The 57,671-nt window shown below is 59.1% G+C and carries 40 protein-coding genes and 5 pseudogenes (2 of these 45 running past the window's edge); 31 read left to right on the forward strand and 14 right to left on the reverse strand.

What is annotated here, in order from left to right; translation table 11 throughout:
* From ACOIX3_RS09925 to aepX, 3 genes are all read right to left on the reverse strand, one after another.
* Window positions 1-205: the 5' end (the start) of a CDP-alcohol phosphatidyltransferase family protein gene (locus tag ACOIX3_RS09925; protein ID WP_420969566.1), read on the reverse strand. 404 nt of this gene lie to the left of the window's left edge; only the first 205 of its 609 coding nucleotides appear in the window; the start codon lies at window positions 203-205; its stop codon lies beyond the left edge, outside the window.
* 7 nt (window positions 206-212) lie between these two features.
* Window positions 213-1,004, reverse strand: a complete 792-nt coding sequence (locus ACOIX3_RS09930; protein WP_420971700.1) for a phosphocholine cytidylyltransferase family protein — start codon at window positions 1,002-1,004, stop codon at window positions 213-215.
* A 566-nt stretch (window positions 1,005-1,570) separates the two neighbouring features.
* Window positions 1,571-2,440, reverse strand: a complete 870-nt coding sequence (aepX, locus tag ACOIX3_RS09935; RefSeq protein ID WP_420971701.1) for a phosphoenolpyruvate mutase — start codon at window positions 2,438-2,440, stop codon at window positions 1,571-1,573.
* A gap of 659 nt (window positions 2,441-3,099) precedes the next feature.
* Here aepX and ACOIX3_RS09940 point away from each other — a divergent pair.
* Both ACOIX3_RS09940 and ACOIX3_RS09945 read left to right on the forward strand, forming a co-directional pair.
* Window positions 3,100-3,735 carry a type VI secretion system ImpA family N-terminal domain-containing protein gene (locus ACOIX3_RS09940; RefSeq protein ID WP_420969567.1) on the forward strand — a complete coding sequence of 212 codons (636 nt, stop codon included), beginning with the start codon at window positions 3,100-3,102 and terminating at the stop codon, window positions 3,733-3,735.
* 137 nt (window positions 3,736-3,872) lie between these two features.
* A pseudogene (locus ACOIX3_RS09945) lies at window positions 3,873-4,389 on the forward strand (transposase); the annotation flags it as partial.
* A gap of 125 nt (window positions 4,390-4,514) precedes the next feature.
* Here the strand turns inward: ACOIX3_RS09945 and ACOIX3_RS09950 are convergent.
* On the reverse strand, window positions 4,515-5,468 hold the full coding sequence (locus tag ACOIX3_RS09950; RefSeq protein ID WP_420969568.1) for a class I SAM-dependent methyltransferase: 954 nt from the start codon (window positions 5,466-5,468) through the stop codon (window positions 4,515-4,517).
* Window positions 5,469-5,476: 8 nt separating this feature from the next.
* The gene (locus ACOIX3_RS09955; RefSeq protein WP_420969569.1) at window positions 5,477-6,829 is read right to left on the reverse strand and encodes a coproporphyrinogen-III oxidase family protein; all 1,353 of its coding nucleotides are present in this window, start codon (window positions 6,827-6,829) and stop codon (window positions 5,477-5,479) included.
* 1,881 nt (window positions 6,830-8,710) lie between these two features.
* Here ACOIX3_RS09955 and ACOIX3_RS09960 point away from each other — a divergent pair.
* From ACOIX3_RS09960 to ACOIX3_RS09970, 3 genes are all read left to right on the forward strand, one after another.
* On the forward strand, window positions 8,711-8,902 hold the full coding sequence (locus ACOIX3_RS09960; protein ID WP_420969570.1) for a transcriptional regulator domain-containing protein: 192 nt from the start codon (window positions 8,711-8,713) through the stop codon (window positions 8,900-8,902).
* 166 nt (window positions 8,903-9,068) lie between these two features.
* Window positions 9,069-9,494: a DUF2285 domain-containing protein gene (locus ACOIX3_RS09965; protein ID WP_420969571.1), complete on the forward strand. Its 426-nt coding sequence runs from the start codon at window positions 9,069-9,071 to the stop codon at window positions 9,492-9,494.
* Between the two features lie 1,326 nt (window positions 9,495-10,820).
* Window positions 10,821-12,056 (forward strand): glycoside hydrolase family 18 protein, encoded by a 1,236-nt coding sequence (locus ACOIX3_RS09970; RefSeq protein WP_420969572.1) that lies wholly within the window; start codon window positions 10,821-10,823, stop codon window positions 12,054-12,056.
* Window positions 12,057-12,585: 529 nt separating this feature from the next.
* Here the strand turns inward: ACOIX3_RS09970 and ACOIX3_RS09975 are convergent.
* On the reverse strand, window positions 12,586-12,795 hold the full coding sequence (locus tag ACOIX3_RS09975; RefSeq protein WP_420969573.1) for a hypothetical protein: 210 nt from the start codon (window positions 12,793-12,795) through the stop codon (window positions 12,586-12,588).
* An 875-nt stretch (window positions 12,796-13,670) separates the two neighbouring features.
* Between ACOIX3_RS09975 and ACOIX3_RS09980 the strand changes: the two genes are divergently transcribed.
* The 6 genes from ACOIX3_RS09980 (at window position 13,671) to ACOIX3_RS10005 (ending at window position 19,536) form a co-directional block, all read left to right on the forward strand.
* Window positions 13,671-13,958 (forward strand): hypothetical protein, encoded by a 288-nt coding sequence (locus tag ACOIX3_RS09980; protein ID WP_420969574.1) that lies wholly within the window; start codon window positions 13,671-13,673, stop codon window positions 13,956-13,958.
* A gap of 94 nt (window positions 13,959-14,052) precedes the next feature.
* Window positions 14,053-14,562 carry a hypothetical protein gene (locus ACOIX3_RS09985; RefSeq protein WP_420969575.1) on the forward strand — a complete coding sequence of 170 codons (510 nt, stop codon included), beginning with the start codon at window positions 14,053-14,055 and terminating at the stop codon, window positions 14,560-14,562.
* 138 nt (window positions 14,563-14,700) lie between these two features.
* Window positions 14,701-15,132 (forward strand): hypothetical protein, encoded by a 432-nt coding sequence (locus ACOIX3_RS09990; protein ID WP_420969576.1) that lies wholly within the window; start codon window positions 14,701-14,703, stop codon window positions 15,130-15,132.
* A 368-nt stretch (window positions 15,133-15,500) separates the two neighbouring features.
* Window positions 15,501-15,704: a cold-shock protein gene (locus ACOIX3_RS09995; protein ID WP_420969577.1), complete on the forward strand. Its 204-nt coding sequence runs from the start codon at window positions 15,501-15,503 to the stop codon at window positions 15,702-15,704.
* Between the two features lie 664 nt (window positions 15,705-16,368).
* The gene (locus ACOIX3_RS10000; RefSeq protein ID WP_420969579.1) at window positions 16,369-16,785 is read left to right on the forward strand and encodes a hypothetical protein; all 417 of its coding nucleotides are present in this window, start codon (window positions 16,369-16,371) and stop codon (window positions 16,783-16,785) included.
* Window positions 16,786-18,657: 1,872 nt separating this feature from the next.
* On the forward strand, window positions 18,658-19,536 hold the full coding sequence (locus tag ACOIX3_RS10005; protein ID WP_420969580.1) for a LysR substrate-binding domain-containing protein: 879 nt from the start codon (window positions 18,658-18,660) through the stop codon (window positions 19,534-19,536).
* 369 nt (window positions 19,537-19,905) lie between these two features.
* Here the strand turns inward: ACOIX3_RS10005 and ACOIX3_RS10010 are convergent.
* From ACOIX3_RS10010 to ACOIX3_RS10025, 4 genes and pseudogenes are all read right to left on the reverse strand, one after another.
* A pseudogene (locus ACOIX3_RS10010) lies at window positions 19,906-20,300 on the reverse strand (DUF3088 domain-containing protein).
* Window positions 20,269-21,447 (reverse strand): MFS transporter, encoded by a 1,179-nt coding sequence (locus ACOIX3_RS10015; protein WP_420969581.1) that lies wholly within the window; start codon window positions 21,445-21,447, stop codon window positions 20,269-20,271. Before ACOIX3_RS10015 ends, ACOIX3_RS10010 begins: the two are co-directional and overlap by 32 nt.
* Window positions 21,448-22,157: 710 nt before the next feature.
* Window positions 22,158-23,879, reverse strand: coding sequence for an outer membrane beta-barrel protein (locus ACOIX3_RS10020; RefSeq protein WP_420969582.1), 1,722 nt, complete (start codon window positions 23,877-23,879; stop codon window positions 22,158-22,160).
* A 926-nt stretch (window positions 23,880-24,805) separates the two neighbouring features.
* Window positions 24,806-24,922: pseudogene (locus ACOIX3_RS10025) on the reverse strand (IS630 family transposase); the annotation flags it as partial.
* 914 nt (window positions 24,923-25,836) lie between these two features.
* On the opposite strand from ACOIX3_RS10025, the gene ACOIX3_RS10030 reads away from it, so the two are divergent.
* The 4 genes from ACOIX3_RS10030 (at window position 25,837) to ACOIX3_RS10045 (ending at window position 27,860) form a co-directional block, all read left to right on the forward strand.
* Window positions 25,837-26,190 (forward strand): HipA domain-containing protein, encoded by a 354-nt coding sequence (locus tag ACOIX3_RS10030; protein WP_420971702.1) that lies wholly within the window; start codon window positions 25,837-25,839, stop codon window positions 26,188-26,190.
* A gap of 55 nt (window positions 26,191-26,245) precedes the next feature.
* Entirely contained in the window at window positions 26,246-26,584 is a 339-nt protein-coding gene (locus tag ACOIX3_RS10035) for a hypothetical protein (RefSeq protein ID WP_420969584.1), read from the forward strand.
* Window positions 26,556-27,446 carry an ISL3 family transposase gene (locus tag ACOIX3_RS10040; protein ID WP_420969585.1) on the forward strand — a complete coding sequence of 297 codons (891 nt, stop codon included), beginning with the start codon at window positions 26,556-26,558 and terminating at the stop codon, window positions 27,444-27,446. Before ACOIX3_RS10035 ends, ACOIX3_RS10040 begins: the two co-directional genes overlap by 29 nt.
* Before the next feature lie 63 nt (window positions 27,447-27,509).
* Entirely contained in the window at window positions 27,510-27,860 is a 351-nt protein-coding gene (locus tag ACOIX3_RS10045) for a helix-turn-helix domain-containing protein (protein ID WP_420969586.1), read from the forward strand.
* On the opposite strand, the pseudogene ACOIX3_RS10050 reads toward ACOIX3_RS10045, so the two are convergent.
* Window positions 27,857-28,535 (reverse strand): annotated as a pseudogene (locus ACOIX3_RS10050) (IS6 family transposase). The gene ACOIX3_RS10045 and the pseudogene ACOIX3_RS10050 sit on opposite strands and share 4 nt — an antisense overlap.
* 959 nt (window positions 28,536-29,494) lie before the next feature.
* Here ACOIX3_RS10050 and xopAD point away from each other — a divergent pair.
* Window positions 29,495-36,157 (forward strand): XopAD/skwp family type III secretion system effector, encoded by a 6,663-nt coding sequence (gene xopAD / locus ACOIX3_RS10055; protein WP_420969587.1) that lies wholly within the window; start codon window positions 29,495-29,497, stop codon window positions 36,155-36,157.
* Here xopAD and ACOIX3_RS10060 read toward each other — a convergent pair.
* Window positions 36,123-36,330 (reverse strand): annotated as a pseudogene (locus ACOIX3_RS10060) (IS5/IS1182 family transposase); the annotation flags it as partial. The gene xopAD and the pseudogene ACOIX3_RS10060 overlap by 35 nt on opposite strands.
* Window positions 36,331-37,429: 1,099 nt before the next feature.
* The gene (locus tag ACOIX3_RS10065) at window positions 37,430-39,022 is read right to left on the reverse strand and encodes a hypothetical protein (RefSeq protein WP_420969588.1); all 1,593 of its coding nucleotides are present in this window, start codon (window positions 39,020-39,022) and stop codon (window positions 37,430-37,432) included.
* A gap of 2,086 nt (window positions 39,023-41,108) precedes the next feature.
* On the opposite strand from ACOIX3_RS10065, the gene ACOIX3_RS10070 reads away from it, so the two are divergent.
* From ACOIX3_RS10070 to ACOIX3_RS10125, 12 genes are all read left to right on the forward strand, one after another.
* Window positions 41,109-41,540 (forward strand): EscI/YscI/HrpB family type III secretion system inner rod protein, encoded by a 432-nt coding sequence (locus tag ACOIX3_RS10070; RefSeq protein WP_420969589.1) that lies wholly within the window; start codon window positions 41,109-41,111, stop codon window positions 41,538-41,540.
* On the forward strand, window positions 41,537-42,322 hold the full coding sequence (sctJ, locus tag ACOIX3_RS10075; RefSeq protein WP_420969590.1) for a type III secretion system inner membrane ring lipoprotein SctJ: 786 nt from the start codon (window positions 41,537-41,539) through the stop codon (window positions 42,320-42,322). Before ACOIX3_RS10070 ends, sctJ begins: the two co-directional genes overlap by 4 nt.
* Window positions 42,323-42,409: 87 nt before the next feature.
* On the forward strand, window positions 42,410-43,042 hold the full coding sequence (locus ACOIX3_RS10080) for a hypothetical protein (RefSeq protein ID WP_420969591.1): 633 nt from the start codon (window positions 42,410-42,412) through the stop codon (window positions 43,040-43,042).
* Window positions 43,021-43,644, forward strand: a complete 624-nt coding sequence (locus tag ACOIX3_RS10085) for a FliH/SctL family protein (protein ID WP_420969592.1) — start codon at window positions 43,021-43,023, stop codon at window positions 43,642-43,644. The genes ACOIX3_RS10080 and ACOIX3_RS10085 overlap by 22 nt, the downstream gene beginning before the upstream one ends.
* Window positions 43,644-45,017 (forward strand): type III secretion system ATPase SctN, encoded by a 1,374-nt coding sequence (gene sctN, locus ACOIX3_RS10090; protein WP_420969593.1) that lies wholly within the window; start codon window positions 43,644-43,646, stop codon window positions 45,015-45,017. The genes ACOIX3_RS10085 and sctN overlap by 1 nt, the downstream gene beginning before the upstream one ends.
* On the forward strand, window positions 45,005-45,523 hold the full coding sequence (gene sctO, locus ACOIX3_RS10095; protein WP_420969594.1) for a type III secretion system stalk subunit SctO: 519 nt from the start codon (window positions 45,005-45,007) through the stop codon (window positions 45,521-45,523). Before sctN ends, sctO begins: the two co-directional genes overlap by 13 nt.
* 496 nt (window positions 45,524-46,019) lie before the next feature.
* Window positions 46,020-48,113: a type III secretion system export apparatus subunit SctV gene (gene sctV, locus ACOIX3_RS10100; protein ID WP_420969595.1), complete on the forward strand. Its 2,094-nt coding sequence runs from the start codon at window positions 46,020-46,022 to the stop codon at window positions 48,111-48,113.
* A gap of 5 nt (window positions 48,114-48,118) precedes the next feature.
* On the forward strand, window positions 48,119-49,489 hold the full coding sequence (locus ACOIX3_RS10105; protein ID WP_420969596.1) for an FHA domain-containing protein: 1,371 nt from the start codon (window positions 48,119-48,121) through the stop codon (window positions 49,487-49,489).
* A 14-nt stretch (window positions 49,490-49,503) separates the two neighbouring features.
* On the forward strand, window positions 49,504-49,728 hold the full coding sequence (locus ACOIX3_RS10110; protein ID WP_420969597.1) for an EscE/YscE/SsaE family type III secretion system needle protein co-chaperone: 225 nt from the start codon (window positions 49,504-49,506) through the stop codon (window positions 49,726-49,728).
* Window positions 49,729-49,760: 32 nt separating this feature from the next.
* Window positions 49,761-49,979 carry an EscF/YscF/HrpA family type III secretion system needle major subunit gene (locus tag ACOIX3_RS10115; protein WP_420969598.1) on the forward strand — a complete coding sequence of 73 codons (219 nt, stop codon included), beginning with the start codon at window positions 49,761-49,763 and terminating at the stop codon, window positions 49,977-49,979.
* Window positions 49,980-50,089: 110 nt separating this feature from the next.
* Window positions 50,090-51,025: a LysR family transcriptional regulator gene (locus ACOIX3_RS10120; protein WP_420969599.1), complete on the forward strand. Its 936-nt coding sequence runs from the start codon at window positions 50,090-50,092 to the stop codon at window positions 51,023-51,025.
* A gap of 401 nt (window positions 51,026-51,426) precedes the next feature.
* Window positions 51,427-51,741, forward strand: a complete 315-nt coding sequence (locus ACOIX3_RS10125; protein ID WP_420969600.1) for an IS4 family transposase DNA-binding protein — start codon at window positions 51,427-51,429, stop codon at window positions 51,739-51,741.
* Between the two features lie 192 nt (window positions 51,742-51,933).
* On the opposite strand, the gene ACOIX3_RS10130 is transcribed toward ACOIX3_RS10125, so the two are convergent.
* Window positions 51,934-53,120 (reverse strand): IS3 family transposase gene (locus tag ACOIX3_RS10130; RefSeq protein WP_420969330.1). Its coding sequence is split into 2 segments (ribosomal slippage): window positions 51,934-52,868 and window positions 52,868-53,120, totalling 1,188 coding nucleotides; the frame shifts between segments, so codons are not numbered across the junction.
* A 581-nt stretch (window positions 53,121-53,701) separates the two neighbouring features.
* Between ACOIX3_RS10130 and ACOIX3_RS10135 the strand changes: the two genes are divergently transcribed.
* From ACOIX3_RS10135 to ACOIX3_RS10145, 3 genes are all read left to right on the forward strand, one after another.
* Window positions 53,702-54,001 (forward strand): recombinase family protein, encoded by a 300-nt coding sequence (locus ACOIX3_RS10135; RefSeq protein WP_420971703.1) that lies wholly within the window; start codon window positions 53,702-53,704, stop codon window positions 53,999-54,001.
* Between the two features lie 333 nt (window positions 54,002-54,334).
* A complete protein-coding gene (locus ACOIX3_RS10140) occupies window positions 54,335-56,371 on the forward strand; it encodes a secretin N-terminal domain-containing protein (protein ID WP_420969602.1) in 2,037 nt (678 codons plus the stop codon).
* A 736-nt stretch (window positions 56,372-57,107) separates the two neighbouring features.
* Window positions 57,108-57,671: the 5' portion of a hypothetical protein gene (locus ACOIX3_RS10145; protein ID WP_420969603.1), read on the forward strand. It continues 105 nt past the right edge of the window; the window shows 564 of its 669 coding nt (coding positions 1-564); it begins with the start codon at window positions 57,108-57,110; its stop codon lies off the right edge, out of view.

Genomic DNA, 57,671 nt, shown 5'->3' on the forward strand with positions numbered 1-57,671 from the left:
TCTTTCCCATCTTCGCAACATCCGGGTGGCGATCCTTCGTGCGAGCTGCCACGATCCCGTCGAGGTGATCGCATAGGACGGCCCAAAGTGCTGCCGCTATCGACAGCTCAAGATGATCGGAAAGCGCGAGAAATAAGCTGGCGGACGAAAAGAGAAGGCCGCCGGTTGTTATGGCGTTCGCTGGATCCCAGAGATATTTGAGCATTTGATTTCTACCTTTTGCGGGGCATGCCTTGGCCTCGCGGTTCCCTGAAAATGCGCTCGGCGACCTGCAGATCTTCAGGAGTGTCGATTTCGTACCACCTGAGGTCATCGCATCGCGCCGTTGCAAGCTGCAGGCCACGCAGTTCAACAAGATAGGAAAGAAGCTCCTCCGTGTAGGCCTGGGTCACTCCAGACCCAACGATCTCGTCCAGCGCTGGAACGATCGTCGCCTTGAGAGTCGGTGCCGAAAACCGTAACAGGTTCATCGTCTTGAAAAGCGCTGGTCCATTCGCGACCAGGTTCGCCCCGGTCTGCTTCATTCGAAACTCCGAGATGAAGCCGCTATTCGACAACAGAACTGCCGACCCTTCCATCAATTCATCGAAAGGAGCGATTGCAGCCACGTCGGTCGCCTGGCTGAGCATTAGATAGCGCAGCGCATCCTCCTCGAAGAACACGTCGCCCTCGAGGAGAAAGCAGTCTCCGGACAGCAGCGCGTCGCGCGCAAGCCACAGCGAATAGGCGCTGCCGGTACGGTCAAAGGCCGGCGATTCCACATAGTTGATTGCAAGCGTGCCGAAGCGGCGACCGCACGCGTACTCAATAGCGTCCTTGCGGTAACCGACGACGAGCGTTACCTCCTCGACGCCGACCGCTTCCAGGTTTCGTAGGGCATTGTGGAGGATCGGCGTGCCGTTGACCTCGACCAGGGGCTTCGGCCTTAGATCCGTCAGCGGGCGAAGGCGAGAGCCGACGCCGGCGGCGAGGATGATGGCGTTCTCGGGAGCATTGATAGCCATTTGAATCGCTTTGTTGTCGAGGGATTTCTCGGCTTCTTTCCAAAGAGTCGCGAGTTCGATACCCCGTGTCGGGGGACATTCGATCAGCGAAAAAAATGGACGTCGGCTGACACCGCCAGAATCTTGCGTGCAGCGTGTGTTCACGTGTTTATCGTTTGTTGCTGAAGTACCATTTTCTCAATGTACGAACAGTCAAACGGAACTGCGCCAACATCAGCGCTCTCCATCGATCCAGGATGCTGCAGGCAGTTGCGGCTACGGCGCGATGTCCAGGCAGACTGCAGAGAAGAGCCCGCATTCAAGACGGACGAAAGATCGTCGCCGTCGGCCGGTTCAATGCGCTCGTCGATTTCAGCTGGTTATTCCGCAGGGTGCGGGGATCGGGGCAGGGCACCGCAGCGGTGCGTAGGTCAGCCTGGTAAGAACTTCCGTGCCATTTGATGCAATTTCCGGTATCAGGACGTCAACAACCGCTCCGGCCGGAGGTGGAGCGGAATGCTGTAGCGGAGCAGATGTTTGCATGGAGGCAGTCCTTGGGGCGTGTGTGGGCGTATGCGGAAATGGGGCTATTGCCGGATGTCGTCAGACTGCAGATACCGCGCTTCCGCATCGGCGAGTTCGTTGTAGCTGAACAGTTCGAAGAGCTCATCGAGCGTCGCAATATTGGGCTCGATGCTGGCGGTGGTTTCCTCAGCGAAGATGCGACCGCAGGCCTGCCGCATAGCGGCTACTGCGGCCCTCATGGAGTGGTTGGCCCAGATCACCGTGGAAATGCGGGCTTTGCGATAGGCAGAGACCGGCGTTCGATAGTACTTCGTTGGAACAATCACCACCGGCAGCCTGTTCTGCCAGGCGCGCACAAACGCAAGGATCTCGTCAGCAGCGCTGCTTCGCGAGTGAATGAGGATCGCATCGGCTCCAGCGTCGGCGTAAGCGTGAGCGCGCGAAATTGCTTCGTCCATTCCGTGGCCGCCGATCAGCGCTTCTGTCCGGGCCACAAGAACGAAGTCTCCCGCGACTGTGTCCTTCACGGCACGCAAGCGGCCAGAGAATTCATCGATGTCCGCGAGGGGATGCAGATCACCAACGAACGAGTTCATCTTCGGAAAGCAGCTGTCCTCGAGCGCGATCCCGGCAGCGCCACGCTGACGAAGTTTGCGCGCCAGCAGGCGAGCGTTGTTGAAGTTGCCGAAACCACCGTCCCCGTCGACCAGAACCGGCAGCTGGCTCGAACCGACGATCCGCTCGACCACTTCGACCAGTTGAGTCCAGGATCCTTCATTGGCGTCGCGGTAGCCCAGAGAGGAGGCTATCGATAGGCCCGATGCCCAGAGGCCGTTGAAACCTGCGCGCTTGGCGATTGCGGCGGACAGACCGTCATGTGCTTCCATGAGGAACGAGAGTTCGCGGCTGCAGCAGACCTGAGCGCGCAGCATTTCGACAAGCGAGGAATCACCGGATTGAGTGAAGCCGTTGGCGCGGACAGGTCGTGATTGGTCTTGCATGCCGATTCCTTATGCGCTTGGCCAGGCCGACGATCGATATGGAACGTGACATGTGTCGGTCATCTCGATCAATTGCGCGGGTTGGTAGTTGACGAGACCTCAAACTGTGGAGACCCGCTGTAGATCTGCGGGAACTCCGGCTAAGGTCAGACCATCACCGGCCGACCAATCGTTTTTGGCGGAAGTAAGCTCCTGCGGTTCGCACGTCTGCCCGCGCGCGCACCGGCTCAGTTTACCAGCATTCCGCGGTCCTCGATTGTTCAAGCGCTCGGGCACGAACGAGGGAGGGGGACGGCGTGTATCCGAACCGGAGACGCCAGCGGGCTAATGATTGAGCCGACCCGAATGCTCTGATGTCGGCTGTGCAACATGCTGTCGCTTTCACGACACGTTCGATTGGGCAAACCGTGTTCAAAATCACGCTAGGCGATTGGCACAAGCCTTGATGGAGGCTTGCAGGCAGCGCGTGGGCAAGGAGCGGAAGTGGTGGGTTACAAGAGCATTGGATCTGAGTGGATTGTCCGGAACGAGTACGGGGTCGACCGTTCCAATGATGCAATGTCTGGCAACGCTCGGGTGGTGTTGTCCGCATGATCGATTATTGGATCATGGTTCGCGACAACATCGCTGCGCGCTCGCGTTGCGGCGCTGCGCCTTTGCCGGGTCCCGTACCTGCCGGCATCGATATTCGTGAGGCCGTCGAATTCAGATGGATCGAGGCCGAGATCCGGCGGATGGATTCCGATGGACCAACTGCAGTCGACTGGAGGAAGGTCGGCACGCTGTCGCTCAATATTCTGACGAAGCAATCAAAAGACATTCTGGTTGCCTGTTGGGCAACCTATGCTTTGTTTCGGGTCGAGGGATATGAGGGTCTCGCCATTGGCCTGAGCATCTTGCGCGGTATGGTGGCGGCGCATTGGGAGGGGCTATTTCCACCATTGAGGCAGGAAGGTGGACGGGTCGGAGCGCTGGATTGGCTGGTTGGTCGCCTTGGCCCGGGGGTGGCCGCGATTGTGCCGACGGCAGCCGACGCTTCGGCGGTGGTCGCCGCCTATGATGCGCTTGATGATCTCGCTCGCCAACTCAGTGGGAAACTGGTCCACCAGCGGCGCGCTTTGGAGGGGTTGCTCCGGGCGCTGCAACCTTATTGCGAACAAGCCACCTGCGAGCTGGCCACCGCGACCGAGCATGAGTCGACCATGAAGAACCTCCCAAGCGGTTGAGCGGGAGTCGATTTTTGGAGCGGAGCCAGGTTTGAGATTGCAAGCTTTTCGGGCTTGAAGGCCCGAAAGCTTGCAATTTCATTTTTGCGATTCGTCGGATCGCGGGTCGTGATTCCGTGTTCGCATCGGAGGAGACGGTGCGACCCAAGGAACGACGGGACGGCGGACAGGCCGATCTTCTGCGTCCGCGGCTGGACGCGATCATCGACACAAACCACGTCCTTGTGAAGCTTGCGCGGACGATCGACTGGTCGTTCCTCGAGGAGCGGTTCGGCGCGGTCTACGAGAACAGGCCGGACCGGCCGCCGCTGCCGACACAGTTGATGGCAGGACTTGCCATCCTCAAGCACGACCTACGACCTCTCCGACGAGGTGTTGTCTGAGTGCTGGCTGGAGAACCCCTCTTGCCAGTTCTTCTGCGGTGAGGACTTCTCCCAGCAGCGGCTGGTGCTCGATCGCTCTTCGCTGACGCGCTGGCGCCAGCGCGGGGCAAGATAAGCTGCAAGCGCTGCTGCACGGGGGAGCCTCTCGGTCGCCACCAAGACCGGGGCGATCAAGCCGTCCGACCTCAACCGCGTCATCGTCGTCACCACGGTGCAGCCCAAGAACGTGATGTTCCCGACCGATGCGCGGCTTCAGAACCGGGCGCGCGAGATCATTCGCGGCGTCTTACAGCCAATCTTGGTCTCGGATGTCCCTCGCGACCTTGGTGATGCTGGTGACGTGATCCGCAACGAATTTCTGGCTGTCATGGTGGCCGATGAGAAAACGTTCGAGCATTACTCATCTCGAATGCTCAAGCGCACCGGGGGCGTGAAGTATCGATATTTGCCGGTAAGCGTTCCATTGACGAACTGAAAGCCGTGATCACCGTAGATCATATCCTCACGCACGTAGCCGTCCGCTATGGCCTCTCGATTGTTGCCGCCAACTGTTTTTCGGTCAGTCGTCACCAGATGACTGGCTGGCGGCAAGCCGAGTATTTCGATTATGGCATCGCGTGGTGTACCAAGTTTCAATGAATTGAACTGTTTGGAAGGAATTATCCCGGCTTCCTTGATGAGCTCCGCTCTCATTCGCGGAAGATCTTCAGATTCAATTGGCTTACGAGCCACAACTTTCTCGATGCAGTGTGAATGGATTGGGATGCCAGGGTGCGAGTCCCATTTGATGTAATGATCGGAGCGCAAGATCTCCCAGCCCGCTTCTGTATAGATGGCCTCCAGCTCGCCGCGCTGGAACGATTTCTTGTGACCAGATGCCAAAGACTCCTTCGAAATTGGATGGTCTGGTTGATCGAGCGTGTTCGTGAAGCAATGAAATCCCCCAGGCCGCGTTCGATCAATTAAGGTCGTGACAAGCGGCTTCCAGACTTCCCGTTCGGTGAAATGCAATACGCAATGCGCTATAAAGACGTCCAGGTAAGCAGGCGGCTGGAAGTCTTCAACACGAGCGACCCCGCTCGCTATGTTCACGCCAAGATCACCTGCGAGCCGGTTCAGCTTGGAGATAGCGGTTTCGGAGATATCGGTCGCGATCACCTGATGATCAAAATGAGCCAAATAGAGGGCATTGCGGCCTTCCCCGCAACCCAGCTCCACAACCACGCTCTTCGTGCGAAGAGCTGGTGCTATCTCGAAGATTTCTGGACTGGGACCGCCCATACACGATACGTTGGGTTCGGCGTAGCCTGAGTCCCACCAGAATGGTGAATGCTTCGCGACCTCTTGCATACTGGACCTCACGCTGCCTGATATTGCTCTTCGAGAGCCACGATCGCGTCTGAGTAAAACACTCTCGCCACGATGCTGGAATATTTGAATCCCGAGTGGGTCAGTCGATAAGTATCACCGTCGGCCAGGTCGACGAGCTGCAGACATTCGAGCGCTTTGAGCTCTTCGCTGAAATCGGCGGTCAGTTCGCGTCCGAATACTGAAGCGTAGTTCTTTCTGCTCAGGGATGACAACGTGAGGCCAAGCAGGACGTAGCGACGCGCGAGATCGTCCGGCGTCAGTGTGATCCCGTGCGATGCTATCGCCTCAGGATCGAAGGAGCGATTCGAGAAAGCGTTGATGATCGACGAAGCCGCACTCGAATCGACGGCATAGTCCGAGCCATAGTGATATTGCCCGAAATAGCTTCTGGCGCCAGCTCCTAATCCTAGCAGGGGCGTTCCCTCGAAATCCGAGTTCTCCTGCCGGTAGGCTCGGCCGCCGGCGATCTTGGTGAAACGCGTGAAGGATTCCTGGCGGTAACCTTTGGACGCCATCAGAGCAACATTCTGGTCGTAGACCTCATACTTTTCCGCATCAGAGAAGAATAATTCGGGGGCGTGGGCCTTCGAGGTCATGATGTTTGTCATCGGACGAACAACAACGGGGTAAAGGGAGACTGTCTGTGGCTCGTAGTCGAGCGCGCGGCCAAGCGAAAAGTTCCAGGAGTCGCGGGTTTGACCACGCAGGCCGTAGATCAGATCAAGATTGACGTGGGAAAAACATTCCGTCAGTGCTTTGATTCCGGCTTCCGCAGTCTCGATCGAATATGGTCTACCAGTGTGCGCAAGCTCGCCGGCTACCATGCTTTGGATGCCCATGCTCATTCGGTTGACGCCATGCCCCTTCAGGCATTCCAGAAGGCCGTTGTCGAAACTGCCTGGCGCGCTCTCGACCGTAATCTCACATTTCCGGTTCCGGTTTGGAAATGCAGCGTCGAGGGCGGCAAAAAGATCGCCGAATTGATGTTGAGTCAGCAGGGTTGGCGTGCCGCCGCCGAAGTAGATGCTTACAACCTCACGATCTCCGAAGTATTCTCCGTATCGCGCGATGTGCTCTGCCAGCCGAACAACATAAGACTCCCTCGTTGCCGGTGTTTGGCGCGTTGTAAGAAAGAGGGTGCAGTAGGTGCAGCGGTAGCGGCAGAACGGGATATGGATATAGATGTTGATTTGCTTGGAACGGCTGGCCTGCTCAATGACATCAGTTATGCGGAGTGGCTGCGGAAAAGCCCGATAAGCGCGCTTGGAAGGATAACCATAGACGTAGGTCGGCAACTGCTTTTTCGCTATGTTTGCCCGAAGAAAATCCACACAATCCATGACTTAACTCGTTGATTGCCAAAGCCGGCGAATGCCTGAACGTCGTGTTTTGCCGAACGCCACCAGTTCATGCCTTGTGATCAACAGTTTCCATGGAAGCTGCCAATCCGCGCGCGGTCACGTGCGCCATGCGTAAGAAGCCGGACGCTCGCAGACATAGCTAGCTACCGCAGCTGCCGCGCTGGTTTCCGCCAACGGCTCCTATGAACGGCCAAGACCTGCTTTCCGAAGTGCAGGTGCTTCTTAAGCAATTCCTTCACACAGTACCCTGACATATCAGTCTTCATTGTTGTCTCCCTCTCAGTGAGAGGATCAATCATTCACGCGGTCGGCAGCTCCTGCCGCCGATACCCGACGGCACTCAAGAGTCGTGCCAAGTGCTTGGGAGCAGGCCCCGCAACGCCGTCCTGCATTTTATTCAACAACTTAACTGCGAGGGCCGGGCCCTTTCGGTCGAACATCATGTGTCGCGGACGTGACGAACGGGGGACTTGGAGCAACGAAGTCATGTCGGAACCGCTGCAACCGGAAATGGGGGCTGGCCTTGTCACGGGGCGAGCAATGTTGTTTTGCAGATATCGATAGCGCGCCGCACCGTTTCCGGAGTGCGGCGCTCTGCCCCACGCGTTTGATTGACTCTCGAAGGACTTGCTCCTCATGGCCCAGACGCGACTTGCCGGGCTTCTTCGATGCTCAATCCGCGGCATTTCGGGAATGTGCCAATTGCATCGTGGATGAGCATTGTGAGTACACCCGGACACTGAATCGCTGAAAGGGCCGACTCCGCTTTGAAGCATGATTGCCTTGACTGCGACTGCTCGGGGGTGAATTTGCCATCATGTCATCCTCATCGAGTCGATGATGGGGGACGCTGTCGCTCGCAATGCTGGCAGGAACATCGGCGAGCTGGCTTGCGGGCCGATGCCGTTCATTTTTGCTTCAAGCGGTCCACAGCCACGGCGCGCCGCCTGCACGATCGGAGCCGGAGAACGGTCAGGACCTTCGTCCGAGAACGGTACCTCGATAGCGTCGTTCGGTGGTATCATTGGCGAGGCATATCCTGTCCCTGAGGAGTGAAGCTCCCGGATCGATTCAGCATGTAGCTGAACGCCTTGGCCAGGTCATGTCTCCCGGAGACCTGAGAGCTGTTCGCCTCATTCTGGATTAGCTGCTGTTTCCGCGCTGCCGGCCCAAGCGATCCTTGTTCAGGACTCGGCCGTCTTCAATCGTCAAGAACCGTCAACACCTTAAGCATCTTCCATTGGAGCCGGCGATCCCTCCGTACAGGCCTGTCTGGATTTCCTGTTCGACGCCGGCGCTGCTGCCGCGGACTCATACAAGAGCAACGATGGGGTCATCGTCGGCGCCACTGGGGCAGGGCGACGGCATCGCGCAGCTGTCTCTCGGCTTGCCTGGGACGCTGGGTCGTGCGTGCCGCAACGAGACCGAATGCTTGAGCTACCGATAACCAAAGCCCTGTGCAATATTGGTCCAGCTTGGCCGGATCACGTGCGAGCCTCTCGGGCTGGCTGGGCCTCGACGCTTGATCGAGGTTTATGGATCCAGGAAATCCGCGCATCGGATTCCTACGGCGTCTCAATTCATTGTTTCGGCGTGCCAACAATTGATTTTTCGCAGGCCTCATCCAGATGTTTTGACCGCAGAAGGGGGCCCAGCTATCGCAATCTCGCGCCCGACGTAGCTAAAACTGAAGAGCGACGGTATCGGAAGTGGATGTGCGTGCTTCTTAATCGAAAAAGTTGATAGTTCCATCGGGTGAGTGCATCAAATGTCGAATGGCGCACGACTGCAACCATAAATCGTCACAAGCCTGCTGTTTCCTTGCATGTGCACTCAGAACAATGCGGAGAAAATAGTGCGATGTCAGGTGCGGACTGGCGATCAGAGAGCGCATACCACGATGTCAAGAATGCAGAAACCGTCGACCTAGCCTGGGAGTGGCTACGCCGCGATCGCGAATATCAAAAAGACTTCGGGGCCCTGCTCAGCAGCAGACAATCCAGCGTGACGGATCACTTCCGACGGAAGTGGGGACTGACGTTTCGCGGCTGATCCGCAGAAGACGTTCGACAAGCAAACCGTTTTCTGGTCGCCTGAGGCGCTGCCGACCGTGCTAAACGTCCGCACGGCGACTTGCTCGACCGCGTCCAATACATACAGGCTTGATGTCGCCGACCTCGCAGGCAGCGAGCTTCGCGAGGCGCCGGATGGATGGCATGTGGTCGTGCCGCTCGGAGGAGCGAAGCATCGGCTTTGGCTAACAGAACTCCCATCGCGCGCATCATTGGTTACCCTCGATTTGCCGCTCGACCGCAACTTGGGCCTCCGTCTGCAGGCTGCACGTCGATTTTGGTTGGCGCTCGAACAGCGCCCCGTCGGGCCGCCCCCTCTTGCTCAATCGATCGGGAGCCGGCATCGTCACGTCCTCGCTTTGCGTGCAGTCGATGGGTGGCTGGAAGGCAACAGCTATCGCAACATTGCGCAAGGCCTGTTTGGCAAGCCTCGCATTCCCGATCGCGGGTGGAAAACACACGATTTGCGCAGCCGGACCATTCGCCTGGTCCAGATGGGGCTGCGCCTCATGCGAGGCCGCTATCGCGACTTGCTCCGTCACAAGGGCAAAGACAGGGGCGAAACCTCCTGAGCTCTTTGCTGGTTGGTTAGCTTCACGCCGCGGGCGCTCGGGACTAGCAGCCAGCGAGCAATGTCTTCACTATGAAAAAAACCCTCTCGGCACGCTGTCGGTTGCGGCTTCGTCGCGGCGAATGCTGTGGTGTTCGGCTTCCAAGCTCGCGGCATAAAGCCGCGAGCCAGCGCGCGAACTTGATGTGATCGACAAGTCGAGTTTGCGTACTTTCGCGGTCTTCTGTGCTTCGACGTCCCGGTGCAGAAGTCGCTGGATCGTCCCGGCGGGGAGGCGAAGCCGGCCGGCGCTCGCTGGTGGCTGCCAGTGAGAACGTACTGCGGAACGGGCCATCAGGCGGTGGCAAGGAAACCTTACCGTCGCCCTGGAGTACCAAGCGATCGCGCTTTCGGCATCCTGCAGCTTGGCGCAGCCGCAACAGTGCGCTCCTTGCCAGCGGGCAACGCAAGGGTAGGTTCGACGAGCCGACCGCGCGATTGATCAACCAAGCGTTGATCAAGATGAGCTCCGATACCGCGTTTTGTGTCCAGTGTTTTGCATCCACGCGGCGCGACCACGGTTAACAGCAGGCGCATCAGCGATTTGGTGATCAGTCTTCAGCGTCCTTGTGCCATGGTCACCGGGGTGCAAGTGCGTATGGTCGCCCGGTAGACCTTTCGTTTGCATCGTCAATTTGTCTGCGGGAGCGAAGCGTCCGATCGGATTGATCTCCGCAGCGCGGTGCCGATGTCATCGTAAGTCTTGGACCAGCGCTTGCAAGGCGCGTTTATGTGAGGAGCAATTTGGGGCACCGATTGGACAGGTATCGTGGTTGCAGGTGGAGAGCCGCTCGTCTGTTCAGGCGTAGTGAATGTCGTAGGGCGTCAAAGACGTTGATTGACGGTATGTCAACGAAGCATGCAATCCGGAATGAGGCCGGTCGATCGCGCGGAATGTCACTGCGCAGAGGCAGAGTTATCGTACAATCGAGCAGTTCCACGTGCATCCCGCGAGCCAGCTACCGTTGCGCGAGGTTCAAGACACGTTTCGAGACCTCGCGATCAGGGTGCGCGCTCGCGCTCAACATCGCGCTGGCCAGCGGAAGTCGAGATCCCTTGCGGACGCCCAAATCGTGCGTGGGCGGAAGCCCGATCAGTCGAGCCGGGATACAAGCAGACTTGGCGCCGCAATCAGGGTTGAAGCGAGCGCTCGAAATCGACGGTAAATGGGACCATATGGCGCGGGAGCTGCTCGACAGGTGGGCGGCAGTGAGAAGGCTCATGTCGGGGAGGTGATCGAGTGATCGGTTGGTGTAGGTACAATCCGAAAGAGAGAAGGTCGTAAGCCGTGGCAGTTGATCGTCGAACCTTCGCAGTGGGTGGGTTTTCCACGCTCGTGAGCGGATACGCGCTGATGCAGCAGGGGCGGACCGCGTCGGCCTTCAACCCCGTGGTCGCCGGCTATGTCGCCCCGTGGAAGGCCCGGGCGGGCGGTCCAAGCATCAAGACAATCCCGGCTCGGGCGCTGACCCACCTGATATACGCATTCGGCACCGTTTCGGCGGAAGGATTGGCTGAACTTGCGGATCGTTGCCTCGACACAGGAGCCTGCGACGGAACCGCGCCGTCGAGCCCGTTCGGCGGCAATTTCGCCCAACTTGCCGAACTGAAGCGGAACAATCCGAAGCTTCGGATCCTGATTGCGATGGGCGGATGGAGCGGATCGAAATATTTCTCGGCCGCCGCTGCCACGCCGATCTCGCGCGCGCGGTTCGCGCAATCGGTCATCGAGGCGTTCTTTCGGCCGTATCCCAGTCTGTTCGATGGTGTGGACGTCGATTGGGAGTATCCCGTCTCAGGAGGGCGTCCAGGGAATCTCGCGCGACTCGAAGACCGTACGAATTTCACACTCCTGATCGCGGAACTTCGCCGAGAGCTCGATAAGCTTTCCGCATCGGAGCGCAGGGAGCTGGAGCTCACCATTGCCGTGTCGGCCGCGCCCGACAAAATCGTCAATTTACAGGCGGCCGCTCTCGCCCGGCTGGTCGACCGGTTTCATCTGATGGCCTACGATTATCACGCCGGCTCGGCCCTTGCTGCCTTCAATGCCCCGCTGTTTGCCTGCGCCGGCGATCCAAATCCCGATCTCAATGTCGATGCGAGTGTGAAGGCCTTGATCCGGGCCGGCGTGCCGCCGGCCAAGGTGACGCTTGGGGTCGCCTTCTATGGCCGAGCCATTGCGGACGTTCCGGCCGAGAACGGCGGGCTCTTTCAAAAGGGGGCGACAGCAAGCGAGGAGTGGGGAGGGAGTGACGGCGTCGATTATCGCGATCTCGTTGCCCGGCAACCGGAAGAGCAGGGCTTTCGCCGGTATTGGAGCGACGAAGCCCAGGTGCCGTGGTTCTATGACGCCGAACGGCGAGTATGGATCAGCTACGACGATCCGCTTTCCATTGCGCGCAAGGCGATGTACGCGCGCGCCCATTCACTCGCCGGGATCATGATTTGGGACCTGTTTGCTGACGACGGTTCACTGCTCGCAGCACTCCGCACCGGCACCCTTCCTTCGCAAAAGTCCGAATAGGGGTGTCAGCGCGCCGCGTTAAAGCATGTCATCGGCGCGCCTCAAGCCAGCGGCGAACTGGGCGGTGCTGTGAAATCAGAGCCAAGACCGATTGAAAGCGGCTCCTGTCGCCAAAAAAACGGCGACCGGCGGGATCGTTCCAAAGGCTGCCAAGGGCAATGCGTGTTTTCTTCAGTGACGCTGCTCCTAATTTGAGGGACTGCTCGCCTCCAAAGCCCCTTCTGTATTGCGGCTTCTCTAGCGGGGAAGGTGATCTTGGCTACCAGGCACACCAAGCCCCGGCAGTGAAGCCGGACAGTCTGAATTGTTTGGTGCTCGTCTCCCTCAAAACGAAGGCAGTTGACGAACCTTAAGAGGCGGGACGCCGAATCTCGGAGCTTGAAGGGTCTAAACGAACTGGCCACACCGTGTGGTGTGACGGGGATAAAGATCGAATCGCGGGTTGATGCTCATGAGTACGTGCATGAACCCAGAGTTCTTGATTGGACATCTTGAGGCATGTTTCTGTCACCTACCAGTAGGCGCGGGCTCACGTTCGATGAAGCGGGCTTGATAATTTCCGCATGCGCCAATCTTCTGCGTCGTACGTTTCCATCGGCAACTGCAATCTTTTGGCCCGTTCGTCGCGGTCCTTCTTTCGAAACTCCAGCTCGCTGCGCTCGAACTTGGCAAGTTCGTCATTCGCGGCTCGCATGAACTCAGCGTGCGAGGCGCCGGCGCTTTGGATACGGTCGGACATATTCATCTCCTGACAATTTGGTCAGAAACGTAAACCGAAATGCCGCGAATGGCCCCAACCTTACACCATCTTGAGAACGCCGCGAAATAGCAACGAATTGGGTGAAATCACTGCGAACAATGTGAGCGCCACGGCTTATGAACACGACGCATCAACAGCTTGGCGGCTCTTGCCGTGCAACGTAGGTGGTATGATGCTCGAAGGCCATGTGGCCGAACTGAACGACATCGAGGCTCTTTCCCATTTTCGCAGTGTCGGGCCACGATTGCTACCGTTGCGGTGCCACGGATCGAGCGAGGCTGCGCGATCCGGAACGACGAGCTCCTTGAAGCGGTCCATTCTCGCGGTCGAACGCGGGGCTTCGGCTGTTTCTCGTAGCGATCTTTTCGGTTTCAAGCATGGCCGGCCGGCTTCCCACAACGTCCCGATGAACTGGCGGGCGCGATCGTCCATTCGTCGTGCCGGCTCCCGTTTTGCGCGGGGAACAAATCGCCTGGCTACGGCCCACTATTGATGAACGCTTCTAGAGAGGCAATACACAGTTCACCTGATATGTCGCTCACCGATCAAAGGGTCGCGCCTTGCATGAGAAGTGATCGGGGGCGGACCTGGCCGTCGATTCCACTCCACCCTACCAAAAGGCAGAGGTTCAGCCTCAAGCGGCTTCTCGATAAGCTGCGCAGGCGCATCGAGAGCGCGCTTGACCGACCGAAGGAGTTGGCGGATCGCCGCATATGGCGTGCGATGCGTTCGCGGCGCTTGTTCTCGTTTGCTCTCGTTCCGCAATTGAGAGTTTGGGTCTGTTGCTAGACTGCCCCTTGCTCCCATCGACCGCCAAGATTGATACCCGCTGCCGCGACTGACGAGCGACATCGATGGTGAAGCAGATACCCGCGTTGACCGGCATCCGGTTTATCGCAGCAGCGGCGGTTGCAGTGTCTCACGGCGGTAGCTTGTTCTTGGAGGGCACCAGCCTGACACTCGATATCAGTATCGGGACACTGGGCCTGCTCGGGATGTCCGTCTTCTTCCCGCTGAGTGGTTTTGTTATTCAATACAACTATGGCACCTCGATTGCACAGCCCGCGGAAGGCGATCCCGCAATTCCTGGTGGCGCGGATAGCGCGAATCTATCCGCTCTTTGTTGTTTTCTTCCTTGTTGAACTCTTGACCGGTCCGATGGTCTGGCCGTGGCTTCTTGGAACGCCGAGGGCGGCGGAGGGATTTTCCTCGCACATTGTCCCCTTTCAGCTTGGAATGATTCAGACCTGGTTCTTCGCGAACGTAGCTGGTGTCGCGCCCGTTTGGCAGTACGAGCCGATCGGCATCGTCAGTTGGTCAGTGAGTACCGAATGGTTCTTCTATCTCGTCTTTCCGATCGTTTGCCCGTTACTTGCGCGGATCCGAACTGTGCCCGTCGCGATCCTGTGCGCGATTGGAGCAGTCGCAATCGAGTTGGGTCTCGACGCCGCGGTGTTAATGCTTCAAAGCCGGATCAATCTGTTTGCGCTCCATGCCTATGGGACGGAGGCGGCGCTGCCGAACTGGAAAAACAGTCTCATCCTCTGGATCGTGTACTTCGCGCCGTTTTGCAGGGTCTGGGAATTTGTCCTCGGCTGTTGTTTGGCGAAACTCCATGAACTGTGGCTGGCTCAGGATTGTAGACCACCTCGAGCTCTGCTTGATACCGCCGCAGTGATCGGTGTCGTCGCGATGGCCTGGGTTTTCTGGTTACCGCCCATAAACCCCCGTTTGGGGCTTCAATGAGCTTGTTCGATATTGCACGCAACAATATCGCGCTGGCGGCGCCGGTCGCGCTCATTCTTATCGCGGCGGCTCAGCCCGCAAGCAGTGCAGGACGGTTGTTGTCGGCAAGGTGGCTTGTCTTCCTGGGAGAAGCCAGCTTTGCTCTTTATCTTTGTGCACCTCATCATCTATCAGCGCTTTCCGGTGGTGCGTTGGGAAACCGGTAGCGAGCTGTTCGGCCATTTCGCTGCGCTCGCACTGGCTTTCACTCTGGCGACTTGCGTCGCTATCCTGCTGCATTTCGGTTTCGAGGTGCCCGCGCGAAGGCTCATTCGTGGATGCTTTCAAGCGGCCTCGCCAGAACAGCGCGGGCAGCTCGTTCGATTGGGTGGTGTGGGTTTTGTCACCCTGATCGTAGCGGCGTCGACGTATGCGCTGCGAGCTGCAACCCGTGATGCCGTAACGCAGCCAGGTATTTCAGTGGTTGCTGGCACGTATGGCGGCAACTGCCGTTGGGTCTCGGTCCGCGGCAACGCCACGCGTGCGCTCGCCGCAGCCTGTGGTGGTCAGGACGAATGTACTTCAAAGTAAGCATGGAGCAGCTTGGTGATCCTGCTCCGGGCTGCACGAAGGAGTTCATGGCGGCCTGGGTCTGCCAGGGTGATCGGGCGATCCGCTCTAGCTCAGTCCTCGATGAGCGCGGCACTGTCTCTACTCTGCAACTTTCCTGCAACCGGTTAAGCTCGCCGAATGACACCAGATCAAAACATCGTCCAGACCCTTAAAGCCTCAAAGCGAAGTATCCTCCAAGCTAAGGCCTTGCGGCCCGCACCCAGCGGCGCTCGCGTCAGCCTCGCGGCAAAATATGTCGAGGACGTCAGATGTCCGCAGCCAGGCGGTGGGTCTCTTGCCGCCGACCTTGATGGCTGCGAGACTTTTCGTTAGATCACAGTCGTTCGATGATGGAGACGGTGCCGTGGTTCAATTCGAACAAAGGGTATGGCTTCATTAGGCCGGAGGATGGAGGTCCCGACGTCTTCGTGCACATCAGCGCCCTCGAAAAGGCCGGCTACACCACTCTCGAAGAGGGGGCCCGGGTAAGTTACGAGCTGAAGGCTGGTCGCTCGGGCAAGATGTCAGCCGAAGATCTTCGGGTTGGCTAATCCGATCCGGCTCTCGGAAATCGGCCATTTGCATATCCTGGTCCGCGGCTGGACGTGCATTCGGTTTGCCTGTCGCGGACGCGCGGCGCTTTGCGTACCACTCTCCTTTTGAGCGTTACGATGCGTAGCAATCTGTGCTAACGGCTTAATGCAGTCTCTCAGAACCGCCGCTCGACCGGCGCCGCTGGAGACCAAGGCCTTTCCGGCGAGGTGTGTTGTGGGCATGGCGAGATACTCTTTGTCAGTCGATTAAGAACGGTCCGAACCGGACGCTCATCGTATCGTACCCCGTGAGCCAAGGTGCATGCCGCGCAAGGATCGGCGCAGGCAACGATGCCGTCGGCTGGTGCTTCCGATCGAATAGTGATGCTGCAGCTGATGAAGGGGCGCGCACTCGGGTACCGCCAGATAGGGACCATACTGGCCCGGCGGCGCTGCGGCGGAGGGCAATATCCTCAACGCTGATGCCCGAGGCCTTTCACGTCTCGAGGCAAACGCGCTCGCGCGTCGACCTTAATACCGCGCGGCGAGGTAAATCTGGGCCGTTAGCGCTCGCGGTTAGCCAATATAGTTGAGGTTAACCGCGCGATGTTATTGACGTTGCGCCCCTATGCTTGATCCATTGCACCGCAAACTGCACACTCGGCCCACCGGAGAGGTGGAAGTGTCCTTCCAGCTGACCGTCCTCAAAGTGCTGGCCGGCCAACCTGCCGGGCGGGCCTCCGTTGCCGACATAAGGCACGCCGTTGAAATACTCATGAACAGCGGCCGTGACTGGACCGATCGCATGAAGCGGCTGGCCGAACACGCGCCCGACCTGAATATCTTCTCGGCCAAGTTCGTGTTTCGGGATGCTCTTGGCTGGGAAATCACGGAAGAGGGGCGGCAATTCCTCTCTGCGCTCGAGACGGCCGCGGCCGTTCGAAGAGAGCCACCTCGATCAACCATCGATCCGCCATCCAGCGAACCCACGGCGCAACCGGCAACGGATGCGACAAAATCACTTGATCCTCCCCGAAGTCGCCGTCAGAGACCACGCCGTCGCCGCGGGAAAAGCCAATCTAATCACCGTACAGCATGAAGCAGCGTCGCCAATTCTCATTCGGCCTCAGCTCGACGTGCGCGCGGCACTCCAATTGTGATTAGAAGGGCAATTATTCTCGTGCAGCATCGATCAAATTTGCATGAATTATTGATGGGCTCGGACGTGACTGTCCTTTCCGACCAGGCAAAAGCTTGCGCGCAATCCATCGCTGGATAATGCCGTGATCAGGTCTGGTCACCTGTCACTGTGCTGTGTCGTGCGGGACATTGCAGAGGATGGCGCAGCATTGAAGGCAGGCCCGCCGTCATCCTTCCTGACCGCTTCACCCTTATCGTTCGGCCGAAAAGACCTGTGCGTGCAATGTTGTCCGACGAAAAGGCGCATGGGCGGGGGCCCGTTTGACACTGAGCGACACGGGCGCTTGCTTCCAAAGCGCTGCGGAATTGCCGGGGAAATACTGCGCAATGTAACCTACGTCACACGCAGCCCAACCGCATAATTGGCACTATCCCGCTGGGATTTCAGCGGAATGCCATGGACGACGAGTTTTGTAGAGAGAGGGCGCGGACGGTGCGGGCACTTGCAGAGCAAGCTGACCCGTTCATCAAGAAGCGCCTGTTACAGCTGGCCGCTCACTACGAGCGACGCGTTGGAGCGCCAGAAAAGGCGGATCAAGATCGCGCTGATCTGCCGGCCCCGGGGGCGCCGACCCGGCCGTCGTGATTTCAGGGATGGCGCCTATCCGCTATGATCACCGGACCGCGATCCCATTTCCGCAAAGCGGCCTTCGCTCATGCCCTGGTCCTCTTGCTGGGCGGCAGCGAAGCTCAAAGTGTTGCTGTGGGGCAAGTCTCGCGGTTCGCTCCGATCGCAATCGGAGTTCCAAACGTGGCCTTGGCAAGTAGCTCAGCATAGCCATCGTCTGAACGGCCGTCATGGAAAATCGGTGATAACTTTAGTCCCGTAGTCCTTGAGCCAGAGCTTAGCTTAACCGGGACCTAGATCCGTGAGCATTACACGGCTGCTCGGTCTTGATCGTTGTCCGGTTGCCAACATGGCTCACAACACCTGTGAGATTCATGCCCCCGCGCGTCCATTTGCACCACCAACTCCCTCAAAACGCAATCAAGCGCTGAGTGCAAGATGGGAGTGCTGGCACGGCCCTTGCCGTTTCTCGCTTCTGAAAGCGGGGCACCGTCATGGCGACTGAATCTAATGAATGCCGAAGTCGGTCCGTTCGAATGAGGACGAGGAGGTGCACATCCCGGCTAAAGAGGTGTTGAAAGTTGAAGAGGAAGTGGCACAGCGACCGCCGTCAGCGTCGTTCAGGAATTCGCGAAAGCCGCCTCCGGACCGAAGGGCCTTTGGACTATGCGGCTGACAATGGGGGCGGGGTGCACCGCCTGATCTTGAGAGCGTCCCTTTGCGTGGCCCTGGCGGCGCAGCGATCCAGTTGCGGCCGCTTCTTCAGGAGACCGAAATGAACCTGCTCTTTGGTCCGCTGTTCATTCCCTTTCGCACTGAGCTGGGACGCCGCCTTCGGAGCTGCTCACTTCAAAGCGGCGGGGCGTTGAGAATTCCCTGCGACCTGGTCACGTGCTCGAATTCGAGATGACCCAATGGCCGCCCCTATCAAGTGCAGCGAAGTCCTGCGGACGCTAGGGTTGGCCCGACACTTGCTATCCTCACCTCAAACTCCGTTCGCGCGGTCGCATGCACAATGTCATCCTGCGAGGCTCCACTTGCAGAGCACAGATATTCGCGGCGGCTGTACATCTCCACGTCTCCACGCTCAAGAATTGCGAGGGAAGATCGTGCGTGAAGAATGGCAGCGCCGAGAGAGCCGAGCGCAAAGCATGCCCGATACCCATTGAATGGGTCCGGGGAGCAGAGGAACAAGTAAGCTAGATGCGCAAGTTGCCGATTCTAAAAAACCTTCACCTCTTCGAGGCGGTGAGCGAGTTCCCAAGCTTCTCAAAGGCCGCTGATGGCCTAAACATGACCACGGGTGCGGTAAGCTACCAGATGCGCACTCTCGAGGACTGGTTCGGCAGAAGATTGTTCGTCCGTCACAGCGCAGGAGTGCGGCTTACGTCCGATGGCGAACAGCTGAAGCGCAGGTGTGAGAGCGCATTCACGATGCTTGAGAAAGGGTGTTACGAACTGCGGAGGTGTGATGCAGGAAGATCTGTTGTGGTGGGGTGCTCAGCTACGTTCTTGTCGCACAGTCTCTTGCCCCGGATTGGTGGGTTCCGGCAAGCGCATTCCGATATCGAGTTTGTTTTCAAAACAGATGAAGATCTAAATTCGGTGGCTGTTGGTGCCCTGGATGTATTGTTTGTTTGCGGCGTCTTGAAGCAGCCGATGCCCGTCGATGAGGTGCACGTATCGAACGAGATGATTGGACCCGTATGCGCACCGACTGCACTCGATGCGATGAAAGGCCCAGCAGATATTTTGTCATTTCCTCTACTGCATGAATCGCTCAAGTTGGACGCCTGGAACGAATGGGCAAAGGCTACTGCGATATGCTTGCGTGGATCGCGCGATATTGTATTTGATTCGTTTTCGTTGGCTATTGAGGCGGCGAAGGGCGGACTTGGAGCGGCCATATCGCCGGAGGTGCTGGTCAGAAGCAACCTCGAGAAGGGAGAACTTGTGGCTCCGTTCGGCTTCACGCCTGTCAATCGCTCAATCTACATGTTGGTCAGCGGGCATGCACAAACGATAGGCGCAGTTAAGGAGTTCCGGCGCTGGGCAATGGCAGAAATACTAAGCCGAGCATAGCCGGGACCGACTCTGACGAGGTGCGACTCGAGAGGTCAAATAACGCATTCTATTGAGTTTGGCTGCTGCTGCATTCGATCTGAGGCGGTCCGCGCATGCCCCCGTATGACGGTGTGCAATCGCCAACCAATGCCGACCGGCGGGTCACGTTCTTGGTACGGCAAGGACCGTCCGAAGTCGTTTCTGCATGTGATGCAAATGTCAGGCGATATCGAGCTTGAGTCATGGCGCGGCCACAATCGAATTCCTCGAGCAGTAGAAGCTCGAGTTCCAGGGCATAGCCGTTTTGTCGTAATTGGCTCTTCGGTGGCTGGTTACGGCATGTTGCCTCCACATGTTGACTCCGAGCAGCTTTCACCGATTAGATCCTTACGGATGGGGGGCTGGAAATCCGTGGAGCGAAACCAGAAGCTGAAAGATCGCGAACGCATCGTCGACATAGGCGCGCCCCTTGAGGAACCTTGCGACGTGCGGCGCAGAGCCTGCCATTCCGAGAATGAGAATGGGCAGCGACTGATGATCGACGTCGAGCCTCTCGACAAGCTCGGTTCTTGGCCGCACCCAAGCCAGCCGGCGCACGTCAAGGTTGACGCCCCGGCTTGGGAATGCAGATAGCATCCCCTCGATCAGGCACAGTGCCAGCAGTAGAACTCTTGACCGGGGAAAGCCGGATCTTCGAAGGGCTGTTGTAACAGAAATAGCTGATCCCGTGGCATGGATTGCTCTTGCGATTTATCGATCGATCGTAGGTGACACTTTGACATGTGTGGATCGCACTATTGCGAAGATGGCGACACCGGAGGCGAGAAATGCACTGCCCGCACACATCAGCACGATCAGCCCGAAAGAGAGCTCATCACCCAGAATCGAGAAAAGCAGGCCGTTGCCTCCAACGCCGCTGTAGGTGCAACATTGAAACAGGCCCGAAAGGCGGCCGGCCCGATCCGGCGCAACTGACGAAACCATGTGCGTGTGAGCGGCAGCCGCAAATATCTGACCTAACCCCAGCATTGCACTGCTGGACGCGATCACCAGAGGCAGGCTGGCGTCGAGTGACATGGCTACCAAGCATGCCGCAAGCAGCGCTGCCGCGCCGGCTATTGTTGGCAAGGCGCCCAGCCGATCGAAGATGGGCTTAACCGACAGCGCTCCCAGGAGAGCGAAAGCGCCATTGCTCAGGACGATGATCAAAAGAACGCCTCTATCAAGCTCCCCATCTGCCGTGGCACGGATTGCAGGATAGACGTTGATGATGCCCGCACCCAGATTAAGCAGAAAGACCGCAAAGAAGGCGGGATAGAGCGGCGTCAAATCGAAGATAGTTCCGGAGGAGGGCGGTCCGGGTGTAGATCGCAGCTTCATTGAGCGTTGCTTGATGGCAAGGAGCACCATCAGTGAAAGCAATACCGCCGACATATTGAGCGCGAGAACTCCGGACAGGCGCAGTTGACCGACCAGCATGGTACCCGCGAACATGCCCAATAAATATGTGAGCCAGTCGATATTGGCAATGTTTCGTAACGCCGCGATCATACTGTCTTCTGATAAGATGCGGCGGAAGAAGGAGACTTCGGCCGACAAGTAGACAGGCTGAACCAAACTCAACACGGCGATGGAGGCGTAGGACGAAACGGAGTCAATCTCCGTCGTCGAAGCCATGGCAAGGAGCGCGCAAATTCGAACGCCATTGACGAACATCATGGCGGTCAGCGGGTCGCTTCTGTCGACCAGGGGGGACAGGAAGAGGCTGCCCAGCATGATAGGGACAAAAATGACTGCAACGCCAACGCCCGCAGCGCTCATACTGGATTGAAGGAGGCCAATCAGGATGCCAATTCTGAACGCCCAACCGCCGATCTGAATGATGAGATGCGACAGATACACGAGCCGCCGTGTGGTCGGGATGCTCATTGCCGGCCGATCCCCACAGAAGCGCCATTGAATTGAAAGAGTTCGATTGCGGTCGGGACCGCAAGCGAGACAATGCCGTCGTGCCATGACCTGCGATATCGGTCTGATGAGGCCCCGGGCGTCGCGGCCCCTCCAGGCCGCCGACGAGATTGAGATGCTCCGGCTGGCCGCCGTTCGGAAAAAGGGGGACCAGCGCGGAAGTAGCTCGCCTGTTCGATCGCGGAAATCGTTGCGTAGCGACCTGGTAGAACGCTACCGACTCCGGCCAGCATGCCAACCGATGCGCCGTCTACGAGTGTTGGCCCGCTCAGTTGGCGCCAGATTGTGCCGTCGATGACGTCATCGCAGCAACGATCATGTAGGATACGCAGATCGATCGGTATTGAGGGAATTGCCGCGCTGTTCGGGCCGTGATCGACGTCGTCGCTAGCAAACGATTGTTCGCGACACCCGATATCAACCTCTGCGTGGAGGGCGGCCGATCCGGAGAAATCGCAGCACAGGCTGGCACGAACCCCAATGTCGTCAACCCGATCGCAAACGGAATTGCAGGACTTCGGCGCCGCAGACGGCGTCTGCCAGACATCTTCAATGAAATTCGACGTTGCGGCTCTCATTCGCAGGCACACCGTATTGCATGATCGCTGACCGGGAGCAACGAGCCACCACCGTTCGGCCCGCAACTTGCCTCATGGGTGTGGCTAGCCCATTCAATTGAACTTGTAGGAGGCCTGAAAGAATGTACCCCAGCGCTCCATGCTGTACTTCGCAAGCATGGGCAGCTCACGGACGCAGCCGCTGCTGCTGCACAAAGAGTCGCTCCGCCTATTGGTCCACATCGCCCAGTAGCGGCCACCGACGCCGACGCTGAAGTTCCTGGTGATGAAGTAGGACAAGACGCCTTCAACCTGGACGCCTCGGCCTCCATCGCCCCGTTGTTCATCAAAGGTCGTCTTGTCGCGCAAGAGATGATTGTCACGCCCCTTGAAATCGGTCCAGGGCAGGTAAGCGACGTCAGCGTTCAAACGCCAACGCTCGGTGAGCATGGTTTCGGCGCTTAGGCCGACACGAGGTGCATTCCACTGAGTATTCTGGCTGCCACCGACCGTGTCGTCATCCGGCGACAAGCATGGATTCATGGGGTCAGCGATCTCTACACACCCCCTCGAGTCGGAGCTCTGTTCGTAGTAGGTCCAGCCGATAAATCCCCCGACCTTGTAGTTGGCAGCGCGCAGGAAATCGTAACCGGCATCGGCCGTGTAGTACGCGAACCTCCCGTTTGCCTGGCCTGAGATCGTGTTCTGATAGGGCGGGATGCCCCAATCTTCATTGTTGTGGTTTCCTTTGTCGAAGCGACCGATCCCAACGTTGCTCTTCAGGAATACTCCCCACGGGCTGTCGAGACGGCCAAATAGCTCCCCGGAAAGTCCGTCAAGTCCGTCATAAGTGAGCTTCGATACAAGAATGCTGGGGTCTTGAGGCCAGCCATAGGGCACTGCGCTGCGGTCCCATTGGAACCTTCCCCGGCTGAGCCAGAGCCGCGATCCGCCTTCGAACGACCAACCGGTCGCGTAGGGAATGGGCGGCCCGCTGGCGGGTGCCTTCGCGTATAGCGGCGTATCGAACCATTGTGCGGCCTGCGCCTCGGCGCCAAAATGGTAGTTCAGACCAAGCTTTGCGATGTGATAGTTGCTGGAGAGGTTGGTTGTGTTCGCCGGCAGAATTGCGAACGGCGGATCCTGCACCGTCGGAGGCGTTGCGACACTCGGCCCGCCGAAATGGAGATAGTCATACTCAGCTTTGACCGACCATGCAGGCGTAAGCGCTTGCTCGACGCCCAGCCCGATGATGCCACCGAGGCGACCATAGTCGAAATGGGTTTTCTCCTGTGGCCAGCCGCCTTCGTAGTTGTTGACGACGTCGCCCCGATTGTTTTGCCAGGCCACGCCTCCCTTGAGATAAGCCAGCGTGCGGCCGAGCGCGCCAAACGCGTAACCAACGCGACCGGTCCCGGTGGCAAAGACGTTGGGACCCGCCTTGCAGTTTGCGCTCACGACAAAGCCGGAGGCGGCGAGGCAGGTATTTGTGCCATCGGAGACAGCGCCGCTGGCATCGAGTTCGACGCCAAACACCCAGTCGTTGTTCTGCCAGTTGTAGCCGATCTGGCCACCTGCCAGGAACACTGGGGTATCGACGACACCACCATAGATTGACGGACCGTAGGGATTGCTGAAGGAGGTGCGGCCGTACCCACCGCCGACGTGCCCGCCAATATAGCCTCCGGACCAGTTCCACACAGCCGGCGGCAGTTTCACTTCTGGCTGAAGGTCCGCCGCCTTGGCTGCACCGCTTGCGACGAGTGCAATTGTTGTGGCGGCCCACAAAAGAACTCTAGATCGCATCAAAAATTTGCCTGCACGTTCCCGGTCCACAACCCGGCTCCTTGAGTGATCGCCGCACGGCGGACCGTTCGGGCAAACCAGACACTAACGGCAACGCGCGCTGAGTCCGCCTCGAAGATCACCGCACTGCGATTGGTGATGATGCTTCAGCAAAGCAAGCCGCGTGCCGAATTAAATTCGCTGTCTTCTGCAGGCACTTCGCAAGAGAGTGTAGCGTCGACTTTCTGACAGTGGTCTCAAGTCTGACAATCGAAACGTGCGACAAGTTCGCCGTCGCGCGGTAAATGTGCGAGACACGATTTGATGCGCGGCATTCCTGTTTCGTGCGGGGCGCGCGACGGATCTTTCAGCTTTGTCGATGTGATTTCAACATAGAACATCCTTGTCGCCGCGGCCGCGGCGGTCCGTGGCAATCAGCTGATCACCCTGCAAAGCTCAGCGTGTTCGAATCATTCGGGTGAGCGCGAGCGTAGGAGCCCGCGCGGCGTCAATGATCGAAGCAGCCGAAGCTTGTGAAGAATGATGAAACATCGCCGAACTGGCCATTCGCCGCAGCGGAATTAGTTTAAACCGTAGAGGGATGGGAGCAAGGAGCCGTATCCGCCGCGCGGAGCTTGTTGCGCGAAGAGTCCGGGGCGCGTCGCTGGTGCAAAAAGCAAACGACTCCGCCGAGTGTGCGCCAACTTCCGGAAGACGCGATTTCCTGCGTCGAGCTGGCCTCTGATTGGTGACCATCAAGATGCGACTCAACGAGCAATGACCGTCGCCCTGCAGCTGGTTCTCACGATCGGCATGTCCGTCTCCGCAGCAGGAGTGTATCGACTGGCGGTCACATCAGCCGCTTCGAGTGGTGCAGGAGCGGCTTAGTGCGGCGAAGCCGTTCGCCGGCAGAAGGCACCTGTTCTCCGGCTTCAGCCGGGCGGTCATAGTGAGCCCTTATGACGCATGTGCCCGGACGGAGTTGCGTAAAGGCCGACGATGTCGCGAACCTTGGCGACGAAGTCGGGATCGGTTGAGAGCTTGAAGGTCTCCAACCGATGCTGCTGCAGGCCGAAGGCGCGCCATATCCGCTGTACTGTTGAGACTGAAAGCCCGCTGGCCTGCCGCGCGGCAATCAGGATGGAAAGCATAGCCGTCCAGCGCGCCCGCTACATGACGCTGGAAACCATCGCGCCCTTGAGCGATGATCCAACCGTCAGCCTTCCGGCTATCGCCAGCTCACCTGCCCGGCCCACGCCGGCGAACGCGGTGCCCCGCCGCCAGCTACACCACCCCCCGGGGCCGCGGATACGAGCGCGGGCCGGTTCCGATCGTCACGTCTGTCGCCACTCCTGGTGATCGTGGCGGCAGTTTCTGGCGGATGACCTTCTTGTCGGCGCGGAGTTTGCCCAATAGCCTCGGTTCGGTAAGGGAATGTCGGCCTTGGCACAGCACTTTTTCAGCCACACATCGGAGGACACCCATTCGCTGAGCAATCGTGCGCACCGGCTCTGTCCAGACAAGATCGTAAAGCGCCTCACGAGAAATGGTGGTCAATCCAATCCTCTGGCTCAGTCCGACTCCACTGTAATCATTGAGTATTGCGAAGGCGCGACGCCTTCGGCCTGGCTTCGGTGTTCGATGAAGCGGATGGATGGAGTGGGGGTCGATGTATAGGTGTCGGAGTGCGAAAGCGGTGGTGACGTGATGAACGGAAACAATGAAATTCCTGACCGGGCTTGCCTGGAGCTCCAGGATGACAGCCTTGCTGTGGACTGTCAGCTCGAGATAGCGCCATGTCTGTGGGTGCTCTCCTCGATCCGAAGCCGGTAAGCGCGCACTCGCAGGACACCGTTCGTCGTTACCGCGAGATCAGGGGATATGAGGAGTGAGAGCTCCTGAAAGCCGCCCCCGCAGGGCAGGAGGGCGGCTATACGCTGAAGCGTATGTATGTGTTTTATACGCTGGCAGGTAACCGGAGGCAGATCAAACGACGTTTTTGAAGGCCGTGATTGCCTTCTGGCTTCTCGGCGCCACGGACGGGCACACCAAAAATTTCAGCATCTTTCTCTCTCCGGGCGGCCGCTTCCGCATGACCCCGCTCTACGATGTGATTTCGGCGCAGCCCAGCTTAAACGCAGGCCAGATCAAGCGTAACAAGATGAAGCTGGCCCTGGCCGTCGGGGATAGCCGTCACTACGTCGTCGATGGCGTCATACCCCGCCATTTTGTCCAGACCGCCGCCAAGGCAGGGATTGGCGCGGGAATCGTTACCGCGATCTTGATGAGCTGCGCGCACGGGCGCCAGCGGCGCTTGAACAGGTCACCACATCGCTCCCGAAGGCATTTCCTGCCGAAGTAGCTGACAACATCAGCAATGGGGTCAAGGCTCGTCTGCGCAGATTGGAGGAGGCGTGATGCCAAAGATCGATGTGCGACCAGCTAATCGAAGCGAGGGAGATCTCTGCCCATCGCCACAATGGACCAGCGAGATTGATTATGGTCCGCCTCTTCGTCGCTGTTACGGACAAAACTGGTTTGACCAGAGCGCGTCCGCTCCACACGACGAAGTCAATTTCTGGCAACCTAGCGGCACCACGCAGTTTCGGGCGCTCCAACCAGCCGAGTTGTTCCTTTTCAAGCTGCATGCGCCAAACAACTTCATCGTTGGTGGCGGCATTTTCGGCCACGCGTCGATCGCCCCGCTGTCCCTGGCGTGGGGTCGGCTTGAAGAACGGCGTTTCCAGCCGCGCTGAGATGCGGGCACGAATTGCGAGTTTTGGTCGTGATCCGATCGCTTTGGACAATCGACAGGATCCCGTCATTGGCTGTTCGAATTCTGGCGCAGCCGTCCTTCTGGCCGAGGGCCTGTGGCGACCCGTTCCAGTGAGCTGGTCGCCAAATATCGTGAGCCGCTCGCTGATTTCTCCCGAGCTTTCGATTGTCCAGATTTCTCCCCAGACGGACAGGCTGCTGCTCGTGGCTCGGCCGAAGTCAGCGGTCTGGCTCTGTCCCTGCTGCGGCTGCCAGACGGATCGCGTCCACAGCCACTACCTGCGACGCCTAGCCGATCTGCCGTGGCAAGGTCGGGTTGTCGAAATCCAGCTTTATGCGCGACGGTTTCGATGCGCGAATTCGCAATGCCGGTGTCAGATATTTATCGAGCGGCTACCGGCAACGGTGCGGCCGAAAGCAAGACGCACAACCCACCTCGGCGGGAGCCAACAGGCGATCGTCTTTGCGGTCGGCGGACAGCCCGGCTCGCGCCTGTCGCGCAAACTGGCCATGCCGGTCAGCGGCGACACCTTGCTCCGAATGGTTCACTCGGCTCCGTTGCCGGATCTTATTGCCCCGACCGTCGTCGGCATCGACGATTGGGCTTGTCATCGCGGCCAGCGATATGGAACGATCATCTGCGATCTGGAGCGCAACTGCGTGCTTGACCTGCTTCCCGATCGTAATGCCGACAGTGTTGCGCGCTGGCTGAAGCGCTGGCCGGGCATCAAGGTCGTAGCCCGCGACCGTGCGGGACTTTATGCTGATGTCGCACGCTGCGGCGCGCCCAACCCGGTGCAGGTGCATGGCGGACCGCTGGCACCCACTCAACAGTTTAGGTGAGCTGCGCCACGCTGTCGGCCGCCATCGTCACAACGTAGCCGCCGCCGTGCAAATCATGGCGCCGTGCAACCACCGAAGACTGGCAGTTCTACGCTGCCGCCCGGCCTTGCACAGTTGCGGGCGGATCGAAAGGCTGCACGACGCGAACGCCGGGATGAAATCTGTCGCTTACGCGAGCAGGGTTGCCCGACATCCGGGATCGCCCAACTGTTCGGCATCGACAGGCGCACTGTTCAGCGCTGGCTGGCGGCTGGCGGCGAACCGGAGTGTCCGCGTCCTCACAGCCCTTCACATCTTCTCGCGCCCTTCGAGGCATGGCTGGAAGCGTGGTGGGCCGCCGGTTTTCGGGCAGAGATCGGGGAGGGCGATTTGAACCAGAGACACGACCTCTATCGACAGGGGATCGTCAACTAATCGACCGCCGAGCCGAAGGAGGCGCTTCTCAAAGGTTCAAGAGTCGGCAATAGCGCTTGAGATCTCGCGCCAAGTCGCAAAGGCTCGCTCGCGTCGCCGCGTCGGCTGATGAGAATTCTCGGCCCGATTGTTGAGAGCTTTGTGCTGGCGATGTTCGACGTGAAAGCCCATCTTCGCCCGCGCAGCGCCGCACGAACGGAGCTTGTCCGTGATCATCACGCGCGGCGGCGTGCCGGCGGATTTCAAGAGCTTCTTCATGAGCGGCGGCGCAGCGCGCGAGTCGCTTCGGCGCTGGATCAAGATGTCACGAAGCCATTCTGGTCGACAGCGCGCCAGAGCCAATGTTGTTCGCCCGCGATAGAGCTAACGACTTCGTCCTGATGCCATTTGTCATCGCGAGCTGGAGCGCGCTGGCGGATCCGATCGGAGAACGCCTTGCCGAATTTCCGTCCCACTGGCGCACGGTTGCATAGGTCACGCCGATGCCACGCGCCGCCAGCATTTCCTCGACCATGCGCAAGCTTGAGGGAAACCGGAACTACGACCAGACGGCATAGCTAATCACTTCCGGTGGAAGCGATGGCGGCGATAAAGAGGCTCCCGGGCGGGTCGGCATGCCGGTCGTCTACCCCCTCGGCCGCTCCATTTCGTCAACTTGACGGTGCCGTGACCCATCTTCTCGATGCTGACGTTATACGCTCGCCGTGGGTCAACTCCGTCATTTAACCAAAGTCATCGTCTCGCTGAGCCATCGCTAATTGGTGACGGCCGGGCGGGTCGCGCCGCGCCATCACGCCTGCCTATGGTCTCATACTGAGTAAATATTGGTTACCCTAACAGCCTCAGGTACGATTGCCTATCGGCATCGACTGATGCTGACCAGTGCGTTGACGCGCCGGTCAGCTGTGCGCCGCTTGGGTTTACGTCAGGTGCATGGGGTGTATTCGATGCCAGCGCACAATAGTGCAAAAAAACATGACGGTCCGCGCTCGCCAATTGTGGCGAGTCACGTCTCGTCGGCGGAGCGAAAGGAGCTTCGCTCTGAGGTAAAAAAGTATCGTTAAGGCTGCCGCGGCGGCAACCGTGTACCAAACATTCTAATCGGATTGCCTGGGAGGTAAGTTTTGACGGGAATCGACCGGTGTGGAAATGGGCCTGGCGGACTAGACGCGCACTGGTCCCGTGCTGAATCAGATCTCGGCGATGGAAAAGATACCTCGACGCTCAATTCTGTCGTGCATGGCTCGCGCTCTGAAGATCGAGATTTAGGGACGTCCTCCGCTCAAAGGCCACCGTCGGTCAGAAATGTCCGACGCCGCACGTCAGCTGATCGCTCCGTTGATATGCGCGACGGCCAGCCTGGCTTTCGCGATTGGCCGCATCGCGGCGTGCCAAATTGGGAAGAATGCGCGTTGCGTCCCGGGCGCCTCGGTGCCGAACAGTCCAGCAGTTCTGAGCAAAGTACCCCTTCCTCGCACAGGCAATCCGTATCCGGCCTGGATTACCGACCAAAAAGGCGGCGCCTGGATGATGTCGCCCCGCAGGGCGCGAAAAATGCAATCTCAGAAATACAATCTAACGTAGCTCGACGCGCGATCTGTTCCGCCCGTGACATCGTTGGATTCTCGCGCGCCGTGGTTGAGCATAACAAAGGGCTGCAGGCGGCGGGCGCCGAGGTCCATGCGGCCTTCATTCAAAAGGCCGCCACCCTGTTCAGAAGTCAATTTGTCACATGTTTCGAGGATGATATCCGCCGCGGGAAATCATGGGGCTACGCCACGACGTGTAACGCGGTAACGAGCGAGGCGGGTGGTGAGGAAGGTGTTGAAGTATGCAAGATGATGGCAACTCGGGTGTCGGAGCTCGATGGTGCGTTAGTGCGCAAAGTCGACCCCAAAGCTCTTTCGCTCTTCGCGGCATCATTTGGTCGGCATTCGCAGTCGAGCACATGCCGCAATGGAACGGTCAGAATCGCCGAATTTTGCCGGGATGAAGGCAGCACACTTGAGGCGATGAATAGTCACAGTCTGTCGTTGCTGGTGAACGGATTCAGCAAGTGGCCGCAGCGGACGGAAACCCTTGAAGGCACGGAAGCCGCCGCCCGTGTGGTCTGGCGTCGCGCCGACCGCCGTTCCCGGCTTGCCGATTTTGATCCGCAACACTTGGCGAACCTGGTGAATGGCTTCAGCAAGTGGCCGGACGCGCCGGCGTCTCGCCAAGCCGCCGTCGCGGTCGCCGCTGAGGTCACTCGCCGCGGCGCCCGTCTCTCTGATTTTAATCAGCAGGAGCTGGCGAGCCTTGTGAACGGTTTCAGCAAGTGGCCGCAAGAGGAGTGGTCTCGCCAAGCCACCACGGCGATTGCCGGTCAGATCGCTCGCCGTGACCGCCGTGTCCGGCTCTCTGATTTTAATCACCAGGAGCTGGCGAACCTTGTGAACGGTTTCAGCAAGTGGCCGCAAGAGGAGTGGTGTCGCCAAGCCACCGGAGCGATTGCCGGTGAGATCGGTCGCCGCGACCGCCGTGACCGACTCTCTGATTTTAGTCACCAGGACCTGGCAAGCCTTGCGAACGGTTTCAGCAAGTGGCCGCAAGAGGAGTGGTCTCGCCAAGCCACCGGAGCGATCGCCGATGCGATCGCTCGCCGCGACCGCCATGACCAGCTCTCTGATTTTAATCACCAGGAGCTGGCGAACCTTATGAACGGTTTCAGCAAGTGGCCGCAAGAGGAGTGGTGTCGCCAAGGCACGGGAGCGATCGCCGGTGAGATCGCTCGCCGTGGCCGCCGTGACCGGCTCTCTGATTTTAATCACCAGGACCTGGCGAACCTTGTGAACGGTTTCAGCAAGTGGCCGCAAGAGGGGTGGTGTCGCCAAGCCACCGCAGCGATTGCCGGTGAGGTCGCTCGCCGTGACCGGCTCTCTGATTTTAATCGCCAGAACCTGGCGAACCTTGTGAACGGTTTCAGCAAGTGGCCGCAAGAGGAGTGGTCTCGCCAGGCCACCGCGGCGATTGCCCGTGAGATCGCTCGCCGTGGCCGCCGTGACCGGCTCTCTGATTTTAATCACCAGGAGCTGGCAAACCTTGTGAACGGTTTCAGCAAGTGGCCGCAAGAGGAGTGGTCTCGCCAGGCCACCGCAGCGATCGCCGATGCGATCGCTCGCCGTGACCGCCGTGTCCGGCTCTCTGATTTTAATCACCAGGAGCTGGCGAACCTTGTGAACGGTTTCAGCAAGTGGCCGCAAGAGGAGTGGTCTCGCCAGGCCACCGGAGCGATCGCCGATGCGATCGCTCGCCGTGACCGCCGTGTCCGGCTCTCTGATTTTGATCACCAGCAGCTGGCGAACCTTGTGAACGGTTTCAGCAAGTGGCCGCAAGAGGAGGGGTCTCGCCAGGCCACCGCAGCGATTGCCGATGAGATCGCTCGCCGCGACCGCCGTGTCCGGCTCTCTGATTTTAATCACCAGGAGCTGGCGAACCTCGTGAACGGTTTCAGCAAGTGGCCGCAAGAGGAGTGGTCTCGCCAGGCCACCGGAGCGATCGCCGGTGCGATCGCTCGCCGTGACCGCGGTGTCCGGCTCCCTGATTTTAATCACCAGAACCTGGCGAACCTTGTGAACGGTTTCAGCAAGTGGCCGCAAGAGGAGTGGTCTCGCCAAACCACCGCGGTGATCGCCGGCGAGATCGCTCGCCGTGACCGGCTCTCTGATTTTGATCACCAGCAACTGGCGAACCTTGTGAACGGTTTCAGCAAGTGGCCGCAAGAGGAGTGGTCTCGCCAGGCCACCGCGGCGATCGCCGGTGCGATCGCTCGCAGCGACCGCCGTGTCCGGCTCTCCGATTTTAATCACCAGAACCTGGCGAACCTCGTGAACGGTTTCAGCAAGTGGCCGCAAGAGGAGTGGTCTCGTCAGGCCACCGGAGCGATCGCCGATGCGATCGCTCGCCGTGACCGGCTCTCTAATTTTAGTCACCAGGACCTGGCAAGTCTTGTGAACGGTTTCAGCAAGTGGCCGCAAGAGGAGTGGTCTCGCCAGGCCACCGGAGCGATTGCCGGTGAGATCGCTCGCCGTGACCGGCTCTCTGATCTTAATCACCAGGACCTGGCGAACGTTGTGAACGGTTTCAGCAAGTGGCCGCAAGAGGAGTGGTCTCGCCAAGCCACCGCAGCGATTGCCGGAGAGATCGCTCGCCGCCGCGACCGCCGTGACCGGCTCTCTGATTTTAATCACCAGCAGCTGACGAACCTTGTGAACGGTTTCAGCAGGTGGCCGCAAGAGGCGGCGTGCCGGCAGTCCACGATGGACATCGCACGCGGATTGGGTGCTCGAGGGCAACGATTCGGTGCGTTCACCACGCCTCAGCTGAGTATGCTCGCCAATGCTCTGTCGCGAACGATCATGGGGGCAGAGGACAGTGGGGAGATTACGGACGCCGCTCTGGCGAAGGATCGGTTGCGCAAGCTCGCCCACTACCTGCACTATGATGATGATCGCCTGGGGCAGGCTGACGTTCTGCAAATCGCAACCATTTTCAAGGCGCTGGGTAAGGCTCGGCTGTTTGATGATCTCGGTTTGCTCGCACCGACAGGCTTGAATCGGCTCTCGGAATTGCGTCAGGCCCCTGACTTTACGACCCAGAACGATCTGGAAACCATGGGTAATCTGTGTGCGGCTCTGCTGCCGCTGGCGCGCAGCCCACAGAAGCCGATGCGCTGGCAACGCAGGCAGGCTCTCAACCTGCTCAACGACCTCCAACCCGTGATCGAGCACAAGATCGAGGCGCATCTGAACGCAAGCGATGCCGGGCGGACCCGTGGGCCGCTTGCGAGCCGCTCCCCCGCTTTATCGATCTATCAGACGCTCAAGGCCCGTGCGGTTCTGCAGAGATTGTTCAGGCCACCGTATGTCGAGGGCAACCGGCCCGATTTACGGAGCAGGCAGCAAGAGCTGCGGCATGGGAGCAGAGAGATCCTGGCTGGCGCGCGCGACCTGATTCAAGGCGATCTTTCCAGCATGAGCTGGAACCTGATCGCGCAGATCGAGGCGGATAGGCCGGTTGATGCGCTGGACTTCTTTATGGAGCATGATGCAGCGGCGATCCAGGCGCAACATCCTGCATCGATCTTCGACGTGCATCAGGTCTTGCGAGACATGGACCACGCGCCAAGGTCTCCGCAGGGTGACGCGGGACTGATGCAGTTGCCGGTTGTGGACATGCAGGGGCGGCCGGTGGCCACGGAGCCGGAGAGACGATATTCGATTTTTCATCGCCTGACCTCGGGGGCGCTGCCCGTGGTCGCAGTGCAACTGCCAGCAACCCCGAGCGCCTTCATGTTGGCGCGTACGGTGAGCGTCAACGGTGTGTCATACCGCATGGACCTGTTCGGCGGCAGCAAGTTAAGGCCGCCGTCATTGACCGTGTCCCAGGTTGCGGCGCGTACTCCAGGCGAGCGAGTTAATCGAGGGGGAAAGCTGCTGGCGATTCCCTATGCCGAAACCGCACCGGGCACGGCCTTCGAACAGCTGTCGCGCGCGTGGGCTCCTTTCAAAGAGGCATATTATTACACTCAGCGCAGGGGTTTTGCGGCGCCCCCGGCGATCAAAGGTCTGTCTCCTCACGACTACGCGCTGGAAGGCGCCTTCAAATTGGCGCTGCTGCCAGACCGCCCTGCCGACCAGGAGCATCCCTTCAAGTTGATGGGACAGGATGGCCCCATCAAGTTGCGACCGCATGACGGCTGCGGCTTCATCAGGGCCTCGCTGGCCAACCTTATGCCAGCGGTTCGTCGCGCCGGCGAGCGGGAAGGTCCCGACCGAGTGCTTGCCTTTGGCGAGGGAAGCAAGTCAGCCCTGCCAGTCTCGGCGCTGCAACATTATCCGCGCAATGAGCAAGTGGCGGATGAGGCACGCGAGAAGGCCACGAGCTGGCTTGATGGCCGGGAAGAGCAAAGGCTGACATCCGAGGAGCTGTTTCGTATTGTGACGGCCGCAAACATCAATGGTCCGGGCGCAGTGGCCATCCCGTCCGCTGACGGCTGCCTCCATGTGCCTTCGCTCAAGAGTGAGACGTTGAGCGGTGGTGGCGTGCTGATCGGGCGATCCCCCTATGACAAGCCCAATCTTCGCCCGTTCGCCCCCGACCAGGTCAAGTCGGCCGCTGATGGAGACCCGACAGCGTCGTTTCTCGATCAGTGCGTGACCATGCAATACAGTTTCAACGTCGCCCAGAAGTCGGGGGAGGGGTTGGCGGCCGACAATCCGACCTTCTTTGCCAAAGGGCTTCTGATCGTGGTGCCGGATGAGATGTGGCCAGCCGACTTCGCCGACCGGGGGCTGGTGATGTCTGCCGAGGACGTCAAGTGCCATTCGAGCTGGACCAAAGGCAAGGACCGCGCAAAGATCGACACTGCGGTCGACTGCGTCGGCATCCTTCAGTCGACCGAGTTGTTTGCTCCGGGGTCGGTGGTTGCCGTGCCGCCCAGTGAACAGAAGAAGCTTGATGGCGACTTCGACGGGGATAGCCTCGTCATCATCGGCGACCGGCCGCAGCTTTACGAGCATGTTAGGCAATTCGATCAAGAGGAGCAAGCTCGCGGATTGCGCTCGCTCAAGCCGCCAAAGTCGCACACCCCGGCGATTGAGGATAATCGCTACAAGTTCGGTCGCGCCAGCCAGATCCTCGCCGCGACGCGGAATGTTCTGGAAATCTATACCGGCCTGCAGCGAGGCTTTCTGGCTCAATCCCATGAAGCCCGACAGTGGTTTGCCGAGCGTGCTATCTTCGGCACGTACGAAGGCATTCACCACGAGCTCAAGCAAGACATCCGACGCCTATTGGAGCAGGAACAGGTTAGCGCTCAGAACGTCCAGGACACGCTCGAGAAGGTGCGGCACGAGATTGAGCTGGCAGACCATCCGGTCGCGCGCGAGATGGCAGAGTTGCTCCTCACCGAGCTCGACGCGTGGTCCGCGAGGCTGGATGAGCAAATCCTGCCCGAACAACCTCTGCTCAAAGCAGGCGCCAGCGTGCGTGAGGCACAGCTCGCAATGAGCCCACGGCTCTGTGAGCTGTTCCCGGAGCTGGCGGAGACCTACCCGGCAACGGCGCAGCCACGCGACCGTGTCCAGCTTCTCGTCGATCGTTACCCTGCGCGCATCGACCCGCGACCGGATGGCTACAATCCGCACGATCTCGTGCATAGTGCAAACAATCTCCTGAGCCTCGGCATCAAGGTCGGAACTGACGCCCATAAATCCGACACTGGCGCCTACATCTTTATGCGCAAAAGTGAGCACCTTCAGAGCCTGCTGCAACATACACCGGGGTTGAAATCGGTGCCTTACACCAAGAGCATGGCGGCTACCCTCAACCAAGGTCTGTTCGATGTCGATGCGACGCTGGAGGATCTCAAGGACAATCCGACGCTGGCGGCTTCAGTCATGCAAGCCTCGATCAAACTTGCCGCCGGGCGAGGCATTCTGCCTGAATCCAAGGGCCGAGGTCTTGCTGCCGATGATTCCGCCACGACAATCACATTGACCCGCGAGCAGGCTGCACAGCGCGCCCAAATGGAGGCAACCCGCGCTCAAGCCGAGGAAAGGGCTATCACCCTAATGGCAGACTCGGTTGCCGAAGCCCTCAAGAGAGCCGACTTCGAAGTGAAGATGCCCCATTCCCGTCGGCGCTTGAGATCGATAGACTCGATGACCGACCAGCTCGTCGGAATGCAGGCACCGATTGAGGACGGCGCCCAGCTGATGAACAACGCGGTACGCCACGTCTTCCAACTCCCGGATAGGGAATTTGCCCGTGCCTTCAAAAAAGCCATTCTCCTCTTCGAGGAGAGCGGCTACGCCGAGGTCAGCACGATCAACTGGTTCAGGACGCGATCGCCGACCTTCGTCGGCATCAAGACTGTACTCGCCACGCCGGGGGGCTACCGCTTCGAGGTCGAGTTCCACACGGCAGGCAGCTACCAGGCCAAGATCGACAATCATGACACGTACAAGGAGCTGCAGAAGCTTCGGGAGTTGCAGCGAGCGAGCCGAGAGCCTCTGGATCAATCCCTAGGCGAGCAACTCCTGGAGCGTGTGCGACAGGCCTGCAACACGGTTGTCATACCGGAGGGGGCCATAGATATCCCCCACTGGGAAGCCGACGCGGATAGTACAGTTGGTGCCAGCCTGGCTCGTCGGTCGCACGTGGCCCCGCCGAGACGCGCGGTGCGCTCCCCGATGGAAACAGAGATAGGTGGTGTGGACACTAGCGCATCCATAGGACAATGGCTGCGAGGGTGACGACGGCGCGATAATTTCGGGCGGTCTTCGAAGCGGGTTGCGACGCGTCGGAACTGCTTGAGCTTTGAGAAGCAGCATTCGAGGAGGTGACGCTGGGCATAGAGGTGCTTGTCGAGCGGATATTTGAGCGCGCGTGACGGGTTGTTGGGAATGACGGCGATCGCGCCTTTGGCTGTCAATCGGCCTCCAAATTTTGCATGCCGAATGACATTCGAATTTGGTCGCGATGGATCGTGCCACCCGCACCTGCTCCTCCGCCTGCTGCGCAGGATCGAGGTAAGCCATCACTGTAGTGCTCGTCATGAGCTGCTCTCCACCGCTGCGATCATTTTTGTCTCATCGGCAGTTGTTGCCATCGCAAGGACGTGGCTGGAGCGCATGCTCGCTCGTGAGCCGCCCATGCTTGTCGCCGTCGCTCTTACCAACAAGATGGCTCCTACCGTTTTGGCTTTGACGGTCAACGGTGGGTCTACAAAGCTCCGATCGCAGCGGCTTAATTGCTTAGTCCGTCCGACCAGAGGTCGTCGAGGAGGTAGGAAGGTCAAAACGGAAGGTACGGCGCAACAGTCGATGAGACGGGGTCAGGAAAACCAGTACCATGCCCAGGTGCTTCCAAGTACGCCGCTGTGATTTGGACCTGATCCGCGAACTCCCATACGGGACCGCGACATATGACGATCCCCATAAAGGCTGGACAGATGTCAGCACCCGACTACGCGCAATACCTAATAGGAAAATTCTTCTTGCATCGATCGGGGCGTCCAGAGATGGGCGTGTGGGCAACGCGGTAGAGACTGGGCAAGACCTCGGCGCCCGATGGTGTGCGATTCTTCGCACGACGATTCGTGCATTCAAACGCGGTTCATGCCGCGAGCAGACCAACTTCCTGCCACCGCGTATCGAGGACTATGTCAACGCGACTAACCCGGTGCGGGCAATCGACGCCTACATCGCCAACCTTGATCTGGTTACACTTGGTTTTCGCCACGCCGAACGCTCACAGCGGAGCGGGACAGCCGCCATATGATCCGGCAGATCTGCTAAAGCTCCATCTCTTATCGATCAGATCCGCTCCTCACGTCGCCCTCGAGCGGGAGGGGGGCGCAATCTGAAACTGATGTTGAAGGGCTTGCGACGGATACGAGCTCGTAAGGCCGGCCGCGGATATCGTCGATGATGCGATCGGGGTTGCAGCCGCCGGCCGGTGACGCGCGTCAGGACCTCGCGCGTCACCGGCTCGGGGTAATTGAACGGCTCACATGCCGGTTACGCTCAGACGTTTACCAACGGGACGACGTAAATGTCGCCCCGCTCGCCTGATGGTCCCAAATGGGCTGCGTAGGGCACGCGATAGATCATGATGATAGTCTGGGGCCGGTCCGCGCTCGGCAGCACGCCATACCGATGCATTCCGCGCATGAGGTGTTCCGGTGCCTGTTGCCCGCGGTGTTGCCAGCCCTGAGGGACATATTCTCCTAATTCTGGCGGACCCGACATATACGGTGTTGCACCGAAGATCGCTGCCCCGAGGCTTTGCGCAAATGGTGGTGGGTCGCTTTCCGCTGGCGGATAGGCCGGTCCCGGCGGGAAGTTCGCCGTACTCCCGCTATCGGCGGGAGACTGGCCCGCTTGATTCCCTTCATCCCAAGACGGCGGCGGGAACTCTTGCTCCCAGTTTGGGTCCGGCGTCGGCAACTCTCGCACCCAGGTCGAGCCCGACGACGCCGGGTCGACAAATTGTGTTGAGGGCCCCGGTCGATCCGCCGCAACCGCCACTTGCCCACTGCTCAGACGTATTTGAAGCTGCTCCCGATTGGCGACGAGGTCGTAGAGGGAAAGTTGGGCTGGCCGCCGGCCTCGCGCTAATCCTTGAACCAGCGCCCGCGTGCCATCCACGACAAAGACGCCGCAATCAAAGCCGTTCTCCTGTTCGCGCATGCCGCCATTTCGGAAAGCGGCTCCCAACCGGCGTGCGAGCTGTCGTGCATGTCCGGCATTGAATCCGGGGCGGGAGTCGTAATGATAGGCAACCGGATCGTGGCGATGGGTGCGATCCACCAGCAGAAACGACCAATGGGAGCCGCGGCGATTGGGGTCCGTAGTGCTCGCATTATTCACCGGCAAGAACAGGTAGTCGGCCGTATCGATGCCATTCCGATCGTTGACAATGGTATGGAATGCGTTCAGGGCGACGTCGTCCGAACCCTGGCCCACCTGAAAGGCCATGAGAGGATCGGCCAATCCGGTCCGGGCGGCGAGGTTTGGATTGCTTTGCCACAACTCCTGCAACAGGAGCTCGTAGTCCCGCTGGATATGATCGTCACCCAGCCAATCCGTTGCACCAAGCAATAATCCGCTGCGGCCTTGGGGAGAGGCACCAACCTGATGCTCCTCCGGTGAGGACGATAGATCAACCGGCGAGACAACGTCAGACCGCCTCTGCGGCGAAATATTTGCCACCCCCTTTAACGTGCGGAGTTGGTTCAACGCTGTAACGACGTGGAGACCAACCGCACTGGCCTCTTGATCTAAGGCCGACTCGTGGAGCCGAGCGGAAAATGGTGGCCGACCGCTTGCAACGGACGCGCGAGAGAGGCGTCGAAGCGCGCTTGCATATTGTCCGGCGGAGACTTTCGTCACCCCCTCGCGAATAATTTGGTGTTTGAACCATTCGATAAGCTCCGCGTCCTCGGGATTGATGCCCGTAGGACGTTTCCCGTGCCCTCCAGACGCTTTCCGGGTCCGGGCGGCGAGGTTTGGATTGCTTTGTCGCAACTCCTGCAACAGGAGCTCGTAGTCCCCCTGGATATGATCGTCACGCTGCCACAGCCACTGCGTTGCACCAAGCGATTCGTTCTCCTTCACCACCCCCTTTAACCTGCGGAGTTGGTTCAACGCTGCAACGACGTGGAGACCAACCGCACTGGCCTCTTTATCTAAGGCCGACTCGTGGAGCCGAGCGGAAAATGGTGGCCGACCGCTTGCAACGGACGCGCGAGAGAGGCTTCGAAGCGCGCTTGCATATTGTTCGGCGGAGCCTTGCGTCATCCCGTCGCGAATAATTTGGAGTTTGAACCATTCGATAAGCTCCGCGTCCTCGGGATTGATGCCCGTACGACGTTTCCCGCGCCCCCCAAACGCTTTACCGAGCTCTGATTTAACGCGCGAAAATAGTCCACGGCTTTTGCCGCGCTCTGTCCCCGCCGCAGGCTGCGCTCCCGTGGCGCTGTGTGGCGCGCACTGCCGAACCGGTTATCCGGCAGATTGGATTGCGGTGGCAGCCGCATTGACCTCCCGACATCAGAGCGCCTTCCACGCACCTCTGCGAACTGAGTCTCGGGCGAACTCGCCTCAGTGGAGCTGAGGTGTAGTCGGGTCAGCCGCCGCTCAACGCTCGCATGATCCGCAGGAATGTTGTCCGATTGTTGCATCTGCCACTGCTGCTGCTGCTCTCGCATAGCAGCGTACTGGTCATAATTGTGCATCCAACCGCCCGTATCAAACAATCCGTTATAGTTCGTCTCCAAACCATTTCTCCCTAGCTAGATGAGATAGATCTTCACCAGCGCGCTGGCCGCACGGCCCAGCAGCCGGTGCGCGCACCAAAAGCGTAGCCAAGCGACCGCCCCACCCACCAAAGAGACCCCGAGTCGGTGGAGCCATCCGAGCGGACCGGTGCTGCATTCGGCGGCGCCTATTCCTCTACTGCGTAGGACAGATAAAAGTTCACGGCGTCCAGAGCCAATAGATTTTCATTATGAGGCGGTACTCACGACCTATGACCGCTAAGAGAGACTGTCTGGAGCTATGCGGGATTTTGGGGTGCGCCCCGAAGGCGCGTATCAACAGTGGAGGAAGATTCCACCCAGAGAGTTGTCGATTGATCTGGTAGCTGACGAGCGGTTCGGAGGGCAACTGACGGATCGGAGCCTCGTGACAAAGGTCGTCTTTGGACATTTCTTGCTGCGTGGCTTTGACAAGGTACGCGGTGAGTGGAGCCTGATGTTGCTGAGCTATAACTTCACCCGGGTACTAAGCATATTCGGCATTCAGAGGTTCGTCGCAGGCCTGGCCAGCTAGTAGCGAGGCCGGCGCGATTCCAGATCAAGAGAACGCAACTGCGGTAGACTCGTAGAAGCACAAGCTGCCCGGCACGGACTGCTCTGGCTGCCCCGACTTCGACTGATCCTGTCAGGCTTTGCGAGGCGTTCGCGCCCAGTCTCGTCAGCATTGTCCGCAGCCTCACCCCCTGTGTTTGCGCAGTCTTCCATTTGGTCGGGCGTTAGGTCCATATGCAATCGCTATGCTTCCATCTCCAGACGGTATTTCCAACCCAACGTGCCGCGGGCTAGAACGCTCTAGGAGTTAATCGTTGGCGGCGGCATGCTAGGCGGCAGAACGCTTCATCCGAATACTTACGCCGCGCCCAGCGGTGTCAGATTCGGTAGCCAAATGGTCCGCAGGCAGTCGAACTCTCCGGTGAAAGCCTCGCTGTGGCCTGGCAGATGGCACGGGTATGCAGCGGTGTAAGGAGAATTCGTTGTTATGTCTCATTTAGTCCCATTTGCTACGCCGGAAAGCCGTCTCCGTCTCCTGCGACTTCTGACCGAGGTGGCGTTTCTGGCTTGTGTCACAAATGACGTGCAGCGGGCGCGGCGGATTGCCAAGGGAGTCGATGTGGTTGCCCCCGGCGGTCGGGAGGCTGTCATTGCTTCTGTGCTCGTTGATCTGACGGCGAACGACGTTGAGGCGGCGTTGGCGCGCCTCGATCCTCTTGCCTGCGCGAATGATCCCTACGGAATGGCATTTCAAGCGCTGGCTCTTGGGGCTGCTGGACGCATAAGCGAGCGGGACGCCGTGCTTCGGCGTCTTCCTCGCGAGGATCTGGCGCTAGATGGACTTATTGCGGTGTTAGGTAATGCAGAGAAAGTACATACAGGAGGAGCGCCTAATGAGTGGTGTTGATGGGATCGTGGCGCTACTTGAGGCGGCGTCGCCAGCCCCGGAGAGGCCGGTAGGAGCAAGGGCGTCGAGTGACTCGGTCGAAGCCTTTCGTGCAGCGCTCGATCAGCCGGTGCTATCGTCACCGAATAACGAACTCGCGGTGTTCACCGACCGTGCTCCAACTGAGGAGGGGCTGATTGGTCATGTCCGGTTATCTGACGATATCCTCAGTGGGATGGAGAAACTGAGCGCCTCTTTCGGCGATGCTGCGAAGGTTACGGCCGGGGTCGCGGAAGGCTATGGCGCCGGGGAGTTCCGTCCGACTGAATGGCTGAACGCGCAATTCGCGCTATCAACCCTGACGCTGCAATACGATATCGCGTCGAAGGTGGTTGGGAAGGCCGTGCAAAGCCTCGATACTTTCCTAAAGAGTCAGTGAACAACCGTTATGCGAGTGTGGTGTTAGTGTTGATGCGCGCGATGATTCTTTTTGCGACGTTCGCGTTGGCCGGGTGCGGGGCAAAGATCGAACTTTATCGCAATCTTCCCGCGCGTGACGCCAACGAAATGCTCGCGTTGCTCATGCGGCACGGCATTGATGCCGAGCGGGTGGCGGAGCATAGCGGTGCTGCCGCGCTAGTTGTTTCGACGAAGGACGTGCCGCGTGCCATGAGTGTACTCGGCGGCGCTGGACTGCCTCGTGATCGGCTTTCCGACTTAGGCACTCTCTTTAAGAAAGAGGGGATGTTGTCATCGCCAACGGAGGAGCGTGTGCGCTTTATCCATGGCACCACGCAGGAATTGTCGGAGACGCTCTCCAGGATCGACGGTGTGCTCAGTGCCCGCGTCCATGCGGTCTTGCCCGAAAATACGATCGACGATCGCGTTCCACCTTCCCCCTCAACTGCTGCTGTGTTGGTCCGCTACAAGGCTGGCACTGCCGTTGATCAGATCGTACCGAAGATCAAGGAGTTGGTCGCAAATAGCTTGAAGGGCGTGTCTTACGATGGGGTCTCGGTTACGCTCGTCGAGGCAACTCAAAACGATAACAGCGAGCGGCCGCTCGATGCGCCTCCGGTCGCCGCCGAGACCAGCGCTCCGCCTTATCTCCTGGCGGGACTCGTCGCTGCAATAGCGATATCGCTGATTGGCAATGCAGCTCTGGCCTTCCTCGTGTGGTGGAAGCGAGTTAGCCGCACGGCGAATCGTGCGGCGCCATAGTCGACGCAAGAGAGCAATCCCGCGATGATCGCGACAGGATCGGCAGCAATTCCGGATGACTGGCTTCATAGGCCGTGGGCGGGAGCGATGATGCGCTGCATCGCCGATCCGGCCGCCGACTTCGATGATGGTGTGGCGAAAGAATGGCCGGAATGGGTGCCGCGGGAGCCCGCGCGGGCAGATCCGTTCATCCGTATGAGGCTTGGAGGTCGACTGCTTCGCGATCAAAGTAGGGGGGCGTCTGCCATCATCTCCGCTGGCCACGCGCCGCGGACCCGGCTCGCGTTTTTGCCGGCGTCGGACGCCGTGCGCCTCATGAGCCTCGCCGCGGCTTGGACTGGGGTGCCCAGTCTTGTTGGTCACCTTCGCAACGCCGACATTGTTGCAGCACGTTCCGTCCTCGGAGAAGACGCCTTCGCCTTCGCTTTCCATGCCGCGCTGCTGCCGCGACCGACCGCCGGACTGATGTCGGCTATCGGTGCTTCAAAGCTCCCGACCGAGCCTGCCAAATTGCTCCACTGCGGAGCGACGATGTTCGGCCTCGCGATGGGGTGCATCCCAGACGCACTGCAGGTACGACTGCGATTACGCAGCCCTGCGTTGATCTGGATGGTTGCTGCTAACGCCTGTCGTAACGACAGTGCTGGAGAGGATGCCTTTCATGCGATACGGCGGTTGATCCGCAAAAGGATGACCCTATGGTCGCATTGGTTCGATTGACTTCCGAGACGGTGAGCGTTCTCGGGCCAGGGCAAATCCTGCCGGCGGCAAGCACGCAGGCACTGCTCCAGGCCGAGCAACTCCTTACCCAGGCGCGGCGCGATGCGGACGCGCTCATTGACGAAGCGCGCGCGTCCGCGAGCAGGATCGAAGCCGCCGCCAGAGAGGCTGGCCTGAAAGAAGCGCAAGTGACAATTCAACAGCGCTTGACCGCAATCGCCGCAGAGTCGCTGCGGGTCATGGAGCAAAACAAGGAAAGGATTGTGGACCTGGGCCTGCAGATCGCGCGCCGGATTATCGACACAATAGCGCCGGATGAGACCACAGTGCAGATAGCGTTGCGAGGCCTGCGGGTCGTGAGCCCCAGCCCTGTCGTTCGACTGCGAGTAGCGCCGTCGCTTGTCGAGACGGTTCGCGGGCGGGTGGATGAGATAGTCCCGGCTGCCACATCGCGCGCAGTCGTCGAGGTGATTTCTGATCCGCGGATCAATGATGCCGGGTGTATTCTCGAGACCGAGGCTGGGCTGGTCAACGCGACGATCGAAAGCCAACTAAGTTTGATCGAAAGCGGCCTTCGCAAAACCCTGGAGGCCTCAAAGTGATGTCGGAGCCAGCCGAGCCGTCAAAGGAAGTGGTTCCCGTTGGTTGTTTCCATGAAAGCATCGACCGGTTCTTCCGGCGCGCGAGCAGGGCGGTTGAGCAAACGCCGACGATGAATGTCCGTGGCCGGGTCCTTCAAGTCGTTGGATCAATCATCCGTGCGACGGCGCCTGGCGTGCGTATCGGGGATTTGTGCGCACTCCGCGATCCCAAAAGCGACCGTGAACTCTCTGCCGAGGTCGTAGGTGTTCAGCGCGACGTTGCCGTTCTGACGCCGCTCGGGGAAATGTGCGGACTTTCTACCCTCACGGAGGTGATTCCGACGAGAGAGCCTCTGCTGGTGCCGGCCGGCTGGAACTTGCTCGGTCGAGTACTTGATGGCCTTGGCCGTCCTCTCGACGCAACCACTCACGGACCCATGGTTACGGAAACCCGCGTGCCGGTTCATAGCAGCGCTCCGAATCCGTTGACCCGGCGAAGCATAGGCCGGGTTCTTCCGGTCGGCGTACGCGCGATCGATGCTCTGCTGGCGTGCGGGGAGGGGCAGCGCGTGGGCATCTTTGCCGCGGCAGGTGCTGGTAAGAGCACGCTGCTGTCGATGCTCGTGCAGGGCGCACAGGTCGACGTCGTAGTGATAGCGCTGATCGGCGAGCGCGGACGCGAGGTGAAAGAGTTCATCAAACACCTAGGCTCGAGATCACGAGCCAAAGCGGTTTTTGTCGTGGCGACGTCCGACCGACCTGCCATGGAGCGCGCGAAGGCGGCCTATGTGGCCACGGCAATAGCTGAATGGTTCCGCGATCAAGGCAAACGCGTCCTGCTTCTCATGGATTCGGTAACGCGTTTTGCGCGGGCGCACAGGGAGATCGGCCTCGCGGCGGGTGAGCCGCCCACCCGGCATGGTTTCCCGCCATCAGTGTTCGCGACACTGCCGCAACTGTTGGAACGTGCGGGCAACAATGATCGTGGATCGATCACGGCGTTCTTTACCGTGCTCGTCGAGGGAGATGACATGACCGAACCCGTCGCGGACGAAACTCGTTCGATCCTTGATGGTCACATTGTGCTCTCGCGTGCTTTAGCGATGTCGAACCACTATCCGCCCATCGACATTCTTGCGAGCGTCAGCCGCGTCATGAGCATGATCGTGACTCCGCAGCATGAAAGCATGGCGCGGAGACTCCGGGAGCTGATGGCGAAATACCAAGAGGTCGAACTTTTGATTCGCGTGGGTGAATACAAGAAAGGAACCGACGCACTCGCGGATGAGGCGATCGCTAGAAGGGGCGATATACAGAGTTTCCTGCGACAGTCGGCAAGTGAGCAGATCGGCTTCGAGGCAACGCTTCAGGAGCTTGAAGCATGCCTGGGATGATCTCAGGCGCCGCACCGCGTCTCCTCGAGCTGCGGAAACTTCGGTATCATCGTCAGCAAGATGTTCTCCGAGCGCGACAGCGTGCGCTTGAGGACGCTGTCGCCGCTGTGGATGCCGCCGTCAACAATCACCGCACGTGGCGGCAAGAGCGTCTTCGGCTTGAAGCCGCTCTGTACGATTCCGTGATCGGAGAAACTGTCGCGATCGGCGCTCTTGTAAGTCTGAAGGCGAAGATGATCTCGCTGCACAATCGCGATCAGCTGCTCGAAAAGGACCTTGAGCAGGCAGTCGCGCAAGCCGATCAGGCCCGGCGGGCGCGCGACGAGGCGTGCAACATCGTACGTCAAACAGGCAAGCAATTCGATAAGTGCGAACATTTAGTGCGCGCCTTGCACGACGCTTCGATGAAGAGGCCGGAGGAGGTTGCCGAAAACAGGCTGGGTGTGAACACGTCGCGAGCCGGGCCGGCTTTGGAGTTCGCAGAACTGCACGGACGCGAAGGCTAAGGGAGGAGATTAGGGCAGCGTCGGTTGGACGTCGGATAAGGCGAGTCTAACGGCCGCTGTCATCTATGCATCCAACCCCGCGGTCTATGTCGATGCCGATCGTGCGATTTGCTCCGATGGTGACGCGCTCGATGCCGGTCGTCCCACTTGACGTCCAAATCCGAATGCATCGCGGATATCAGGTGTGCACGGATAGCGGCAATGTTGCGTCTCGACCCGTCGAGTGTAAGACAATTGCGTGTGCCGACCGCCTAGGCTGAAACCGCGAGACCGCATCTCGCAATCGAGAAGGCATGACAGTGACTGTTGCATCCGGTCCGAGGTGGGTGGCTTCGGACATAGCTAATAGGAAATCGGTCAAATTTCGTATCATGGAGGGTCTTGGTGGAGGCTTGCCGGCAGTCTACCTCAGGGTCGAGGCGAGCGCTCATCAGCAGCGAGTCGCGCCTTTGGCCATGGGCGGCATTTCACAGGGTAAGCCGCGCAGGTTGATCAGATGAAGTCGCTCGAAAAACTCCTGACTATCGCGACCGGCCGCAATGACATTGTTCTGGTGATGTTGCTGATCATGATCGTTTTCATGATGATTATTCCACTTCCATCAGTTCTTATGGATGTGCTGCAAGCAGTCAACCTGGGAATCGCAGCGCTCCTGCTTATGGTGGCAGTCTACATCAAATCGCCGCTCGCATTCGTCTCATTTCCATCGGTGCTTTTGCTGGCAACGCTGTTTCGGTTGGCGCTTGGCATTGCGGCAACTCGCACCATCTTGCTTCATGCGGACGCAGGCCAGATCGTCAGGACCTTCGGTAACTTTGTCGTAGCCGGCAATCTCGTCGTGGGCGCGGTCACCTTCTTGATCATGACAATTGTACAATTTGTCGTCATCACCAAAGGATCAGAGCGCGTTGCCGAGGTCGCTGCACGTTTTTCTCTGGATTCCATGCCGGGAAAGCAAATGAGCGTCGATGGCGACTTGCGGGCAGGCAGCATCGACATGCGAGAGGCTCGTAGGCGTCGTCTTGCCATCGAGCGCGAGAGTCAGTTGTACGGTGCTCTGGACGGCGCCATGAAGTTCCTCAAAGGGGACGCGATCGCGAGCTTAATCAGTATTGTCGTGAACATCATAGGCGGGATCACGATTGGCTCACTCCAAAGGGGAATGGGATTCTCGGAGGCGCTTGAGGTCTATGCGATCCTGACCATTGGCGATGGTCTTGTCAGCCAGATTCCGGCGCTGTTCACCTCGATCACCGCGGGTTTTATCGTCACGCGAGTGAGCTCCGAAGACAACAGCGCAGACCTCGGCAATACGATCGGTAACGAACTGAGTGCGCAACCACGCGCGCTCATTGTTGGCGCATTCATGCTCGCCTTGTTCTCCTTGGTGCCCGGCTTTCCAACGGTAATCTTTATAGTTTTGGCGGTTGCCGTCGGTGGGGCCGGGTGGCTGCTGCAGCGCCGTGGGCAGCTGTCGCGCACGGACTCGCATAGCCACCCACTCAGCGGCGGAGCTTACTCGACGAGTTCGACTGAAGCATCGGAGGGAAACAACGCAGGCAGTAATGACATCGTGCTTACTGTACCACTGATGATCGACATTGACCGCGATATCGAGGCGATGATTCAGCTGGACGTGCTCGATAAAACGTTGGCGACTATGCGGGAGACGCTGATGCTCGATCTTGGCGTTCCGGTTCCAGTGATCAATGTTCGGGTGAACGACAATTCAAATATGGGCGAGTATACTATTAGGCTAAATGAAGTTCCATACGGTGCAGGACGATTACGGTCTCAACATATCCTGGTGCGTGACACTCCCGAAGACCTCGACATGGTGGACATTCCATACGTCACGGGAGAGTCCTTCTTGCCTCGAATCGAGACCGTCTGGGTCGATGTCGTGCATCTGGAGTCGCTGCGAGCTGCAGGCATCCCATATCTGGAACCAGATCAGATCCTTTCCTACCATGTTGGTCAAATCGTGCGACGGCACGCCGATGAGTTCATCGGTATCCAGGAAACGAAAGCGCTTTTGCAGCAGATGGAGGGATCCTTTCCGGAACTCGTGAAGGAGGCGTCGCGCTTGATCCCTCTGCAGAAGATCGCGGAGGTGCTTAAGCGGCTCGTTTCTGAGGAGGTTTCACTGCGAAACATGCGTGCCATCCTCAACACATTGGTCCAATGGGGACAAAGCGAGAAGGACACGATCCTACTAACCGAGTATGTGCGTGGCGCGCTCAAGAGGCAGATCTGCTTTCAGCATTGTGCCGGTACGAATCTGTTGCCCGCCTACATTTTGACGCCAGACGTGGAAGACACAGTGCGCAAGGCAATTCGGCAGACGTCTGGCGGAAGCTATCTCGCTCTCGATCCGCGTACCGCACGGCAGATCGTTGACGAGATAAAATATGCAGTCGGTAGCCTTGAAGCCTTGCCGTACAAGCCCGTGCTACTTACCGCGATCGACATCCGCCGATATTTGCGCAAGATTATCGAGGTCGATTTGTATGAGATCCCCGTGCTCTCCTATCAGGAGCTTACTCCTGACATCTCCGTGCAGCCCCTGGCACGAATTGCGCTGCAGTGACGAACATGCCAAAGGAAGAAGACGTTCTGACTGGTGATCAGGCCAAGCTGGCCTTACGCGTGTTGTCCGGGGCGAACTTAGGCGCGGAGACATGGCTGGGCGAGGGAACGTGGCTCATCGGTAGCCACGATACGGATGACCTCACCTTCCGCGATCCGGAACTCGTCGGTTCGCATATTCGCGTCGCCATCGAGGCGGGGAAAATCGGGATCACGGCGTTAGCATCGGGCGTGTTTATCGCCGGGAGGGAATGCGCCACAAACAGCCCAACGATCCTCGATCCGTTCACTCCGGTTCGTGTTGGCCGCACGATCTTTAGCCTAAGCCCGGTCGGGTCCGGCTTTCCCGAGGAGGACTCCGTACTTGAGCGCCAAGGGTTGGATGCAAGCAAGCTGCTTCCAGATGCGACAGAGTTATTGGCCTTAGACAGCGGACGAACACGTTTCGCGGTGAGCTCGATACCGCCGCGACTGCGGCTGGGGGAAGTGGTTTGTGGCCTCCTGATCATAATATGTGGCGCTTATGCAGGGATGGAACGGCTTCACTCTTGGGCTCTTTCTGCTGCTCCGGGTACTCACCCGATCGAGACGGAAACGGCTAGTCCTCGCGAGTTGGACATTGCTCCCAATGTCGATATCCCATTGACTGCTGGCAAGTTGGCAAGCGACTTGGAGCCTGCAGAGAATACCAATAAGAGCCTGGTTGGCTGGCAAGACCCCAGGACGGGGGCTGACCTGACAGCAAAGCGAACGGCCGGTGCCACCTTATCTCACGCAAGGCTGATCGACCTCGCAGCTACGATCTTACACGCGTTTGATATCGACGGTAGCGTTCGAGTAGAAGGTGCAGGTGAACTCACAGTGATAGGGTACGGCCGGATCAATGCCAAGGTAGAAGCGGCCCTTCGTCGTCTGCAGCAGGATATCCCGGGCGTGCATAAGACCAATGATCAAGTGGCAACACCGGATCGCGCCCGCGCCTTCCTGCTGGCGACGGCATCCGCCGAACTCCGCCGGTCCATCCGCATCACCGCGAGGCCCGATGTCGTATCCGTTTCTGGAGCGTTGACCTCGGTTACATATGATGAGTGGAAGGACGTTGCCGCTCGGTTCGAGAAAAGATTCAAGCCCTATATCCGGCTGGAGTCGCGGTGCGAGCTGATAGTCTTGCCTTCGGTGAGAGGTGTGCACCTGGGCCGCACGCCTTTCGTCGTCGTCGAAAACGGCGCGCAGTTGAAAGTGGGCGACAGCATCGATCACGTCGGCAAGATTACTGCCATCGACCACGACGGACTCGTCGTACATGTCGGAGAATCGAACGTGCGCATGCCCTATCCAAGCAAGCCAGAGTGGTTGACGGAGGAAGATCAAGGGTGAGTGGGGATTCCATCGTGCTTGAGCTGGAGAAACAGCTGCTAAATGATGCTGATGGCTCTAACAGAGCTGCCATCAGTAGAGATCTCCAGGATTGGAGGCAGTCTCTCAAACGTGACATTGATAGCGGCGTCACAACGCGGCAATTCGAAGCACTGCAGGCGCTGCTTGATGCAATAGATTGCGCGACCGAAGTCGTTGATGCTACATGGATACGGCATCATCGCGAAATAGTTCGCTGAGTGAAATAGTTCGCTGAGTAATGAGAGGTGAAATGGACGTCAGCAGTATAACCAGCTCTATTGGTCGATCCGTAGCCCAATCAGAACGCAATGTGAGAGAACGTATGGTGACCATGAATCCAGACGACACCATGGATCAGCTTCGGTTTCAGCTCTCAATGAGCACGCACACGACACTGCTGAACTTGAATTCCACCATGATCAAGACGCTTCACGAAGCACTCAATGGTATCATCCGGAACATTGCCTGATCTCCATCGGTCGGTTTGATCGTCGGCTGCCGGCAGGATATCCAGGCGGATGAGCAAGTCCGGATATCCTGATCAGGCCTGAATCGACCAAGCGAAATCGACCGCGACTGATGTCACCTAACTTCCTGCAACTTCGTCATCTCCGCTATTTCTTGGGCATCGTGGATGCCGGTAGCTTTACGGGAGCGGCGGGCATGCTGAACGTGGCGCAGCCCGCCCTCAGTCAGCAAATGACTGCCCTTGAAGCCGAGTTTGGCGTCGCACTGCTCCAGCGCGGTGCCCGCGGCATTCGTCCGACCGCCGCGGGCGAAGTCTTCTATCGTGAGGCGGCATCGATCGTTCAGCAGGTGGAACAACTGGGCCGCGTGGTCCGGTCGGTGGCACGAGAACCGGAAGGCCTGGTGAGGCTAGGCATGTCGTCGGGGTTTACGGTGTGCTGGGCTTGCAATTTTATAGAAGCTTGCCGGGTAATCCTACCGAAAGTGCATCTCCGTCTGGTAGCCGGTGACATTCTGCGCATGAGATCGCTTATCGCATCACGCGCGATCGATCTCTGCTTCCTTCTGGAAGATGAGCCTATTCAAGGCCTTACTCGACAGCCGCTGTTTCACCAGCCACTATCGCTCGTTGGACCTCTACTTGTCGACGATGTTGCGCATTCCATTTCGCTCGAGCAGCTGGCTCACGTTCCTCTTGTGCTGCCGACACGACCCAACACAGTTCGCAGCGTGCTGGACCGCGCGTTCCAAGGGGCCGGTTTGAGTCCTAACTGCGTCGCGGAGGTCGATACGTTCGCCAGTGCGCTCTCCCTGGTCAATGCTGGTATTGGCAACGTAATCGTTCCGAAGATCGTCTTCTCGGACATACCGGGACATGGCGATCTGAGGCTGATTGCCATAGACCCGCCGATCCATGTGACAGCATGCCTGATCTCTTCCGGCACCACTCCGCTCGCCTTCGCGGCAAAGGCGGTAGGCGATCTCTTGACAACCCACGTTGAACTTGCGCTTCGGAAAAATGATGGAGAGAAGGAAAGCTCATTGTGATAGCGGGGGCTTCGAGGGACACTGGTATGAACCCCCGCCCCTGCGCGAAGAGACACGCTCGATCCCCATCCGGCAAACGAGCGAGGGAAGCGAGTTCTTCGATCCGCATGACGCCTTGCAAGTCGAGGACGAGGTGTTGCGCCGCGTGTCCGTCCGCAGCGGCCGCTACTTCGGTGGCGATCTCGTCAGATACGAAGGCGATCTGCTCATCGCTCGGCGCGTTGCTATCGCAGCATACCGAGCGCGTGCCGTAAAGTCTAAGCGCCAAGTTGAGCTTTCCATTTCCTACATTTGACGTCGGATTTGAGCGAGCCGCCGCGGACGAAATCTTGAATCGGCAGAATCTGTTGTGATTCGTTGTTGAGTGCCTGATTCGGAAGCGCGGGGGCTGGATGGGTTTGGTGAAGGAACCCGCGGGGGCGCGTGCTCAGCGATTGACGACGGGAAGTTCAAAAGCTCCGGGATGCGAGTTTGAGGATGAGCGGCTTGGTCGCTGGTTCTGCAAATTGCTCGCACAAATCGAGAGCGATATGGGACAAAGCATCCCTCAGGTTTGTCAGGATTGGGCCAATACCAAGGCCGCCTATCGCCTCTTCTTCAACGAACAGGTCAACGAGGCGGATATTCTCTGCGGTCATTTCGAGCCGACGCATGGGCGCGTAACGGCGACGGAGGGACCGATCCTCGTCCTCAATGACACGACCGAATTCAGTTGAAAGAGCGAGAAGCCGGATCCGATTGCCTTTTACGGGCAAGACAGCAGGACGCACGCAGTGCGGCATCTTGATGCGTTCGGGTCTCGCCGCGACGACCGAGGGGCTTCCGCTCGGACTGTCAGCAATCAAGCTCTGGACCCACAAAAGTTCAAGGGACGACCGCGCTGATGCGGATGACCTGCCACCGAACTTTCATCCAGCGGCGGTTAGAGTCTCGGGGTTTTGTACGCCGAGTGGCGCGGGTGGAGCAACGGGCGATCGGCGGAGCTGGTCGGGGTTGCGCAGCCGATCGCCCGTTGCGGTGAATGTGGCGGCGTAGGCCGCGGGGGTCTGGTATTTCAGCGAGGAGTGCGGTCGCTCCCCATTGTAGTCGGCGATCCATGCGGCGACCTTCGATCGGGCATCGTCGAGGTCGAAGAACAGCGTCTCGTTCAAGAATTCATCGCGCATGCGGCCGTTGAAGCTCTCCACAAAGGCATTCTGGATCGGTTTGCCTGGCGCAATGAAGTGCCAGTCGATGCCAGTCTCCTTGCACCAGACCAGCATCGCATTGCAGGTGAACTCGGTGCCGTTGTCGGAGACAATCGAGCCCGGTTTACCGCGCCGCGCGACGATCGTCGTCAGCTCCCGCGCCACCCGTCGCCCCGAGATCGAGGTGTCTGGGATTGCGCCCAGACACTCCTTGGTCACGTCGTCGACGATGTTAAGGACGCGGAAGCGTCGTCCGTTGGCAAACTGGTCATAAACGAAGTCGAGCGACCAGCGCGCGTTCGGCCTCGCTTCCAGAAGGATCGGCACCCGGACGCCAACCGCCTTGCGGCGGGCGCGTCGCTTGCGCACGGCCAGCCCTTCCTCCCGATAAAGCCGGTGGATGCGGTTGATCCCTGACGGCTCGCCCTCCCGCCGTAGCAGGATGAACAGCCGACGGTAGCCGAACCGGCGGCGCTCATTGGCAAGCTCGCGAAGCCGCCCACGAAGCTCCGTGTCCGGACGACGGCGGGAACGGTAGCGGACCGCCTTCCGATCCGCACCGACGATCAAGCAGGCCCGCCGTTCCGAAAGGCCCATGACGGCTTTCAGGTGCGCGACCCCTGCGCGCTTGGCGACGGGCCCTACCATTTTTTTGACAACAGCTCCCGGAGCGCTGCCGCATCGAGCATCTGCTCGGCCAAGAGCTTCTTCAGTTTGGCGTTCTCATCTTCCAGCGCCTTCAGCCGCCTGGCCTCGGAGACGTCCATCCCGCCGTATTTGGACTTCCAATTGTAAAACGTCGCTTCAGAGATCCCGTGCTTCCGCGCAAGATCAGCCGTCTTCGCTCCAGCCTCGTGCTCCTTCAACACCGCAATGATCTGCTCTTCCGTGAACCTTGCTCGCTTCATCTGTCCGTCCTTCGTCAGGCCGGACTCTAACTCCTTCTGGAGGAAATTCTCAGGGGCAGGTCACGGAAGATCAATCCGACAGGGGTGCCGATCGAGAAGAAGGAGAGCATCCGCTGGCTCGAGAATTTACGGCAATCGACCGACGTTCTCGCTGCCCTGGGCGATGCATTATAGTGGTGATCGCGAGAACGAAATCTATGGCTGTCCTGGCCGAGGAGGTTGCGCATCCGGGTGCGAACCTGTCTTGATCGGCTTGCCGGGAACGGCAATCATACGATTGCCGACGAATGGACGTTACGATCGACGGTCTACATCGGATCAAGGTCAAGGATGACAGAGGCGATCCGACGACGCCGTTCTTGAGATCACGTATCGCAAGATACGCGTCCTGCCGCCGATCGGCAAACAGACGAAATATCCCGCACTCACTCTGACCGTGATCCATGCTCAAGAGCGGGGAAGGCCGAAGCGGCGAAAGACAATAGAGTGGAAGCTCCTCACCAATCTCCGGGTCCGATCGCGCGAGGACGTCATCAACAAGATAGAATGGTACGCGTTGAGGTGGAAGATCGAAGTCTTCCATAGCGGAGGTTTGCCTTGGCAAGGTCGGTGCGGTTTGCGCCCGCGAGCTCTCGCGCTTCACCCGCAGCAGCCGGGATTGGCAGCAGCTCATCGAGATGTGCCGCGTGGTGGTTACCGTTCTGGTCAACCAGGAGACCATCTACGCGCCAAGGCCCGGCGACCGTCTGCCGCTCGGGCTCAAGGATAGCCTCAACGAGTACGAGACGGATCTGTTGCGTCAGCACTCGCAGCCCCATCAGTTCTGGTTATGCACCCATATCGACGGAATAATTTGCAGCTCGGCGGTTCTCCGATACTGACACTCGGAGGAATCATCAAGGGTGCTATCAGTCCTATCCTCGACGTAGTTTTCGCCGCCGGGCGCGCTAGGCGGCAAAGATCGCTCGCGCTGACAAAGCTTGAGAGGATGGTTTCGCGCTGGTGCATGGAAACAATGAATGAACGCATATCTTCCGCGAGTGTGCCCCTCTTTGCGCCCAACGTTACTCACGTTTTTTTGTCTACTCCTCACCGGATGCGCAGGCTCCGGCTCAACCTCTGAGCGCAGTGTTCTACTGAACTCGCCGAGCGGCCTTCGGCACGTGTCCGAACACACACTCTCGGAGCAGGCATCGCAAGCAGGGGGCTTTGAAATGCTGACCCAGCCGTCGATCCAGCCTGCCGAAAACTCGGAGCGGCGGCTACCGGTCATCGCCAATAGCACGCGCGTGAGTCTGGACTACGTCAATGCCGATATTCGGCGGGTTGTGAATGACGTCTTCAGCAATATCCTGGCCATGCCTGTTGTGATCGATCCCGTCGTAGAGGGAAAGCTAACGCTCCGGACTTCTGGCAAGGTTCCGGCGAGCGACGTTCCGCGGCTGTTGGACGAAGTGCTGGGAAGGCATGGCTACGGCCTAGCGGCAGTTGACCGAGGAGTTAGGGTGGCGCGCTTGGCTGACCTCGCCGGCGGAGGGCGGGGCGATGTTCAGGTGATTCCCGTTCGTTATGTCGATCCAGTCGATGTCATCAAGTTAATCCGACCGAACGTCGAGGAGAACGTGCATTTGACGCCTGCCCCCGGACAACGAGGCATTGCCATCAGCGGGCCGCCCGCAGGCGCTAGTTCCGCGCGTGAACTCATAGGCCTACTGGACATAGATAGCATGCTTCACAAGTCCTTTGCGCTGTATACATTGGCTCAGGCAAGTCCTGCGGTAGTCGAGAGAGAACTCAATTTTCTATTCAATCAAAATGCTCACGGCCCGGCGCGAGTTCGATTTGCGTCACTGGAGCGGTTGAATGGCATTCTTGTAGTTGCCGACGACCCTGCGGCATTGCAGCACGCGCGTGAGACAATCGAGAAGCTGGACAGGACGTCGAAGGCAGCAGCAAACGTTCAAGTGCGGCCACTGAAGTATCGAAGAGCTACGGAAGTGGCTCAGGTGCTGGCGCAAATCTTCGGCGCCGAGCCGGCCATCACAGCAGCTCCCGCACAGTCCAGTGCAGAGTCCGGGAAGGTCCCGGTCGCAAGCCTGGCTACCCGATCGGACTTTCTCCCCAACCAGTCCAGCCCGCCGAACGAAGGCTCCGACTCGAGCACGCTGACGGCACAAGCGAAGCATGAAGCGGCGGTGATCCCGGCCAGTCTTGGCTTATCGGCGCCGGTGCGTATTCAGGCGGATCGCAGCCAAAACGCGCTTGTGATTCTGGCAGCGCCGCACGATGCCAAGATCATCGATGCCGCAATCCGTCGTCTTGACGTAAAGCCTCGTCAAGTTCTCATCCAGGCAATCGTCGCGGAGGTCCGGTTAGACGATGGCCTGGGATACGGAGTAGACTATCTTCTATCCTCGCATGCCTTGGGTGCCGTTCCAAAAGGTGGCTTGTCCTATGTGTTTCCCGGGACAAATGCCAACGTTGTGCTGCACGCGCTCAGTGAGGTGGCAGACGTTAAGGTTGTATCCGCGCCACGCATTCTCGCGCTCGACAATCAGCCTGCGACGATCCAGGTGGGCGAGCAGGTCCCTGTCTTATCGCGAACATCCCAATCCCCAGCAAGTGAGAGCTCGCCGATCATCAGCAACGTCGAGTTGCGTGACACAGGAGTAATTTTGGCCGTTACACCCAGAATAGGCGCTGGCGGTAGTGTCACGCTCGACACTTTTCAGGAGGTCAGCACCGCGAACAAGAACAGGCTTACCAATGTCCAGTCGCCTGTCATTTCGCTGCGCCGCCTCCAAAGCACCGTATCGACACGAAACGGAGATACGATAGCAATTGGTGGGTTGATGCAGGATAGCGCTTCTCGCGCCGATTCTGGGCTTCCTTTGCTGATGAACATTCCGCTGTTAGGAGCCGCATTCCGCCGCACAGAAAAGACTCAAGAGCGAACGGAGCTCCTGGTGTTACTCAATCCTCTGGTACTTCAAGGTGACGCAGAGGCCGGCGCCCTGACTGACGAACTGCGGGCGAAGTTCGAATCACTCGCGCCCGAGCTGGGCCGCCAACTAACGCCCCGACCGCAACGAGGCGCTGCCCCACCGAAGCGCGAGAAAGCTGCGAACCATCCGCGAGAGCTGGCCATTCCGGCTGTCACCGGCTCCCTTTCGGTACCCAGAACGTTTCCTGAGACCCCAATACCACCCTGCTCGAGGGCGTCATGCGAGGCGGACTCGATTGATAGGTAGAGTGAAGCAGTCTCCCGATCGAAACGCCGGGCTTGATCAGAGAACACATCCGCTGACGCCTCCTGGTTAGGTCATCTTGAGCGGATGGCCGTGCGCGCTTGCGCGGCGTGAGCGACGTCCGAGATCGCCATGATGTCACCGGGCGATATGACGGCTACATCCGAACGCGAGCACAGATGTAGAACGCTCGCGAGGGGGCGTTGGCGGAACGCAGCCAGGCCACGGTATCGACTTGCGTTCGCCCACGGGCTGATTCTTCCAGGAGTGAATCTGGTTGGGTGGACCTCGTAGCGCTCGGCCAGATTGGCAACATCTCCTTTTCCCGCACCGCCTACAGGCAATCTTAGCCTTGAAGGCAGCGTCAATCTTGCGTCTCGTCTTCGTCTCGGTTCGCTCGGTCTATGAACGGAGCGGCCGATCTCCAATTTAGACCCTGGTCCTAAAAACCCGCCCCCTTTCAATGCAGGTATAACGCGATCAGCTGGACCAATATTGAAATTGTATTTGCTTCCGGCCGACCTGAAGCAGATTGATGGGCTGGAGGGGAGTGCTTTGCGCTGAGCGGCGCGTACCTTCCTTTCGTCTTCAGGGTAAAATGTCCTGATTAGTTTTGGAGACCGTAGAAGCGATGAACAGCGGCGCTCCAATGAGCCAAGGAAATGAGCTGCCACCAGAGCATTTCAGCGTGCCTGTCGCTGCGGCGCGTTTGTTGTTTGGAAGCGATGGAGCTGCTTTGATGAAGGTCCGTGACGGCACTTCGATGTCCGCAATCGCGCCGCGTGACTGCTCCGTCCCGCCCCCGGACGCGCTCGCGGCGCGCAAGCCCGTGCATGTCGCAGATTGCGAGCGCTTTTGGCGACGGCTCGAAGCGGCCGCTCCGGATGACTGTGAGGCGCCCGAGGATTATCCCGGCTGCAAGAAGCTCGGCGATGACCAGCATGATCCGGTGGCAATGGGAAACGTTGCGCCCTCCTGCATACCCGTCGCCTCGCTCGAGGTCGCCATGCTGGACCATGTACGGTCTCCGCAAGCAGACGCGGCGCTTTCACGCTCCGCGGAGCTCGCTGAGTTGGCGGAGGCGATCGTTGAGCGCGTTTTGATATGTCCGGACCGCACCGGGGGCGGTACGGCGTACATCACGTTGAATCGTGTCGTGTTTGGGAGCGGATGTGTGTCCGTCAGCTGCTACGACGATATGCTGAATCTCTACATCGTCTCCGACCGGCTCAAGTCTATCCTGCAATTGCGAGGGCAGGCATTTGCGCGCGACTTGTCTGATCGGCTCGGCATGCGCGTCACG

The sequence above is a fragment of the Bradyrhizobium sp. B120 genome, assembly GCF_049075665.1.
Taxonomy (GTDB): domain Bacteria; phylum Pseudomonadota; class Alphaproteobacteria; order Rhizobiales; family Xanthobacteraceae; genus Bradyrhizobium.

Coding starts and splice junctions, on each gene's coding strand:
- ACOIX3_RS10120 (WP_420969599.1), top strand. CDS start 50,090: ATGTCACCTAACTTCCTGCAACTTCGTCATCTCCGCTATTTCTTGGGC.
- ACOIX3_RS10080 (WP_420969591.1), top strand. CDS start 42,410: ATGATGCGCTGCATCGCCGATCCGGCCGCCGACTTCGATGATGGTGTG.
- sctV (WP_420969595.1), top strand. CDS start 46,020: ATGAAGTCGCTCGAAAAACTCCTGACTATCGCGACCGGCCGCAATGAC.
- ACOIX3_RS10085 (WP_420969592.1), top strand. CDS start 43,021: ATGGTCGCATTGGTTCGATTGACTTCCGAGACGGTGAGCGTTCTCGGG.
- ACOIX3_RS10015 (WP_420969581.1), bottom strand. CDS start 21,447: ATGAGCATCCCGACCACACGGCGGCTCGTGTATCTGTCGCATCTCATC.
- sctN (WP_420969593.1), top strand. CDS start 43,644: ATGTCGGAGCCAGCCGAGCCGTCAAAGGAAGTGGTTCCCGTTGGTTGT.
- aepX (WP_420971701.1), bottom strand. CDS start 2,440: ATGCTGCGCGCTCAGGTCTGCTGCAGCCGCGAACTCTCGTTCCTCATG.
- ACOIX3_RS09960 (WP_420969570.1), top strand. CDS start 8,711: ATGTCAGGTGCGGACTGGCGATCAGAGAGCGCATACCACGATGTCAAG.
- ACOIX3_RS09930 (WP_420971700.1), bottom strand. CDS start 1,004: ATGGCTATCAATGCTCCCGAGAACGCCATCATCCTCGCCGCCGGCGTC.
- ACOIX3_RS09980 (WP_420969574.1), top strand. CDS start 13,671: ATGGTGAAGCAGATACCCGCGTTGACCGGCATCCGGTTTATCGCAGCA.
- ACOIX3_RS10105 (WP_420969596.1), top strand. CDS start 48,119: ATGCCAAAGGAAGAAGACGTTCTGACTGGTGATCAGGCCAAGCTGGCC.
- ACOIX3_RS09950 (WP_420969568.1), bottom strand. CDS start 5,468: ATGCAAGAGGTCGCGAAGCATTCACCATTCTGGTGGGACTCAGGCTAC.
- ACOIX3_RS10005 (WP_420969580.1), top strand. CDS start 18,658: ATGCGCAAGTTGCCGATTCTAAAAAACCTTCACCTCTTCGAGGCGGTG.
- ACOIX3_RS09940 (WP_420969567.1), top strand. CDS start 3,100: ATGATCGATTATTGGATCATGGTTCGCGACAACATCGCTGCGCGCTCG.
- ACOIX3_RS10140 (WP_420969602.1), top strand. CDS start 54,335: ATGCTGACCCAGCCGTCGATCCAGCCTGCCGAAAACTCGGAGCGGCGG.
- sctO (WP_420969594.1), top strand. CDS start 45,005: ATGCCTGGGATGATCTCAGGCGCCGCACCGCGTCTCCTCGAGCTGCGG.
- ACOIX3_RS09955 (WP_420969569.1), bottom strand. CDS start 6,829: ATGGATTGTGTGGATTTTCTTCGGGCAAACATAGCGAAAAAGCAGTTG.
- ACOIX3_RS09985 (WP_420969575.1), top strand. CDS start 14,053: ATGATTCAGACCTGGTTCTTCGCGAACGTAGCTGGTGTCGCGCCCGTT.
- ACOIX3_RS10115 (WP_420969598.1), top strand. CDS start 49,761: ATGGACGTCAGCAGTATAACCAGCTCTATTGGTCGATCCGTAGCCCAA.
- ACOIX3_RS10070 (WP_420969589.1), top strand. CDS start 41,109: ATGAGTGGTGTTGATGGGATCGTGGCGCTACTTGAGGCGGCGTCGCCA.
- ACOIX3_RS10035 (WP_420969584.1), top strand. CDS start 26,246: ATGCCAAAGATCGATGTGCGACCAGCTAATCGAAGCGAGGGAGATCTC.
- ACOIX3_RS09975 (WP_420969573.1), bottom strand. CDS start 12,795: ATGTCCGACCGTATCCAAAGCGCCGGCGCCTCGCACGCTGAGTTCATG.
- ACOIX3_RS09995 (WP_420969577.1), top strand. CDS start 15,501: ATGATGGAGACGGTGCCGTGGTTCAATTCGAACAAAGGGTATGGCTTC.